Below are 57,671 nucleotides of genomic sequence, written 5' to 3'. Positions count from 1 at the left end.
GCCGCCGTCAAGGCGAAGAAGACCGCGGGCAGCAAGGCCGAGATCGACACCTTCGACCTGAACGCCAAGGTCGCCACCGCCCTGACGGACAAGACCCTCGGCTTCGCGGTCGACCAGCAGCCCTACCTCCAGGGGTACGAGGCCGTCGACCTGCTCTGGCTCTACCGCTACAACGGCAATGTGCTCGGCGGCGGACGCCCGGTCCTCACCGGACCGCAGATCGTCACCGCCGAGGACGCCGCCGAACTGGCCGAGTACACGAAGCGGGGAACCCGATGAGCACGGTTGCCGGACCGTCCGCCCCGGCCCCGGCCGGGGCCGACGAGCGGCTGATGCGTACCTCACCGCTGCGCAGGCTGCTCGGCCGCCCCGAGCTCGGCTCGGTGGTCGGTGCCGCGGCGGTCTTCATCTTCTTCTCGATCGTCGCCGACAGCTTCCTGCGCGCCTCCAGCCTCGGCACCGTGCTGTACGCGGCCTCGACGATCGGGATCATGGCCGCGCCGGTGGCGCTGCTGATGATCGGCGGCGAGTTCGATCTCTCCGCCGGTGTGCTGGTCACCAGCTCCGCGCTGGTCTCGTCGATGTTCAGCTACCAGATGACCGCCAACGTCTGGGTCGGCGTCTTCGTGTCGCTGCTGGTCACCCTGGCCGTCGGGGCGTTCAACGGCTTCATGCTCACCCGGACCAAACTGCCGAGCTTCATCATCACGCTCGGTACGTTCCTGATGCTGACCGGCCTGAACCTGGGCTTCACCAAGCTGATCAGCGGGACCGTGTCCACCAAGGCCATCGGGGACATGGAGGGCTTCGACTCGGCCCGCAAGGTCTTCGCCTCGCAGTGGACGATCGGCGGCGTCGAGTTCAAGGTCACCATCCTGTGGTGGGCGGTCCTCGTCGCGATCGCCACCTGGATCCTGCTCCGTACCCGCTTCGGCAACTGGATCTTCGCGGTCGGCGGCGAGGCCGACGCGGCCCGCGCGGTCGGCGTACCGGTGATCCGCACCAAGATCGGGCTCTACCTCGGGGTCGCCTTCGCCGCCTGGGTCTCCGGCCAGCACCTGCTGTTCTCCTTCGACGTGGTGCAGTCCGGCGAGGGCGTCGGCAACGAGCTGATCTACATCATCGCGGCCGTCATCGGCGGCTGTCTGATCACCGGCGGCTACGGCTCCGCGATCGGCTCCGCGGTCGGTGCCTTCATCTTCGGCATGACCAGCAAGGGCATCGTGTACGCGGAGTGGAACCCGGACTGGTTCAAGTTCTTCCTCGGAGCCATGCTGCTCCTGGCCACCCTGCTCAACGCATGGGTACGCAAGCGCGCGGAGGCGACGAAATGACGGCCCCCAAGGCACCGGCCGACCGGGAGACGCCCCACCGGGCGCTCGTCGAGCTGGACCACGTCAGCAAGTTCTACGGCAACATCAAGGCCCTGACGGACGTCTCGCTGGAGGTCCACGCGGGCGAGATCTCCTGCGTGCTCGGCGACAACGGCGCCGGCAAATCCACCCTGATCAAGATCATCGCGGGGCTGCACCGGCACGATGCCGGAACCTTCCTCATCGACGGCGAGGAGACCACCCTCGTCAACCCGCGCGACGCCCTGGACCGCGGCATCGCCACGGTCTACCAGGACCTGGCCGTCGTCCCTCTGATGCCGGTCTGGCGCAACTTCTTCCTCGGCTCCGAGCCGACCACCGGCGCCGGCCCCTTCAAGCGCCTCGACGTGCGGCTGATGCGCGAGACGACCCGCTCCGAGCTGCTGCGCATGGGCATCGACCTGCGCGACGTCGACCAGCCGATCGGCACCCTCTCCGGCGGTGAGCGCCAGTGTGTCGCCATCGCACGGGCCGTCTACTTCGGCGCCAAGGTCCTCGTTCTGGACGAGCCCACCGCCGCGCTCGGCGTCAAGCAGTCCGGGGTGGTGCTCAAGTACGTCGCGGCCGCCCGCGACGCGGGTCTCGGCGTGGTCCTCATCACGCACAACCCGCACCACGCGTATCTCGTCGGGGACCGTTTCGTCCTGCTGAAGCGGGGCGCCATGTCCGGCAGCCACACCAAGGAGTCCATCACCCTGGACGAGCTGACCCGCCAGATGGCGGGCGGCAGCGAGCTGGAGGAGCTCAGCCACGAGCTGGAGCGGGCCCCCGCGCCGACCCGTCTCGGCGGCCACCCGGTCCCCGGCGACCCCGAGTAGCCCCCGGCCCCGTACCCACGGGTCCGCCAGCCCCGGTGCCCCGGCAGTGGCAGAATCGAGCCCGACGGGCGCAGTCCGCCGCCGGGAGCACCGCCCCCGGCCACCCCCAGACCCCGCAGGGACGATGAGCACGTACCGCGACTTCACACACCGCGGCTCCGCCCGCGCCACCGTCCTTCGGACAGTGGGCACCCGGGAGCGGCGCTCGCACCTCACGGCACCGCGGGTACCCACCGTCGGCATCGACATCGGCGGTACGAAGGTGATGGCGGGCGTCGTCGACGCCGACGGCAACATCCTGGAGCAGCTGCGCACCGAGACTCCGGACAAGTCCAAGAGCCCCAAGGTCGTCGAGGACACCATCGTCGAGCTGGTCCTGGACCTCTCCGACCGGCACGATGTGCACGCCGTCGGCATCGGCGCGGCCGGCTGGGTCGACGCGGACCGCTCCAAGGTGCTCTTCGCCCCGCACCTCGCCTGGCGCGACGAACCGCTGCGCGACGCCCTCGCCTCCCGCCTCGTCGTCCCCGTCATGGTCGACAACGACGCCAACACCGCCGCCTGGGCGGAGTGGCGGTTCGGCGCGGGCCGCGGCGAGGACCACCTCGTCATGATCACGCTCGGCACCGGCATCGGCGGCGCGATCCTGGAGGACGGCCAGGTCAAGCGCGGCAAGTACGGCGTCGCCGGTGAGTTCGGCCACATGCAGGTGGTGCCCGGCGGGCACCGCTGCCCCTGCGGGAACCGCGGCTGCTGGGAGCAGTACAGCTCCGGCAACGCACTCGTCCGGGAGGCCAAGGAGCTGGCCGCCGCGGACTCCCCGGTGGCGCACGGGATCATCGAGCGGGTCAAGGGCAACATCCCCGACATCACCGGCCCCCTCATCACCGAACTGGCCCGCGAGGGCGACGCGATGTGCGTCGAGCTCCTCCAGGACATCGGCCAGTGGCTCGGCGTCGGCATCGCCAATCTGGCCGCCGCGCTCGACCCCTCCTGCTTCGTCATCGGGGGCGGCGTCAGTGCCGCCGACGACCTGCTCATCGGCCCCGCCCGGGACGCCTTCAAGCGCCATCTCACCGGCCGCGGCTACCGGCCCGAGGCCCGGATCGCCAAGGCCCAGCTCGGCCCGGAGGCGGGTATGGTCGGCGCCGCGGACCTGGCCCGGCTGGTGGCCCGCAGATTCCGCCGTACCAACCGTCGCCGGGTCGAACGGTACGAGCGGTACGCCCAGATCTACGACCAGGCCGCGAGCACCATCCGCAATACCCGCAACACCCGCACCTCCTAGGGATCCCCAGACACATGACCGCAGCCGAGCACCCCGTCCTGCCGCGTCAGTCCACGCCGCCCGACGACGGCCGGCCGCCGCAGGACCGGCGCCGGATGATCCGCCGCAGGCTGATCACGGCGACCATCATCGTGCTGCTCATCGGCATCCCGGCCGGCTATCTGCTGATCTCGGCCGGGCAGAGCCGCCGCGCCGGGCAGAACAAGGAGGCCGAGGCCTCCGCGCAGGGGCTCCGGGAGGGCTGGCCGTCCCGGATGCAGCGCCGGATCTTCGAGCTGCCGATGCCCGGAAACTCCCTGGACGTGCAGTACTACGAGACCAACAACTGGAAGGCCAGCCGGCTGTACGTGGAGTTCCGCACCACGTCCGCCGGGCTCGACCGCTTCCTCGGCCGGATGGGCAGCGGGCGCTCCGACCTGGAGCCCGGCAAGGTGACCATCGGCGAACGCGACCGGAAGGTCTCGGGCTGGGAGTTCGGCCCCGGGACCGACTGGGCGGGCACCAGGCACACCAACAAGGACCCGCGTCCCACCCAGGACATCATGGTGAACATGACCGACCCGATGAACCCCGTCGTGTACGTCGTCTCCGCGGCGACCCCCTGAGCGGGAGAACAGTCCCGACGGCACCCCTCTCAGGCGCGCCACCGATGAACCGCGCCGATGAACCGCGCAGATGAGCCGGGCCGCTGAGCCGGGCCGCTGATCCGGGCTGCTGAGCTGCGCCGATGAGCCGCTGAACCGCGCCGCTGAGCTGCGCCGCTGAACCGCGCCGGTGAGCCGCGCCGTGCCACTGGGCCGCGTCACCCGGCGGTGGCCGCCTCGGCCGGTTGTGCGCGGGCGCGCAGTGTGCCCGGGGCCAGCCCGAGCCGGGTCTCGGCCGTCTCGATGGCCACATCCCCGTAGTCCGGGCCCTCCTGCGGCGCGTCGTCGTTCGCGTACGCCCCCAGCCCGTCGACCGTGATGAGGATGTGCAGGGCCGCCCTGACCTCGTCGTCGGTCGTGAACTCTCCGGCCCGTACGCCCTTGCCGACCAGGGCTACCACCTCGGCGCGCGTCTGCGACTCCTGCGCGCTCACGGCCTCGCGCAGCGCGTCCTTGAACCTGCTGAGATGCCGCGCGTTGAGCCACAGTCGGCTCAGATCCCGGTAGTCGCCGTCCGTCAGGCGTACCAGGAAGCGGGCCAGCCGCTCCACGGGCGGCAGCTCCTCCTCGTGCGACGGCAGCAGCGACCCGCGCTCCGTCGTGGCCGCGAAGGCGAACGCCTCGCCCAGCAGATGGTCCGCGACCGGGAAGTAGTGGCCGATCAGGCCCGGCCGGACGCCCAGGGTGTCGGCGACGCGGCGCAGCGTGATCCGCTCCAGTCCCTCCTCCAGCCCGATGCGGGCGGCGGTGCGCACGATCTCCGCGCGGCGCTGCTCGGGCAGTTTCCTGGATTGCTTCGGCCGAGGTCTTGACGTCATGGACCAAAGGTTATTGGATCAGTGACCAATAAGTTGTTGGCCATGTGCCCAATAAAGGCAGCGTCGCCTGGACATCCGAGAGGCCTCGATGACGACACGACCCACCACCTCCGCAGGAGCTGTCGACGGGCAAGGCTCCGAGCGCTCGGGGCAGCTGGAGACCCGCGGGATCGATCTGGTTCCCGCCGAGGAGCGCGCCGGCCGCCCACGACAGCTCTTCGCGGTCTGGGCGGCGCCCAACGTCAGCTATCTGAGCCTCGTCGTCGGCGCCACGCTGATCCTCATGGGGCTCACGCTCCCGCAGGCCATCGGCATCATCCTGGCCGGGAACCTGCTGTGGATCTGTACGGGCGTCATCGCGGCCGGCGGACCGGTGGCCGGCACGAGTGGCTCGGTCATCTCGCGCGCGTTCCACGGCGTCATCGGCAACAAGTTCGTGCTCGTCCTGACCGGCTGGCTCATCGCCGCGGCCTACCTCGCCCTGAACTGGTCGGCCGCCTCGGTCGCGGGCATCGGCCTGGCCGCCCGGCTCGGGCTGCCCGACAACGCGGCCGTCCACGCGGCCGTCATCTGCCTCATCGCGGCGGCGACGCTGCTGATCGCGATCTACGGATACGCGACGATCGTCCGCCTCTACACCGCGCTCAGCATCCTGCTGACCGTCGTGTTCATCGTGGTCACGGGCTATGTGCTCGCCGCCGCCGACTGGTCCTACACGCCGGCCGAGCCCCTGAAGGGCGGCGCACTCACCGCCGCGATCGGCATCGGCTTCGCCATCATCGCCTCCACGCCGCTGTCGTACAGCAACAGCCCCGACCTGGCCCGCTACCTGCCGCGCGACAGCAGCCCGGTCGCCATCGCCGGCTGGACGGCGCTCGGCGCGTACGTGCCCAGCGTCCTGTTCACCACGGTCGGCGCGCTCGCGGCCACCACCCTCGACATGACCGACCCGCAGGCCGCGCTGGAGGGCATCCTGCCGGGCTGGTTCGTCCCGGTCTTCGTCGTCGCGGTCGTCGTCAACACCATGGCGAACAACGGCATGACGGCCTACAGCGCCGGACTGTCCATCCAGTCGGTCGGCGTCCGCCTCGCGCGCATCCCCGCGGTCCTGACCATCGGCATCCTCGGCGCGATCATGACGCTGTACGCGATCCTCGTCTGGGACTTCCTGACCAGCGTCAACACCATGCTCCAGCTCGTGGTGGTCGTGACCGGCCCGGCCATGGCGGTGGCCGTGACCGACCTGGTCATGCGGCGCAACCGCTACAACGGGGCGGAGCTGCTGGAACAGGAGCGCGGCGGGCCGTTCTGGTACCACCGCGGTGTCCACTGGTGCGGCATCCTCGCGCTGGTCACGGGCGGTGTCACCGCCCTGATGTGGGTGAACACCAGCTTCTGGACCGGCCCGCTCGCACAGGTCATGGGCGATGTCGACCTGTCGATTCCGGCCGGCATGGCCGTCGCCGCCGCCGTCTACTGGGCCGCTGCCCGCATCCTGCGGACCATTCCCCGCCCCTGACGGCCTCCGCCGCCCCCGCCCCACGCACAGCACCACCGGAAGGAAACCCGTGTACGCCGATGTCATCGTGACGGCCGATCACGTAGAGACCCTCGACGAAGAGGCACTCGACCCGCAGGCGAACGCGATCGCGATCCGCGACGGCCGCATCCTCGCGATCGGCAGCGTCCCGGACCTCGAACCGGTGCGCGGCCCCGGCACGGTCGTCCACACGTTTGAGGGCGCCACCGTCCTGCCGGGCCTCACCGACGTCCACGCCCATCCGGTGTGGGGGTCGATAGAGACCGGCAGCGGCGTGGACCTCTCCGGCGCGTCGACGCTCGACCAGGTGTTCACCTGCCTGGCCGACGCCGCGCGGGGACGGCCGGCGGACGGCTGGATCACCGGCTTCGACCTCGACGTCAATGTCTTCGACGGCGACCCCACCGGCACCGTGCTCGACGGTCCGTTCCCCGGCCGGCCGATCTCGCTGATGACGCGGGACGCGCACGCGCTCGTCGTGAGCCCCCGGGCGGTCGAACTCATCGGGCTGACCGGCCGCGAGACGTTCACCGACGCCTCGTCGGTCGAGGTCGGACCGGACGGCCGCCCGACCGGACACGTGGTCGAACTCCAGGCGATGGACCTGGTGTTCACCCACTATCCCGAGGTGCCGGTGGACACCGCCGCCGGGTACGTGCTCCACCAGCTCGACAGCCTCGCGCGCAGCGGGCTGACCGGACTGCACGCGCTCGACTTCACCGATCCGTCCGAATCCGTGTACCGGCACATCGAGGAACACGGGGAACTGCCGCTGCGCGTCCGCTGCTCCCCGCTGGTCCCGGCCGACTCGGCCCCCGAGGTGTGGCAGGACATCGCCGACCAGCAGGGCCGGCGCGGGCGGCGCTGGCACGTCGAGGGCGCGAAGTTCATGCTCGACGGCACGGCGGACAACGGCACGGCGTGGTTCGAGCGGCCGGACACCCACGGCGAGAACCGTGAGCCGCTCTGGCGCGACCTCGACGCCTACCGCGCCGCCATGCGGTTCTTCACCGAACGCGGCATCCCCACCGCGACCCATGCCATCGGCGACCAGGCCGTCCGGTTCGCGCTCGATGTCATCGAGGAGGTCGGCCCGGCCGGCCGCGCCCCCCACCGCATCGAACACATCGAGTCCGTCCCCGACGACCTCCTGGGCAGGTTCGCCGAACTCGACGTCGTGGCCAGCCTCCAGCCCGTGCACGGCACCCGGCACACACGGGCCGACGCCACGGACAACTGGTCGCGGCGGATCGGCCCCGACCGCGTCGCCCACGGCTGGCGCACCCGCGACCTGCTGGACCACGGCGCCGTCGTGGCACTCGGCTCCGACTGGCCCATCGGCCCCGGCGATCCGCGCATCGGCCTCGCCGACTGCCAGCTGCGACGCCCGGTGGAGGAACCGGACACCGCACCTGTCCAGCCCGGCCAGGCGATCTCCGCCCGCGAGGCCTACACCGGCATGACCGCGGCGGCCGCGCACGCCGCCGGTGCCTCGGACGAGCTCGGCAGGATCGCGCCGGGCCACCTCGCAGATCTCACCGTCTTCGCCGCGAACCCGCTCGACCTCACCCCCGACGCACAGCCCGCGAACCCCGTCCTCGCGACGGTGGTCGGCGGCGCGGTGCAGCTCCACCCGAACAGCACGGAAGGAAACCGGTGACCCCCATGCCCATTCCCCGCCCCGAACACCGCCCCCACATCAAGGCCGCCGCCACCGACCCGTACGAGCGAGGCGTCGCCCGGGGCGAGCAGCTCCGCGACGGCATCCCCGCCGCGATCGAGGTGTACGACCGGCTCTTCGCACTCGGCGGTATCACCACCGCCCGGGTACGGGAGGACGCCGAGCGCGCCCTCGACGCGATCGGCGCCTTCCGGCCCGCGGCCCGTACCGAGATCTCGGGCATGGCCCAGGGGTCCGGAACCGAGGAGTGGCGCGTCGCCGCACTCAACGCCCGCACCGAGATCCTGGCCCGCAGTGTCGCCGTGCCGCCGGGGGAGTGCACCACGATCGTGCGCCGCGACGACGCCATGGGCACATTCGGCGTCCAGACATGGGACTGGCACGTCGAGCTCAACGGCATGTGGCACACGCTGGAGTTGCGCGGCGGCACCCATGATGTCGTCGGCCTCACCGAGAACGGCATCCTCGGCAAGATGGGCGTCAACAGCGCCGGTCTCGCCCTGCACTTCAACATCCTCGGCCATGTCGACGACGGCATCGGCGGCGTCCCCGTCCATGTGCTCGCGGCCATCGTCCTCGAAGAGGCGGGCAGCGTCGCCGAGGCCGTCGAGATCATCCGCGGCGCGCCCCTCGCCTCCTCCGGATCGTTCGCGCTCTTCGACGAGACCGACGCCGTGCTGCTCGACATGAGCCCCGTCGGCATCTTCGAGATGCGCCCCGAGAACGGCACGCTGGTGCGTACGAACCACTTCCTGACACCGACGCCGGCCACCGGCGAGAAGACCTGGCTCTACCAGCCCGATTCGGGCGAGCGCTACGACTTCGTCCGGGACCGCCTCGTCCGCAGACAGCCGCCGACCACCGTCGACGAGCTGGCGGACGTACTGGTGACCGGAGCCGGTGAACCCCCGGTGACCTGCCTGCCCGACCCGGACAAGCCGCTCGGCCAGCGCTGGGCCGGCCTCGCCACCATCACCCTGGAGCCCGCGACCCGGACGGCCAGGATCCTCGACGGCACGCCCGCCGACATCGGCGTACGCGACTGGCGGGTCCTCAGCGCCGGCTGATCCCGGCGCCGCGCCCGCGGGCGCGGACGACGAGCGGACCGGCCGGATCCTCAGGACCCGGCCGGTCCGCTCGCGTTGTGTGATCCCCGTCCGCGCGACGACCGACGACGGACCCGGCGGGCCCGCCTACCGCACGGCCCGCAGCAGGCCGGCGATCTCCGTGAAGCCGTGCCGCTCGGCGTGTTCGAGGGCGGTGACCCCCTCGCCGTCCGGGAGGTTCGCCGTGGCACCGGCGGTGATCAGCAGCTCGACGATCTCCTGGTGCTCCGGCCCGCCGTCGCCGAGGATGACGGCCTCCAGCAGAGCGGTCCAGCCGAGCCGGTTGACGTGGTCGACGTCGATGCCGGTCTCGCGGAGGACGGCCCGGACGTAGTCGACGTGAGCGCGCTCGCTCGCGGGGATGAGGGAGGTGCCGCCGAAGCGGTTCGTCACCTTCAGGTCGGGGCCCGCCGGGAGCAGGGCTCGCATCATGGCGACGCTGCCGGTGACTCCGGTGACCAGCCAGGGGCTGTCCAGGCGGTCGTCCTGGGCGTTGGGGTCGGCACCGGCGGCGACCAGTGCCCCGGCGACGGCCACGTGGTCGGCGAGCGCGGCCAGCAACAGGGGTGTGCGCAGATGCGCGTCGCGGGCCTCCACCACCGCGCCCGAGGCGAGGGCGGTCCGGACGGCGTCGGCGTCACCCGTCTCCGCGGCGTGCAGCAGATCGCGGTCGAGGTCGTTCATCGTGGTGCTCCCGGAGCTCCAGGGGGTGCGGGTGCGCAGCGTGCACAGGGTCGTCGTCATCGTCGTACGCACCGCGATCCCGATCCCCGCCCGCAGGGCCGCGCGGACGCGGGCGGCGGAGAAAGGGGACCGGCGGCGCACGGTACGGGGGGTTCTGTGCGCCGCCGGGGTCACAGCGGCCGTACCTCGCAGAGGCGTCGGCATGGCCAATGGCTACTTGGCGAGCTCGGCGACGCCGGCCTGGGCGAACTTCTCGTCCAGGTCGCCCGACGGGGCGCCGGCGACACCGATGCCGGCGATCGGAGCGCCCTTGGCCGTGACCGGGGCGCCGCCGGCGAGGAACAGGGTGCCGGGGATGTCCTTGAGGGTGGGGGCGTTGGTGAGGCGCTTGGCGAGCTCGGAGGTGGGGGCGTTCCAGGAGACGGCGGTGAACGCCTTCTTCTGGGCCGCCTCGTAGGACTGCGGGCCGGCGCCGTCGCCGCGCAGGGTGACGATGGTGTTGCCGTTGCGGTCGACGACGGCGACGGAGACGCGCTGGTACTCCTTCTCCGCGGCCTTCAGGGTGGCCTCGGCGGCCTCGGTGGCGGCCTCGACCGTCAGGTGCGTCGTCCGCATCGTGTTCTTGTTCTTCGCGTCGGCCTTGGCGACCGCGGCGGCCGGAGCGGCGTTCGCCGAGACCGCGCCGAAGGCACCCGCACCGAGCGCGGCGAGGGTCACGCCGGTGGCCAGGACGCGGGTCCGCTTCGAGATCTTCTTCATGGTGTCTGTTCCTTGCGGTCGTCGCTCGGGTCGGGACCGCCCGGGCGGTCCCGGGGCGGGGAGGCCGGGAGGACCTGCGCCGTCCCGCTCCGGAATCAATCCTGGGGCCGTGGAGGGCCTCGACCGGTCGACCCGGCGGCTCGTCGTCGGCGCCCGCCCGGTGGACGCCGGGGTCATCCGATCGGTTGACCCGGCCCGCCGAGGGCAGCCGGAACTGGCCGGACAGGTACGGGGCCCGGCCCCGGCAACGCAGACGCAAATTATAGATGCCATCGATAAAGCTCATCGATATTGAGTCTTGGACTCTATAGAGCCTGGTCGTGCATGGTGGAACACGTCAGTCCAACGGGGCCGGCAGCTACCGAGAGGAGTGACCATGTACGACCTCGCCGAAGGTGTCGGGGCCTTCCAGCGCGATGTCTTCCCGGCGAAGGCGGAGCTCTTCGCCCACCTGGCCGGCACCCACCGGCCGTCGACGCTGTTCATCAGCTGCTCGGACGCCCGCGTGGTTCCGGAGCTGATCACCAGCAGCGAGCCGGGCGAGCTGTTCGTCGTCCGCACCGCCGGAAACCTCGTCCCCGCCCACACCCCCGCACCGGACGGCATCGCGGCCAGCATCGAGTACGCCGTCGCCGTCCTCGGTGTGAAGGACATCGTGGTGTGCGGGCACTCGGCCTGTGGCGCGATGACCGCCCTGGCCGCGCACCACGACCTGTCCGGCGCACCCGCGATCGCCCACTGGCTGCGCCACGCCGACGCCTCGGTCGCCCGCACCGCCGCCGACGGGCAGGATGTGGCGGCGCTGGTGCGCGAGAACGTGCGCGCCCAGCTCGCCAACCTGGCCACCCACCCCTCGGTGGCCCGGGCCAGGGCCGCGAACGAGGTCACACTGCGCGGCTGGGTCTACGACATCCCCACCGGCATCGTCGAAGAGCTCGACGTCACCGGCGGGGCCGCGGCCCTCGTGGCCTGACCACCACCACAACACCCCACACCACCATGACCACCCGGGCACACCCCGGGGCCGGTGCACCGAAGGGAATCCCTCTCATGACGCACGCCCAGTTCGACCCCACCGCCCGCCAGCTGCTCGCCGCCGCCGCGGTCGAGGCCAAGACCCGCAAGGACCTGACGTGGCAGCAGGTCGCGGACGCCGCCGAGCTGTCGGTCGCGTTCGTCACCGCCGCGGTCCTCGGCCAGCACGCCCTCCCGGCGGCTTCCGCCGAGGCCGTCGCCGAGCTCCTCGGCCTGGACGAGGACGCGGCGATGCTCCTTCGGACCATCCCCACCCGCGGCTCGATCCCCGGCGGTATCCCCACCGACCCGACCATCTACCGCTTCTACGAGATGCTCCAGGTCTACGGCACCACCCTCAAGGCCCTGGTCCACGAGCAGTTCGGTGACGGAATCATCTCCGCGATCAACTTCAAGCTGGACGTCAAGAAGGTCGCCGACCCCGAGGGCGGCGAGCGCGCGGTCATCACCATGGACGGCAAGTACCTGCCGACCAAGCCCTTCTGACGTTTCATCAGCGCGTCATTGAGCGGGCCGACGGAGACCGTTCCGTCGGCCCGCCCGTCTCAGGGCCGCGCGGTGAGGTAGCCGCCCATGGAAGTGAAGTGCTCCGTGGCGGGCAGCTCCCGGCCGTCCTCGGTCCGTACGCGGGTGATGGCCAGGCCGTGGTTGCGGCCGGTGCGGGCGTCGGATCCGGCGACGATCACCACACCCTCGCCCTCGCGGTAGAAGATCCGGCCGGGCGTACCGCCGTAGCGGCCCCGGGACACCACCGAGGCGAGGACTTCGAGCCGCTTGCCGCGGTGGAAGGTGAAGGCGCTGGGGTACGGCTCCGACTGGGCGCGGACCAGGCGTTCGAGATCCTCGGCCGGCCAGCTCCAGTCGATGCGGATGTCCTCCTCCGACCGTTTGTGGAAGAAGCTGGCCAGGGAGCGGTCCTGCTTGGTGAACTCGCTCCGCCCGGCGGCGATCAGGTCGAGTGCGCCGATGGTGACCGGGGCGATGAGGCCGACGGTCTTGTGGAAGAGGTCCGTGGCGGTGTCCGTCGGTCCGACCGGAACCGCCTCCTGCCGGACGATGTCACCGGCGTCGAGATCGTCGTCCATCATGTGCGCGGTGACGCCCACCTCGGACTCCCCGTTGATCAGGGCCCAGATCAACGGGGAGAAGCCCGCGTACTTCGGCAGCAGCGAGTCGTGGACGTTCAGCGTGCCGTGGCGCGGGAGGTTGAAGATGTGCGGGGGGATCCAGGTGCGCCAGTTGTTGGCGACGATGATGTCCGGATCGGCCTCCTTGAGGCGCTCGAACAACTCGTCGTCGTCGGGACGGTTGCGTATCAGCACCGGGACGCCGTGCTCCTCGGCGAGGTCGGCCACCGAGTCGCTCCAGATCTTCTCGTACGCATGCTCGCTCTTGGGGTGCGTCACGACCAGTTCCACGCTGTGCTCGGAATCCAGGAGGGCTTGCAGGGTGCGGTGCCCCCAGGTCTGGTAACCGAACATGACGACCCGCATGGGGTTCCTCCTCAGGGCAGGGATAGACCGGCAGTAAGTAAAGCAAGGCTTACCTTAGTTTGCAACGGGGTGATTTCGGGCTTCGGTTGACGACTCGTCAGGAGATCGTGGGTGCCCGGTGCCGGGTTGCCCTATCGACAGCATCGTGTGATTAGCTTAGGCTCACCTAAGTTTGGTCGGGTGGCCTCCTCGGCGTGCCTGCCTCTCGTATCTTTCCTACGCCTGACAGGCGGCTTTCCCGCACGATGGGAGTGACATGTCACCGGTTCTTCCTGGCGACGCACCACTGGTCCACGACCTGATCGGAATCGGCTTCGGCCCCTCCAATGTGGCCATGGCGATTGCGCTGAGCGAGCACAACACCCGCGTCGGCAGGCAGGAGTCCGTCACCGCTCACTTCTTCGAGCAGCAGCAGAGCTTCGGCTGGCACCGCGGCATGCTGATCGACGACGCCACCATGCAGGTGTCCTTCCTCAAGGACCTGGTGACGCTCCGGAACCCGTCCAGCGAGTACAGCTTCCTCTGCTATCTGCAGAGCAGGGGCCGGCTGATCGACTTCATCAACCACAAGAACCTCTTCCCCCTGCGGGTCGAGTTCCACGACTACTTCGAGTGGGCCGCGGCCAAGGTCGACGACATGGTCTCCTACGGTCACGAGGTCGTCTCCGTCACGCCCTTCGTCCACGACGGCGTTGTGGAGTATCTGGACGTGACCGTCCGCTCGGCGGAGGGCCTCTCGGTCCACCGGGCCCGCAACCTCGTCATCGGGACGGGGCTGCGCCCGCTCATGCCGGAGGGCGTGGAGCGGGGCGAGCGGGTCTGGCACAACTCCGACCTGCTGCGGAAGGTCGACGGGCTGGATGGCGCCTCGCCCTCGCGGTTCGTCGTCGTGGGCGCCGGCCAGAGCGCCGCCGAGAACGTCGCCTACCTGCACCGCCGCTTCCCCGAGGCCGAGGTCTGCGCGGTCTTCTCCCGCTACGGCTACAGCCCCGCCGACGACAGCAGCTTCGCCAACCGGATCTTCGACCCGGGTGCGGTCGACGACTACTTCGCCGCGCCCGAGAGCGTGAAGAACCGGCTGATGGCCTACCACGGGAACACCAACTACTCGGTGGTGGACATCGATCTGATCGACGACCTGTACCGGCAGATGTACCAGGAGAAGGTACTCGGCACCGAACGGCTGCGCTTCATCAACGTCTCCCGGGTCACCGGGGTCGAGGAGACGCCCGACGGCGTCCGTACCACGGTGAACTCCCTCGTCACGGGCGAGGAGACACTCCTGGACGCCGATGTCGTGGTGTTCGCCACCGGCTACAGCCCCGCCGACCCGCTCGGCCTGCTCGGCGAGGTCGCCGACCGCTGCCTGCGCGACGACGCGGGCCGGGTGCGCGTCGAGCGCGACTACCGGGTCTCGACGGACCCCGAACTGCGCTGCGGGATCTACCTCCAGGGCGGCACGGAGCACACGCACGGCATCACTACGTCCCTCCTGTCCAACACCGCGATACGGGTGGGCGAGATCCTGGACTCGCTTCTCGACCGGGGAGTCAAGTCCGCGTCCGACGAGGCGCGGCCGGTCGCCGACGGCACCGGTACGCACGCGTGAGGTGCGGGGCAGGCGATGCCGCCCCGGCGGATCACGAGAGATGACGAACGTCGACATGCGCACGATTGCAGTTGAGCGCCCCGCACCCGGGGGTACGACGGAGGCCCGCAGACGGCGGGTCCTGGGTCTGGGCGCGCTCGTGGTCGTCCTGGTGATCGCGGCGGCGGTGTCGCTGGCCGTCGGCGCGCGTGCGCTGAGCCCCGCCGAGGTCTGGCACGGGCTGTTCACGGCGCCCGAGGCCGACCGGCGGCTCACCGAGATCAGGCTCATCGTGCACACCGTCCGGGTGCCCCGGACGGTGCTGGCGATCGTGGCGGGCCTCGCCCTGGGGGTCGGCGGTGCGCTGATCCAGGGGTACACCCGCAACCCCATGGCCGACACCGGCCTGTTGGGGGTGAACGCCGGTGCCTCGTTCGCCGTGGTGTCGGTGATCTCGGTGTTCGGGTTCGCCGACCCCTTCCAGTACGTCTGGTTCGCCTTCCTCGGGGCGGCGGTCGCCGGTGTCGTCGTCTTCGGCCTCGCGAGCATCGGCCGGGGCGCGGGCAACCCGTTGACGCTCGCCCTGGCCGGGCAGGGGCTCACGGTCTTCCTCGCGGCTATGACCACCGCGGTCGCGCTGTCCGACCAGAAGTCGCTGAACGCGCTGCGGTTCTGGAACTCGGGCTCCGTGGCCGGTGTCGGATTCGACGTCATCTGGCCGGTCACCGCGTTCATCGCGGTCGGACTGGTGCTGGCCCTGATCACCCTGCCCGCCCTCAACCTGCTCAACCTGGGCGACGACGTGGCGCGGGGGCTGGGCGTGAACATCGCGCTGAGCCGGACCATCGGCATCGTCGCCATCACCCTGCTGGCGGGCGCGGCCACGGCGGCGTGCGGCCCCATCGCGTTCCTCGGTCTCATGGTGGCCCATGTGGCCCGCTATCTGACCGGCCCGGACTACCGCTGGCTGGTGCCGTACGCGGGGCTGCTCGGCTCCGTCGTCCTGCTGGTCTGCGACATCGCGGGCCGGCTGGTGGTTCGGCCGGGCGAGTTGGACGCGGGTGTCGTGGTCGCCCTCCTCGGTGCCCCGTTCTTCGCGGTTCTGGTGTGGCGAGGAAAGTTCAAGAGCGCATGAACGGGACGGACATGAACCCAACGGTGGCGCCGGGCGTACGGCTCGGCCGGGTGTCGTTCGTATGGCGGCCCTGGCTCGTCCTGGTCACCCTGCTGCTGGCGGCGGCGGCCTTCCTGATCTTCTGCATCTCCATCGGCGTCGGGGACTTCCCCATCGGGCTGCCCCGGGTGATCGCCACCATCCTCGGCCGGGGCGAACAGGTCGACGAGTTCGTGATCATGGACCTGCGGATGCCGCGCGCCCTGGCCGGTCTCGTCGTCGGGTTCGCGCTGGGGATGTCCGGGGCGATCACCCAGTCCGTCGCACGCAATCCGCTCGCCAGCCCGGACATCCTGGGCATCACCGGGGGAGCCGGCGCGGTCGCGGTCTTCCTGGTGACGGCGTCGGGCGGGACCGCCGCGGCGGTCGTCGGCTCGGTGGGCCTGCCCGCGGCGGCGCTCGCGGGCGGTCTCGGCACCGGGCTGCTGGTGTACTTCCTGGCCTGGCGGCGCGGGATCGACGGCTTCCGGCTCATCCTCATCGGCATTTCGGTGAGCGCCGTGATGGAGGCGGTCACGACCTGGCTGCTGGTCTCCGCCGACATCAGGGACGTGGCCAAAGCCCAGTCGTGGCTGGTCGGTTCGCTGGACGGCCGGTCGTGGGACGAGGTCCGGGTGGCGTTCTGGGGCACGCTCGTCCTCGTCGTCGTCGTGGCCGCCGTCGCCTTCCAGTTCAGGCCGATGCACCTCGGCGACGAGGTCGCCGCGGGCCTCGGTGTCCGGTACTCCGGGGTGCGGGCCGTCCTGCTGCTGTGCGCGGTCCTGCTGGCCGCGCTGGCGGTGAGCGCGGCGGGCCCGGTCCCGTTCGTCGCCCTGGTGGCGCCGCAGGTGGCGATGCGTCTGGCGAGGTTCCCGACGCCGCCGATGGTGGCCTCCGGTCTGGTCGGCGCGGTGCTGCTGATCGGCTCGGACCTGGTCGCGCGCACGGCGCTGCCGATCACCCTCCCGGTCGGTGTGGTCACCGCCGCGATCGGCGGGCCCTTCCTCATCTACCTGCTGGTGCGGGCAAACCTCAGGTAGGCGGTAAGAATGCAGAACATACCCAGACAAGGGGGGCTCGTGGCCGCTCAGTTCACCACCGGGACCGATGCCGGGGCCGAGGACGTCTCACGGCTGGCGGCCAGGGGAGTCACGGTCGGATACGGCGGCCGGACGGTCATCGACGACCTCGACGTCGCGATACCCCCGGGGGTGATCACCACGATCATCGGCCCCAACGGCTGTGGGAAGTCCACCCTGTTGCGCACCCTGACCCGGCTGCTCAAGCCGTCCTCGGGGACGGTCGTGCTGGACGGCGAGGACATCGGCAGCCTCCGTACCAGGGACGTGGCGAAGAAGCTCGGCCTGCTCCCGCAGGCGCCGGTCGCGCCGGAGGGGCTGACCGTGGCCGACCTGGTCGCCAGGGGACGCCATCCGCATCAGAGCTGGCTGCGGCAGTGGTCCTCGGACGACGCCGGCGTGGTGGAACGCGCACTGGCCATGACGGGGGTGTCCGACCTGGCCGACCGTCCGGTCGACTCGCTCTCCGGCGGACAGCGTCAGCGCGTCTGGATCTCCATGACCCTGGCCCAGGGCACCGATCTGCTGCTGCTGGACGAACCGACCACGTACCTGGACCTGGCGCACGCGATGGACGTGCTCGACCTGGTCGACGACCTGCACGAGTCGGGGTGCACCGTGGTCATGGTGCTGCACGACCTCAATCTCGCGACGCGCTACAGCGACAACCTGATCGTGATGCGGGCGGGCTCCATCCTGGCGCAGGGGCACCCGCGCGACGTGATCACGGCGGAGTTGCTGCACGAGGCGTTCGGGCTGCAGGCCACCGTCATCGACGACCCGGTGGGCGACCGGCCGCTCATCGTGCCGATCGGCCGTACGCACGTCCGGCTCGACCCGTAGAACCCGGCGTTCCGGGGGCGTCGGTCCAAGTGATGCCCGACGAAGGAAAGTTCGAAAGTTAGGCTAGGCTGGCCTCACTTGAGCGGATAAGGTTTGGCTGCCCTTACATTGAGGTGCAGTTGACTGTGTGAAAGCAAGGGATTCCGGATGCTTCTCCATCGAACGGCGCGTGTGAAGCCCTGGCGGCGGGTGGCGGCGATACTGTCCGCCGCGACTCTCGGCGTCGGCCTCCTCGCGGGGTGCGGTTCCGACTCGGCGGACAAGAAGAGCGAGGATGCCCCGGCCGCCTCCTCCGGCGCGTTCCCGGTCACCGTTGAACACGCATTCGGATCCACGGAGATCACCAAGGCTCCCAAGCGCGTCGTCTCCGTGGGCTACACGGACGACCAGGCCATCCTGGCCCTCGGCATCAAGCCGGTCGGCATGGTCGACCAGTACCCGAACCCGGCGGGCAAGTCCCCCGACATCAACACCCAGTGGCCCTGGGTCAAGGACAAGTGGGGCGACACCCGCCCCGAGGTCATCATGAACAACGGTGACTCGGGCCCCAATTACGAGAAGATCGCCTCGCTGCGGCCGGACCTGATCATCGCGGTCTACTCCGAGATCGACAAGGCCGCCTACGAGAAGCTCTCCAGGATCGCTCCGACGGTGGGCCGAACCAAGGGCGAGAAGGAGCCCTTCAGCGCACCGTGGCAGGACAACGCGGTGCACATCGCCAAGGCGCTGGGCAAGGAGGCCGAGGGCACCGAGCTGGTGCGGGGCATCCAGGAAAAGCTCGGCACGGCCGCGAAGGACCACCCTGAGTTCGCCGGCCGGACCGCCGTGGCGCTGTCCTGGTACAAGGACTCCGTCGCGCCGTTCACCTCCACCGATGTGCGCGGCCGGCTGGTGACGGGCATCGGCTTCAAGTACCAGACCAAGATCGACTCGGTCGCGGACGGCAAGTTCTTCACCGTGCTGTCCCCCGAGCGCATCGACCTGGTCGACGTCGACCGTATCTTCGTCATCAACGACAAGGCCGACACGGACGCGCTGAAGAAGTTCGAGCTGTTCAACAACCTCCCCGCCGTCAAGAACGGCAAGGTCTCGTACCTGCTGGACAGCGAGGGCCCGGCGGTCGGTGCCGCCATGTCCCAGGGAACCCTGCTTTCCTTGCCGTACGCGATCGACGAGCTCGTCGAGTCGGTCAAGTAGCAATGCCGTTCGGACTGCCCCGTCCCCGGAGAGATTTGGTCTTCGTGTGAGTGCCACCGACACCCCCGTCGCCCCCGCAACCCTGCGCACGGCGACCGGGGGCGAGGCCACCGCATGGGTCGTGGCGCACTGCCGCCGCTCCCCGCTGCTGACGGCCTCCACCGTGCTCACCACGGTGGCCGGGGCGGCGCTCCAGGTGCTTCCCGTGCTCCTGCTGGGCCGGGTGGTCGACGGGGTGGTCGAGGGCGAATCGCGCTCCGTGCTGGTCACGGTCGGGGTGCTGATGGGGTCCGCCGCGCTGCTCGGCGCGGTGGCCACCGCGCTGTCGACGTATCTGATCGGGCGGCTGGGCGCGGATCTGCTCGCCCGGCTGCGGGAGGGCGCCGTCCGCGCGGTGCTCGGGATGCCGAGCGCTCGCGTCGAGCAGGTCGGCCGGGGCGATGTGCTGTCCCGGGTCGGTGACGACGTGGCCGTGCTGTCCAAGGGCATCAGGGCCGCCATCCCCACGGTGTTCTCGGCGGGCGTGCTGGTCGTCATCGCCACGGTCGGCATGTTCGGACTGGACTGGCGGCTCGGCCTGGCCGGCGCCGGCGCGCTGCCCGCGTACGCGCTGGCCCTGCGGTGGTACCTGCCCCGCTCCGCACCGCTCTACCGCAAGCAGCGGGCCGCCCAGGCCGACCGTGCGCAGGCGCTGATCAGTGGCCTCAACGGGATCGACACCGTACGGGCGTACCGCCTGGAGGGCGCCGTCCGCGAGAAGGTCACCGAGGAGTCGTGGCGGGTGCGCGATCTCGGCGTCGAGGTGTTCCGGTTCTTCGGGCGGTTCGTCGGCCGGGAGAACCGCGCCGAGTTCATCGGACTGGTCCTCATCATCGTGGTGGGATACGCCCTGCTGGAGGCCGACGCCGCGAGTCTGGGCGAGGTGTCCGCGGCCCCGCTGATGTTCCACCGGCTGTTCACCCCGCTGGGCGCCATCATGTTCACCTTCGACGAGGCGCAGAAGTCGGGCGCGAGCCTCACCCGCCTGGTCGGGGTGCTGGGGGAGCCCGCGGAGGACCGGCTGGTGGGCGATGTGTCCGTCGCGCAGGCGGACCCCGGGTCGTATCCGGTGACGGTGGAGGGGCTGACCTTCAGCTATCCGGGCAGCGACGAACCGGTCCTGCGGGATGTGAACCTGTCCATCCCGGCCGGGGGTTCACTCGCCCTGGTGGGCGCGACGGGTGCGGGCAAGTCGACCCTGGCCGCCCTCGTCGCCGGCACAGGGGCGCCGCGGAGCGGGGCGGTGCGCATCGGATCGCAGGACCTCGCCGGTCTGGACGAGGCCGGGGCGCGGGCCCTGGTGAGCATCCTGACGCAGGAGACCCACGTCTTCTCGGGTCCGCTCGCCGAGGACCTGCGGCTCGCCGCGCCCGGCGCGAGCGACGACCGGCTGCTGGACGCCCTGCGCACGGTCGGCGCCGGCGAGTGGGTGGAGCTGCTGCCCGACGGGCTGAACACCATGGTCGGCGAGGGCGGCGAGCGTCTCGATGTCACCAAGGTCGCGCAGATCGCCCTGGCCCGGCTGGTGTTGGGCCGTGCCCCGGTGGTGGTGCTCGACGAGTCGACCGCGGAGGCGGGCAGCGAGGGCGCCGCCGAACTCGAACGGGCCGTGCTGGCCGCCTGCTCGGGCCGGACCACACTGTTCGTGGCGCACCGGCTGACCCAGGCGATGGCGGCGGACCGGATCGCCGTGCTGTCCGAGGGGCGCGTGGTGGAGGAGGGTACACACGGGGAGCTGGTGGCTCTGGGCGGCCAGTACGCACGCCTGTGGCGCGCCTGGCGCGAGGGTAGTTAGGTAAGCCTGAGTTAGGTTAGGCTAACTTGCATACCTCGGAAGGATGCTGAGTCTTCGATGATGGAACCGAGCACCCCTCGCGTGCTGCTTTCTCCCGCTCGCCTGACCGACGTACGCCGGCGGACCGGCGACCACGGTGACCGGACCATCGCCGGAGCGTGCGCCATCGGACTGGCGTACTGGGCGACCGGCCTCGGCCCCGACGGCCTGGACCTCACCCCCGGCACGCAGTTCACCGACGTGCTCGCCTGGGTCGCCAACGGCGGCGCCGGAACCACGGGTTGGGAGCTGAGTGAGGACGGTCGCAGCATCACCGTGCCCGACGGTGTGGTCCTCGCCGACGCGCAACTCGCACTGGACGACCTGGCCGACTTCCCGGACCGGCCCGTCGGCACCATCGGCCCGTCCGGCCCGGCGGCGAGGATCGAAGCCCTGGCCGAGTGGAACGACACCCGGGCCGACCGGGTCCGCCCGACCATCATGGAGATGTTCCGCGAGCAGGCGCGCGCCAGGCCCGACGCCGTCGCGATCACCGACGAACGGCGCTCGCTGACGTACCGTCAAGTGGACGAATGCTCCGCCCAGCTGGCCCATCACCTGATCGCGCGGGGACTCGGTGCCGAGCAGGTCGTCGGCATCTCGCTGGGCCGCTCGGCAGAGATGGTCATCGGGCTCCTCGCCGTCCTGCGGGCGAAGGGCGCGTTCGTACCGCTCGACCCGCAGTGGCCCGCCGCGCGCCGCGCCGTCGTCGTCGAGGACGCCCGCGCCGTACTGCAGCTCAACGACTCGGGTGAGCACGCCCCGGGTGAACCGGACGCCGTGGCCGTCGATCTCGGCGACTGGAAGTTCGGCGACCGGCCGGCCGAGGGCCCGGAGACGACCGTCCCCGGCACGGCCCTGGCCTATGTGATCTTCACCTCCGGCTCGACCGGACGGCCCAAGGGCGCCATGATCCGGCACGAGGGGATCAGCGAGCGTCTGCTGTGGCAGGTCGACGAGATCCTCGGCTTCGGCCACGACGACGCCTCGCTGTTCAAGGCGCCGCTCTCCTTCGACATCTCGATCAACGAGATCTTCCTGCCGCTGGTCTCCGGCGGCAGGCTGGTGATCCTGCGGCCCGGCGGCGAACGCGACCCGCACCACCTGCTGAGCGTGATCGCCGAGCACCGGGTCACCTTCACCTACTTGGTGTCGTCGATGCTGGACGTACTCCTGGAGATCGCGGGCGAATCCGGCCGGCTGGACAGCCTCCGGCACGTGTGGTGCGGCGGCGAGGTGCTGACCCCCGAACTGTACGAGCGATTCCGCACCCGGCTCGACATCCCGCTGTACCACGGCTACGGCCCCGCCGAGACGACCATCGGCGTCTCCCACGTCATCTACCGGGGCGAGGCCGAACGGCTGTCCACGTCGATCGGCAGGGCCAACCCCAACACCCAGCTGTACGTGCTCGACGACGAGCTGCGCCCGGTCCCCGTCGGGGTCGGCGGCGAACTGTACGCGGGCGGACTCCTCCTGGGGCGCGGCTACGTCAACGCGCCCGGCCTGACGGCGTCCCGGTTCGTGGCGAACCCCTTCGCCTCCGACGGGTCAAGGCTGTACCGCACCGGTGACCTGGCCCGGTTCGCCCCGGACGGATCGCTGGACTTCCTCGGCCGCGCCGACAACCAGATCAAGATCCGCGGCATGCGGCTGGAGATCGAGGACGTCGAGGCCGGTCTCGCGGAGCACCCCGGGGTGCGGCACACCTGCGTCGTCGCGAAGAAGAACACGGCGGGAGGCACCTACCTGGTGGGGTACGTGATCCCGGCCGCCGGCCACGAGGCCCTGCGGGCGGACGACGTCAAGGCGTGGGCCACCGGGCACATGGTCGAGTACATGGTGCCCGCCCATCTCGTCGTGATGACGGAGTTCCCGCTCACCGCGAACGGCAAGCTCGACCGGGGCGCCCTGCCGGAGCCCGTGATCGGCACCGGAGCCGTCGTGGCGCCCGCCACCGAGAACGAGCGGGTGGTGTGCGCGGCCGTCGCGTCGGTGCTGCGGCTGGAACAGGCCGGTGTCGACCAGGACTTCTTCCAGCTCGGCGGCGACAGCATCCTGGCCATCTCACTGCTCGGCGCACTGCGGGACGCCGGGCTCTACGTCACCGCACGGCAGATCTTCACCCACAGCGTCCTCGGGGCGCTGGCCGCGGTGGCGGGCCACGAGGACGTGTCCGCCGCGGACCACGGCGACGTCGCGACCGGCTCCGTCGTGGGATCACCCATCGTGCAGTGGCTCGGCCGGACCACCGACGCCATCGACGGCTTCGTGCAGTCCGTCGTGCTCAACACCCCGGCGGAGCTGACCGCCGGGGCGCTCGACGCGATCCTCGCCGCGGTGCTGGGGCGGCACGACATGCTCCGTGCCGAACTGGTGCGCGGCGAGCGCTGGAGCTTCGAGATCCCGGAGGCCGGCCGGGCCGTCGTGGGATGGCAGGAGAGCGGACTGCCGCTGGAGGAGTGCGTCGCGCTCGCCACCGAGGGGCTCGACCCGGACCACGGCGTGATGCTGCGCGCGGTGTGGCGCCGCGAGGCGCGGCAACTGGTACTGGTTGCCCACCATGTCGTGATCGACGGTGTGTCCTGGCGGATCCTGATGGACGATCTCGCCACGGCATGGGGCCGGTACGCCTCGGGCGCCCCGGTCGAACTGCCGCCGGTGGGAACGTCGTTCAGGCGCTGGACCCAGTTGCTGGAACGCACGGCCTTCGACGCGGACCGTGCCCACTTCGAGCGGCCGCTGCCGGGCACGGACGCACCGCTGGGCAGACGTGCGCCCACCGAGGCCGACACCGTCGCCCGGGAGCGGACCAGGACCGTCGACGTCGGGCCCGAGGACACGGCCGCCCTGCTGGGCACCGTCCCCGCGAGGTTCCACGCGGGCGTCAACGACGTACTGCTGACCGCGCTCGCCGTCACCCTCGCCCGGTGGCGCCGCGACCGCGGCCAGGACCAGACCTTCGCCCACATCGAACTGGAGGGACACGGCCGCGAGGGAGGCGTCGTGGCCGAGTCCGCCGGCTTCGAGCCCGAACTGTCCCGGACCGTCGGCTGGTTCACCACACTGTTCCCGGTCACCGTGGACCCCGGCGCGGCGGCCGACCTCACCGCACCCGCCTACCTGGCCACCGCCCTCAGGGCGGTCAAGGAGGACCTCGCCCGGGTTCCGAGCAACGGCGTCTCCTACGGCGCCCTGCACCACCTGACCGGCACCGGGCTGAGTACGCCCGCACCGCAGGTGCTCTTCAACTACCTCGGCCGCTTCGACGCGGGCGTCGGCGGTGACTGGCAACTCGCGCACACCACCGGGCAGTTGGGTGAGAAGCGCGACCCGAGGATGCGGCTGCCACGCGCCCTGGAGTTCAACGCGATCGCCGAACCCGACGCCAACGGCGAGTACCGGCTGGTCACCACCATCTCCTGGCCCGAAGGGATGTTCACCGACGAGGACATCACCACCCTCGGCCGGCACTTCCGGTCCGCCCTGACCACCCTGGCCGCGCTCGAAGACGGCGGCCACACCCCCAGCGACTTCCCGCTGGTGGAGCTCACCCAGGCCGATGTCGACGACCTGGACGGCCCGGCGCTGCGCGACATCCTGCCGCTGACGCCCCTCCAGGAGGGCCTGTACTTCCACTCGGTCTTCGACGACGACGCGACCGGCAGCTACGTCGAACAGCAACTGCTCACCCTGGACGGTGACGTGGACGCCGACCGGCTCGCGGCGGCGGCCACCCGGCTGCTCACGCTGTACCCCAACCTGGCCGCCCGGTTCACCGCCCTCGCGGACGGCCGGGTCGTCTCCGTGCTCGAAGGCGGCACGGCGGCGCCGTTCACCACACTGGACCGTCCCGCGATCACCGACGACGAGATCCGCGAGCACGCCGAGCGGGACCGCCGCGCCGGATTCGACCTGGCCGCCGGGCCGTTGATGCGGTACACGCTCATCCGTGCCGGCGCCGGGCGCAACGTACTGGTGCAGACCGTGCACCACATCATCGCCGACGGCTGGTCCGTACCGCCGATGCTCCGCGCGCTGCTGGCCGAGTACCACGCGCCGGGGACCGTGTACCCGCTCGGCGGGTACCGCGACTACGTGAGCTGGCTCGCCGGACGCGACCAGGACGAGAGCGACCGGGTGTGGCGCGGTGAACTCGCGGGTCTGACCGGCCCCTCGCTGGTCGCCGAGGGGCACACCCCCTCCGAACGGTTCGCGGACATCGCCGTCGAACCCGCCGACGACATCGACGCCGCCGTACGGTCGGCCGGGGTGCCCCTGAGCGTGGCCGTGCACAGCGCGTGGGCGCTGACCCTGGGCGGCATCCTGCGCGCCGACGACGTCGTCTTCGGCTCCACCGTCTCCGGGCGTGACGCGGAGGTGCCCGGCATCGGGGACATGGTGGGCCTGTTCATCAACACCGTTCCCGTGCGCGCCCGGTGGACCGACGGCACCACGGCGCGCGAACTGCTCGCCACGGTCAGGGAACACCAGAGCGCCGTGCTGGCGCACCAGCACGTCTCGCTGGCCAGGATCGGCCGCCAGGCCGGAACCGGCTCCCTCTTCGACACCCTGGTGGTCTTCGACGTCGCCACCGACGTGGCCGCGCTGCGCGGCCACGACGACACCCTGACCATCACCGGGATCGTCAACGAGGGCGCCCCGCACTACCCGTTGACGCTGGTGGTGGAGCGCACGCCCGACGGCCGGCCGCGCTTCAACCTGATCCACGACGGTGAGCTGCTGCGCCAGACGAGCGCCGAGGCGATCCTGCGCACCTTCACCGAGACCCTCACCGGCCTGCTGGACCGCCCGGACGCCCCGGCCGGTGCCCTGGCCCCGGACACCGCCCGGCGCCCGGCGCCGGTCTCCCCGGCGACCCTGGGCGAGCTGTTCGACGCCGCAGCGAACCGCGATCCGGCGGCCACCGCCGTCACCCAGTGCGCCCTGGACGGTGCCACCCGGTCCCTGACCTACGGTGAACTGGCCGACGCCAAGAGCGAGTTGGCCGCGGTCCTGCGTGCGGCCGGGGTCGGCCCCGGCAAGCGGGTCGCCGTCGCCGTACCCCGCTCCGTGGAGCAGGTCGTCGCCCTGGTCGCGATCGTCACCGCGGGCGGCGCGTACGTGCCGCTGGACCTGGCGTACCCGGACGAGCGGCTGGAGTACATCCTCGCCGACGCCGCCCCGCAGGTCGTGCTCGTGGACCGGGAACAACAGGACCGCTTCACCCGGCTGCTGGCCCGCGCGGACGTGAAGGCCCGGGTGCTCGTCCAGGGGGACGAGCTGCCGCAGGCCACCACCGGGGCCGACGCCGCCCCGCACGACCCCGCGTATGTGATCTACACCTCCGGCTCGACCGGACGGCCCAAGGGCGTCGCCGTCCCGCACCGCAGCGTGGTGACGCTCCTCGCCAACACCGCCCCCGACATGGACTTCGGCCCGGACGACGTGTGGGTCCAGTTCCACTCCTTCTCCTTCGACTTCGCGGTCTGGGAGCTGTGGGGCGCCCTGGTGCACGGCGGCGAGCTGCTGGTGCCCGAGTACGCGCTGACCCGCTCCCCGGTCGACTTCCACCGGCTGGTCCGCGAGCGCGGGGTGACCGTCCTCAACCAGACCCCCTCGGCGTTCCACCGGTTCATCGAGGCCGACCGGCACGCCGGGGAACGGGCCACCGCGCTGCGCCGGATCGTCTTCGGCGGCGAGGCGCTGGACCTCGGGCGGCTGCGCGGCTGGGTCGAGCGGTACGGCACCGGATCGCCCGAGCTGGTCAACATGTACGGCATCACCGAGACCACCGTCCATGTCACCCACCGGGTGCTCACCGACGAGGACTTCGCGCTCGGTGACGACATCAGCCCGATCGGCGGTCCGATCCCCGGCCTGGTCGTCCATCTGCTCGACGACCGGCTGCGGCCGGTGCCGCCGGGCCGGACGGGCGCCATCTACGTCGCCGGTGACCAGGTGTCGCTCGGCTACCTGGGCCGGCCGGGGCTCACCGCGGGCAGGTTCGTGGCGAACCCGTTCGCGTCCGACGGCTCCCGCATGTACCACACGGGCGACCTCGCCCGCCGCACGCTCGACGGGGAGCTGGAGTTCACCGGCCGGGCCGACGACCAGGTGCAGCTCAAGGGCTTCCGTATCGAGCTGGGCGAAGTGGAGTCCGCGGTCCGGGAACTCGACGGGGTCGTCGATGCGGCCGTCACCGTGGCGGACAGCGGCGACCACCTCGTCGCACACGTCGTGGGCCGGGTGCCCGACGACCTCACCGGCCTGCTGGCCACCAAACTGCCCGTCCACATGGTGCCGGGCCGGGTGCTGCCGGTCGACGCCCTGCCGCTCACGGTCAACGGCAAGCTGGACCGCAAGGCACTGGCCGAACGCGCCGCCGAGGACGGTACGCCGCCGTCCGCACCGGGCACCGCCCCGGTGGCCGCTGGCGACTCTGCGCTCACCGCACTGATCGGCATCTTCACCGAGACGCTGCCCGGCGTCACCGTGGACGCCGACACCGACTTCTTCGGCGCGGGGGGCGACAGCATCGTCGCCATCACCGTGATCAACCGGGCCAGGGCGCTCGGCCTGCCGATCGCCCCCCGCGACGTGTTCCTGCTGAAGACACCGCGCGCGCTCGCCGGCCACCTGGGCACACGCACCCCGCGGGCGGCGGCGCCCGCGCCGGCCCGCCGCGAGGACGGCCCGCTGCCGGCGACCCCGATCGTCCTGCGCCGGCGCGAACTGGGCGGATCGCTCGACCGGTTCGCCCAGGCCCGGGCGGTGGAGGTGGCCGAGGGCATCGGCCTCGCCGACATCCGGCGTGCCGCCGACGCCGTCGTGGCCGCGCACCCGGCGCTCCGGCTGCGGCTGAGCACCGAGCACGGCGTGTGGGCGCTGCGCACCGAACCCGCCCGCGAGGTCACCGTCGTACCGTCGGACGCCGCCGACGCGACGGCCGCGGCGAACGAGGCGGCCGGGCGGCTCGATCCCGAAGCCGGGGACGTCATCGCGTTCTCCTGGCTCGCGGTGAGCCGGACCCTGGTCGTCACCGTGCACCACCTCGCCGTCGACGCGGTGTCCTGGCTGATCCTCCTCGACGACCTGACCACCGCGATGAGCGGCACGCCCCTGGCACCGCCGACCACGCCGTACGCCGAGTACGCCGAGGCGCTGGCCGTCCGGGCCGCCCAGGAGACGGGCGGACTCGGCCACTGGATCACCACGCTCCGGGCGCCCGCACTGCTGCCCGAGGTCGAGGGCCTGCGCCGGACCACGGTCGTACTCGCCCCCGGGACGAGCGACCGGGTGACCCGCACCGCCCCCGCCGCACTCGGCGTGGGCCTCACCGAGCTGCTCTGCGGCGCGCTGCGCACCGCGCTGACCCGCGTCCAGTCCACGCCCACCGATCTCGCGATCGAACTGGAGCGGCACGGCCGGGTACCGGCCCTGCAACACCACGACTACACCCGTACCGTCGGCTGGTTCACCGCCATCGCGCCGGTGCGGCTCACCGCGCACACCGACCCCGTCGCGGCGGCGCACGAGCTCGCCGAACGCCAGCCCGACGAGGCCGAGCACGCCGCCTACGGCCGGCTCAGGTACCTCAACCCGCAGACCGCCCCGCTGCTGACCGCCCGCCCGCAGGTGCTGTTCAACTACCTCGGCCGGGGCGGCGAGTCCCGGGCACTCCACCTCACCGGCGGCGACGGGAACAGCCCGTACGCCGTCGAGGTCAACGCCTGGACCGACGACACCACCGGCAGCCTGCACGCGGAGTTCATCCTCGCCCGGGGCATACCCGACGCGATCACCGAGCACTGGCGCCGCGCCCTGGAGCACATCGCGGACGCCTCCACGACGGCCGAGCGCACCGCACCGGTCACCCCGCTCCAGCGGGGCCTGTTCTTCCAGGCCCAGATGGCCGGCCCGGCCGGACACTACGTCGCGCAGAGCTGGTTCACCTTCGACCGGCGCCTGGACACCGACGCGCTGGCCGAGGCGATGTCGTACGTGATCGGGCGCCACCCGGTCGTGGGCGCGGGCTTCACCACCGACGACGACGGAAACCCGGTCCAGGTCCTCAAGGCGGACCGGCGGATCGACGTCCGTACCGTCGAACCGGCGACGGACGCCGAGGCCGAGGCGCTGCGCGTCCGCGACCGCGAGTCGGGCTTCGACCCGGGCGAACCGCCGCTGATCCGGCTGACCGTGGTGCGGCTGCCCGACGGCCGGGACGGACTGCTGCTCAGCTACCACCTGCTGCTCTGGGACGGCTGGTCCCGCGAGATCGTGCTGCGGGACCTGCTCGACGCGTACGAGGCCGTCGTGGCGGGCGAACCGCCGGTCGCGGCCCCGGCCGTGCCGAGCTTCGAGGAGTACGCCCGGGCGCTCGACGCCAAGGACCCCGAGGCGTCGAACCGCTTCTGGGCCGAGCACCTGGCAGGGCTGGCCGGTCCGACGCTGCTCGCCGGACCGGCCCCGGCCCTCTCCGACGCGCTGCCGCGCGCCCTCACGCACACGATGTCCGCCGAACTCTCCGAGCTGCTGCGCGAGTCCGCCAGGGTGCACGGCGTCACCCTGAACTCGGTGCTGACCGGCGCGTTCGGCCTGCTGCTCGGCGCTCGCACGGGCCGCGGTGACGCGGTGTTCGGCGTGACCGTCTCGGGCCGGGAGGGCGAGGGCCACGACGGGATCGTCGGCGTGCTGCTCAACACGGTGCCGATGTGGACACGGGCCCGGCCGGACGACACGGTCGGCGGGTACCTGACCGCCGTACAGAAGGCCCGGGTCGAGGCGATGGAGCACGAGCACCTGGGGCTCGGCGAGATCCAGCGGGCCAGTGGCCACGACACCCTGTTCGACAACCTGTTCGTGCTCCAGAACTTCCTGGACCTGGACGCCTTCGCCGAGATGAACGCCCGGCACGGCATCACCTCGGTGCAGGCCGACGACTCCACGCACTACCCGTTCACCTGGGTCGTCACGCCCGGCGACCGGCTCACGGTCAAGCTGGAGCACCGCGACGACGACCCCGAGGGCGCCCGCCGCCTCCTCGACGAGTACCTGCGGGTCCTGGAGGACCTGGCCCGGTCCACGGGCCGGCTGGGCGCGCTGCCGGGACCGGCCCCGGCCCCCGAGCCCGCCGTACGCACCGACATCGGCACCGACACCGTCGTGGACCGCTTCGACCGGGCGGCGGACCGCGATCCGCAGCGGGTGGCGCTCGTCGCCCACGGCTCGACCCTGACCTTCGCCCAGCTCCAGGAACGCAGCCGGGCGGTGGCAGGGGTGCTCGCCGCGCGCGGCATCGGCCCCGAGACGGCCGTGGGCCTCGCGATCCCGCGCTCCCTCGACTCGATCGTGGCGCTCTTCGCCGTGCTGCGCGTCGGCGCCGCCTACGTACCGCTGGAGCTGGACCACCCGGACGAGCGGATCGCGGCGATCGTCGCGGACGCCCGGCCTGAGGTGATCCTCACCGTGAGCGCGGTGTCGCCCCGGCTGAGCGGCGACCTGATCGAACTGGACCGCCCGCTGCCCGCGGCCGATCCGTACGTGACGTTCGCGCCGGACGACCCGGACCGCCTGCGGCACCCCGCGTACACGATCTACACCTCCGGTTCGACCGGGAGGCCCAAGGGCGTGGTGACCGAGTACGCCGGGCTCACCAACATGCTGATCAACCACCAGCGGCGGATCTTCGAACCGGTGCTCACCGAGCACGGCCACCGGGTCTTCCGCATCGCCCACACCGTGTCGTTCGCGTTCGACATGTCTTGGGAGGAGCTGCTGTGGCTGGCCGACGGCCACGAGGTCCACATCTGCGACGAGGAACTGCGCCGCGACGCCCCCCGGCTCGTCGAGTACTGCGGTGAGCACGGGATCGACGTCATCAACGTGACCCCGACCTACGCCCAGCAGCTGGTGGCCGAGGGGCTGCTCGACAACCCGCAACGGCGCCCGGCGCTGGTGCTGCTGGGCGGTGAGGCCGTCACCCCGACGCTGTGGCAGCGGCTCGCCGGAACCGGGGGGACGGTCGGCTACAACCTCTACGGGCCGACCGAGTACACCATCAACACCCTCGGCGTCGGCACCTTCGAGTGCCAGGACCCGGTGGTGGGCGTGGCGATCGACAACACCGAGGTCTACGTACTGGACCCGTGGCTGCGACCGCTGCCCGATGGAGTCCCCGGCGAGCTGTACGTATCGGGCATCGGCATCGCGCGCGGCTACCTCGGCCAGAGCGCCCAGACCGCGCACCGCTTCGTCGCCTGCCCGTTCGGCGCCCCCGGCGAGCGCATGTACCGCACCGGGGACCTGGTGATCCGCCGGGCCGACGGGAACCTGACGTACCTGGGCCGCACCGACCAGCAGGTCAAGATCCGCGGGCACCGGGTCGAACTCGGCGAGGTCGAGGCGGTGTTCGCGGCGCACCCGGCGGTGCGCCTCGCCGCCGCGGTCGCCCAGCCCGACCCGCAGGTCGACGGCGCGTACCGGCTGGCCGCCTATCTCGTACTGGACGGCGCCGACCTGGCGCGGGTCGCCGGTGAAGTGGGTGCCGGGCTGCCGGACTTCCTGCGCCCGACGCACTACGCCCAGGTCGACAGCATCCCGCTGACCGTGAACGGGAAGGCCGACACCAAGGCGCTCCCCGAGGCCAGGCCGCTGGGCGCGCTGACCACGGCCGGCGAACGCGGCCCGGAGACGGAGACGGAGACCGTGGTCTGCGAGTTCTTCGCCGAGGCACTCGACCTGGACGACGACGAGGTGAGCGCGGTGAGCGACTTCGTGTCCCTCGGCGGGCACTCCATGCTGGCGGTGCGGCTGACCGGGCTGCTCCGCCGGGAGTACGGTCCTGTGATCACGATCCGTGATCTGTTCACCCTGCGAACCCCGGAAGCGATTGCCCGCCACCTTGATGAAAACTCCTGACACGCAGCGGCCCCGGCCGGGGGCGGAGATCCTGCGGACCGCGCTGCGCCGCAACGTGGGCCCCATGGTCCGGGGCACCGTCCTCATGGGCCTGTACCAGGCGGGGGAGACGGCCTTCCCCATCGCGCTCGGCCTGATCGTCGAGCACACGATGCAGGACCGCAGCCCGGGTGCGCTCGGCCTGTCGATCGGCGCGCTGGCCGTGATCATCACGACGGTCTCGCTGTCGTGGCGGTTCGGCATGCGCGTCCTGCAGAAGGCCAACACGACCGAGGCGCACCGCTGGCGGGTGCGGGTGGCCGCCTGCGGGCTCCAGCCGGTGGCCAGGGACATCGACCTGAAGTCCGGCGAAGTGCTGACCATCGCCACCGAGGACGCCGACCAGACCGCCGACATCATCGAGGTGGTGCCGCTGCTGATCAGCTCCCTGGTCGCGGTGGTGGTCGCGGCCGTCGCGCTGAGCCTGGCCGACATCCGGCTCGGCCTGCTGGTGATCGTGGGGACCTTCGCGATCCTGTCGGTCCTGGCCGTGATGTCGAAGCGGATCGGCGCCGGCACCCGCGAACAGCAGGCCAGGGTGGCGCGGGCGGGCGCGAAGGTCGCCGACCTGATCACCGGCCTGCGCCCGCTGCACGGCTTCGGCGGCAACCACGCCGCGTTCGGCTCCTACCGGAAGGTCAGCACGGACGCCAAGCGCCAGGCGATCACCGTCGCCCGGGTGAACGGCGCCTACGCGGGCACCGCGCTGGCCCTCAACGCGGTCCTCGCCGCCGCCGTGTCCCTGACGGCCGGCTGGCTGGCGTTCGCCGGCCGGATCACCATCGGGGAACTCGTCATGGCCGTCGGCCTCGCGCAGTTCATCATCGAACCGCTCAAGATGTTCTCGGAGATGCCCAAGTACGTGATGATGGCGCGTGCTTCGGCCGAGCGGATGGCCCTGGTGCTCTCCGCGCCGCCGGTGACGACCCCGGGGCCGCGGCGCCCGTCGGCGGGCGGCGGCCTGGCGGTCGACGGCGTCCGGTACGGGGCCCTGAGCGGGCTGAAGTTCGAGGTGGCCGCCGGGGAGTTCGTGGCGATCGCCGCCTACCGGCCGCGGGCCGCCGCCGACCTCGCGTCGGTCCTCGCGGTGAACGTCGCGCCCGACGCGTACGGGGGAGTGGTGCGGGTCGGCGGGCAGGCGGTGGCGGACCTGTCGGTCGAGGCGGTCCGCGAGCACATGCTGGTGAACCCGTACGACGGGGAGATCTTCGCGGGCACGCTCCGCACCAACATCGACCCGTCGGGAACGAGCCGGACGATCCCCGAGGCCGTCGAGGCGTCCATGCTCACCGATGTCGTGGCCCTGCACCGCGACGGGCTCGACTACGCGGTCCGCGACCGCGGGGCGAACCTCTCCGGAGGGCAGCGCCAACGGCTCTCCCTGGCCCGCGCCCTGGCCGCCGACGCCGATGTGCTGGTCCTGCACAACCCGACGACGGCCGTCGACGCGGTCACCGAGCAGCTCATCGCCCGCAATGTCGCGAAGCTGCGCCGCGGCCGCACCACGGTCGTGATCACCAGCAGTCCGGCCCTCCTGGACGCCGCGGACCGGGTGCTCGTCCTGGACGACGGCGTCATCACCGCCGAGGACACCCACCGCAACCTCCTGGCCGGCGACGAGAACTACTGCCTGGCCGTGGCCCGTTGAGAGACCGGTGCCGGGGACGTGCCTGCGGCGCGTCCCCGGCACCGCTCAGGCGAGAGCCCAGGCGACGTCCCTGAGCAGGGCGTGGCGCCAGCCCGCCCGGTCGTGGTCCGAGGCCGACCGCGACACCCGTACCGTCGCACCGGCCTGTTCGGTCAGCGCCTCGGTCAGCTCACAGTGCGGCAGCATCCGCGTCTCGTGCTCCCCGACGTCGAACGCGCAGCGCAGTCCGGACAGGTCGGGGTTGCGCCGCAGCCGCGCGACGACGGCGCCGCCGACCGGGCCGCCCAACGGGTCCGGCCGGTCCTCCGCGCCCGGCGCCCACCAGAAGGACGGCGACTGGCAGGCGATCCGCGAGACCAGGTCCGGGAACTCCAGCGCCGCGTACAGCGCGCTCAGCCCGCCCAGGCTCTGCCCGGCGACCACCAGCCGGTCCGGGTCGGCGGGGACACCGGATTCCGCGACCAGCGGCAGCAGTTCGTCCCGGACCGCCTCCCACAGCTCGCGCCTGCACCCGAATTCGGCCTGCCGGTCCTTGGCCGGAAGGAAGACCAGGGTGACGGGCGCCATCTCGCCGCAGGCGACGGCCGAGTCGAACGCGGTCATCGCCGGGTGCAGATGCAGCCAGTCGTCCCCGTCGAGCAGCAGGACCAACGGCCCGCCGCCGCCCACCGGGTGGACGCGCACGGTGCGCCGCCCGCCGAGCCGCTCGCTCGCCCAGCGGAGCCGGGTGCGGGGGAGCGGCAGTACGTCGTCGGCGCCCACGGCGGGCCAGTGCGGCTGGGCCGGGGCGTCCGGGGTCGCGGCGATGGACCGGTCACCGCCGGCCCCCACCGGGTTGAACGGGTCGGCGTGGGCCGCGCCGTCCGCGATGAGCCGGTAGGTCACCCGCAGCCGTGCGGGCATGCGCACTTCGGCGTACCAGCAGTCCGTACCGGCCCACCGGCGCAGGGGGACCGGCTGCGACCAGCTCTCGAAGTCGATGAGGGCCTCGGTGCCGCGCCACAGGAACAGGGTCCGCCAGCCGCCGTCGTCGGCAGGTACCGATACGGGGGTTTGGGCCGCCGCCCAGAACGCGTCGGTGCCGGGCTCGCCGGGCAGTCCGAACCCGGCGAAGGGGCTCACCAGGTGCATCGGCGTCTCCTTGTGAGAGGGAAGGGGAAGAGGTTAGGCTCAGCTCGTATTAGGTGAGCCTAACCTAATGTTTTGGCTCCCTCCATTTCCGATCCCGCCCGTACCCGCGCCCTGACGCACACTCACGACGCCGCCGTCACCGGCCCGTCGGCCCCGAGGAGGCACCGACACATGAGCACCAATCCTTTCGACGACCCCGAAGGCCGTTTCCTGGTCCTGGTGAACGACGAGGGGCAGCACTCGCTCTGGCCCTGCTTCGCCGAGGTGCCGGGCGGCTGGACGATCGCCTTCGACGAGAACAGCCGCGAGGCATGCCTGGACTACATCGAGACCCACTGGACCGACCTGCGCCCCCGGTCCCTCGCGGCGGCCACCGACTGAACCGGCACGGCGGACCCCCGCGTTCACCCGCGGGAAGAGCTCGTCGACGCCTGCGCCCGTCGCGTCGCAGCGGCACCGCGACGAGCAGATCTCCGATCGTGAACCGGGTTCCGATCACGAACCGGGTTCCGATCGTGAACCGAGTGAGGAAAGTCTTGATCACGGCCACGCCGCGCCACACCCCGCTGCCGCCCGCGCTCCCCGTGCCGACGCACTCCGTGCGCCCCGCCCGTGCGCGGGACGCCGCCGAACTCGCCGAACTGTCCCGGCCCTTCGTGTGTTCGGGGGAGCTGCGGGAGCGGCCCGCCTCGCTCTTCGCCGTCCACGCGGCCGACTTCCTCGTGGCGCAGGCCCCCGGGTGCCCCGTCGAGGGCGCCGTCGGCCTGCGGGTGCACCCGACGGGATCGGGGGAGGGGTGCGGCGCGGTGGGCGTTCTGTACAACTTCTGCGTGGCCGGGCACCGGCAGGGGTGCGGGGTGGGCGCCGGGCTCCTGCGCGCCGCGCTGGCCACGGCGCGCGCCCGATCGCTCGGCGCCCTGTTCACCGCGACGACCGGTGGTGGCGACCTGTTCCTCCGGTACGGCTTCGCGCCCACGACCGCGCGCCGGGCGCCCTCGTCCTGGGTGGATTCCCTGGACCCCCGGCGCAACGCGCGGATTCTCTCCAGGGCCCTGTGACGGCCGGCCGCCGGCGGCGTTGTTCTGAACGGAGTTCTCGGCCCACGGCGCGACGCGGCCCGGATCCGCGCGAAGGTCCTCCGGCCACCGGTACGTATCCGTGCCCCGGACCGAAGTCCGGGGCGGCAACCGGTCTTTCGGGGATGTCCGCCCGGTTCAGGCCGGATCGCTGTCGCGCTCCGGGCCGTTGCCGGGAACCACGGTGGTGCCGGGCCCGGTCTCGCCGAGGACGCCGTGGAGCACGGCGTGCGGCACGCGGCCGTCCAGTACCTGCGCCTTGCGCACACCGCCGCGGACGGCGCGCAGGCAGCCCTCCATCTTCGGCAGCATTCCGCCGGCCAGGCCCGGCAGCAGCCCGTCCAGGGCATCGGCCGTCAACTGCTCTATCACCTCGGCGCTGTTCGGCCAGTCCGTGTACAGCCCGGCCACATCGGTGAGCATCACCAGCCGCTCGGCGTCGAGGGCCACGGCGAGCGCCGACGCGGCGAGGTCGGCGTTGACGTTGTAGACCTGTCCGTCCTCGCCGCGTGCCACGGGGGAGACCACCGGGATGTGCCCCTGCTCCAGGAGCGTGCCCACCATGTCCGGGTTGACGTCCACGATGTCACCGACGAGCCCGATGTCCACCGCCCGTCCGTCCACCCAGGCCGGCCGCCGCACCGCCGTCATGGTGTGCGCGTCCTCGCCCGTCATGCCCACGGCGTACGGTCCATGGGCGTTGATGTGGCTGACCAGTTCCCGCTGGACCCGGCCGCTCAGCACCATGCGCACCACCTCCATGGTCTCCGGAGTGGTGACCCGGAGCCCCGCCTCGAAGCGGGTCTCCAGGCCGAGGCGGTCGAGCATCGAGCTGATCTGCGGACCGCCGCCGTGCACGACGACCGGGCGCAGGCCCGTGTGCCACAGCTCCACGACGTCCCGGGCGAAGGTCCGTTGAAGCTCCGCGTCCACCATGGCGTTGCCGCCGAACTTGACGACGACCGTGCCGCTCCGCGGTTCCTCCGGCCGGCGAAGCGGCCCGGCGGACGGATGCGCGTCCGCACACTCCGTGACGACCGGTCCCATTGTCTGCCCCCACCCTGGTCGTTCGTCCGAGTCACCGATTTTGCTTAACTTAGCCTAACCTAAGTGGGCGTCACGCCAGAAGTTGTCCCGCCGCGATCGCGGAAGCCGCCACGCCCCCGGCCGTCACCGCCGAGGCGGCGAACAACGGGATCCTCGGTGTCCAGGTTTGCAGCAACGAGGAGCGGGAGACGCGGTTGAGCAGCGCGTCACGCCCGCGCAGCACGATCAGGCCGACACCCGTCAGCGTGAGGGCCATGCCCGCGCCGAAGGCGGCCACCATCGCGAGGGCGAAGCCGACCTTGCCCGTGAGCAGCCCGGTGAGCAGGACCAGAAAGGCGGACGGCGAGGGCAACAGGCCCCCGGACGCGCCGAGAAGGACCAGGCCCCGCCAGGTGAGCAGTGAGGGGGCGTCGGGAATGTGGTGACTGTGTCCGTGCCCATGCCCATGCCCATGCCCATGCCTGTGTCCGTGCCCATGCCCATGCCCGTGTCCGTGCCCGTGTTCGTCTTGGTCCTCGTGGTGATGGGAGTGATGGTGTCCGCGGTGCCGCAGATTGCGTCGCAGCAGGCTCACGCCCACCCCCGCCACCACCAGCGCTCCGGCCAGTTGCAGCCAGCCCGTCAGCGCCTTGATGTCCGGCGCGTTCTTCGCCGCCAGCCACCAGCCGATCGCCAGCGCGGCGACCGAGAGCGTGTGCATCACGGCGACGACGCCCCCGAGCCATACCGCGTCCCGAGGTCTGCCCCGGCCGCCCACCAGATATCCGGCGGCCAGCGACTTGCCGTGCCCCGGGGCGCAGGCGTGCAGCGCACCCACGGCCGCCGCCACGAGCAGCGCGACGGGAAGGGCCACCCCGCGGTCGAGCAGTGAGCTGAGATCGCTGGTCCAACTCCCGCCCGGCGAGGCCGGGTCGGCCGCTACCGCGCCCTTGAGTGCGAGCGTGCGTGTCGGTTCCTTCGCCGTGTGCAGGCCGCCGCCGCCCAGGTCGGTCACCGACAGCGTCCGGTAGGCGGGGTCGATGTCCGTGAGCGCGGTGACAGTCAGCGTGATCCGGTCGACCGGGTGCGGGCAGACGAAGTGGAGCGTCATGCCGTCCACCCGGTCCGTCCGGCAGGGGCTGCCGTCCTGGCGTACGACGATGTGCCCGCGCAGATAGCCCGTGACATCGCCGCCGGATTTCTTCTTCAGTACGACGATGTCGTCCTGCTGCGCGGACCAGGTCGCGTCCACGGCGGAGGGGCCCGCCGCCTCGACCCGGACGACGGGTGGTGTGCCGAAGGGGTGCGCCTGGGCCGTCCCCGCGCTGCCGAAGAGCAGCGCGGGGACAGCGGACAGCAGGAGCAGCACCCCGGTGCGGAGTGATCGCACGGTGGTGCTCCCTCTCAGTTCCGGCGCGCGGCCAGCGCGTGGAGCGTGCCGTCGTCCGTGAGGACGAAGACCCAGTCACCGCTGACGGAGAGGGCCGACGCGACGCCCGCGCCGAGGTTGTACGCGGCGAGCTGCCGGCCGGTGGCGCGGTCCAGGACGAGCAGCCGCCCGTCCCACGTCCCCACGTACACCAGCTTCCCGGTCACCAGCGGATGCATCGTCGGCGAACCGTCCCCGGCCGAACACCCCATGGCGACCCGCCACTTGTCGTCCAGCGGGCTCTCCCCGGGCAGATAGCCGGCCCTGGTCTCCCACACCGGCTTCGAGGGATCGGCGGCGCTCGTGTCATAGGCGCGTACGACACCGTCCCGCCCTGCCACGTAGGCCATGTCGCCCCGGACGGCCGGGCTGGTGAGCGGGGCGCGCCCCGGCTCACAGGTGCTGCCGCCGCCCAGCTTGGACTCCCAGGTCACCGCGCCTGTCCGCAGGTCGTGCCCGCGGACGCCGGACGCGGTGAAGGTCACCAGCTTCGCCGGGCCCGACGCGGGATCGGTGAGCACGGGCGACGAGTGGCTGTCGATGTCACCGGCGGTGTCCTTCGACCACAGCTGCTTGCAGCTCGTCAGGTCCATGGCGATGACCGTGTTGCTCGACGAGGAGTGCAGATAGGCGGTGTCGGAGCCGGGCTCGCGCACCGCGGTGCTGTGGGACTGGCCCCAGGAGGCGGCGGCGCCGAAGCCGCCGGGCAGCAGGGTGCCCGTGCGCGCGTCACGGCAGCGGACGGTGTCCCAGTCCTGGTAGACGGCCACCGTGCGGTCCTGTCCGGTCAGTGCGAAGACACTGACCGGTCCGCCCGCACGGCCGTAGCGGCGCACCGTGTCGCCGTGCTGCTCCTCACGGTCGATCGACTCCCAGGCGACATGGCCGTCCCGGACGTCGAGCGCGTAGATCCGTCCGACACCGGTCGTCAGATACACCCGCCCGTCGTGGAGCGTGGGCGCCGACTCGGCGTCGCCGTCCAGGTAGGTGCGCCAGATCTCCCGCCCGGACCTGATGTCGTAGGCGAGCATCATGCTGTACGGCGAGTCGAACGCGCGGGACGAGACGATCACCTTGCCGTCCGCGACCACCGAGCCGTTCAGGTTGAACTGCTCGCCGGTGTGCCGGGCCCACTTCAGGTCCAGCTCCGGGCCCGGCCCGTCGGTGGCCGAGGACCGTCCGGCCTCGTCGCCGCCCTGCCGGAGCCAGTTCTGCCCGGTCCTCGGCTCGGGAAGCTGGGACTGCCGTACGACGTCGAAGGTGCTCCGGAGCGCCGGAAGCGCGGGGAACGCCTTGCCCCGGGTGTCGTACACGGTCGTGTCGGCGGCGTACGTTCCGGGCCGCAGCCCGTGCAGTGTGCCGCTCGCCCGGGTCCACGCCCCGCGTGCGTCGGGGCACGGTTCGGCCTTGCCGCCCGGCGGGGTGTAGCAGTTCTCGATTCCGGGCCTGCCGGATTCCCGGCCGAAGCGCAGGCCGGTCCGTTTCACCACGTGCCCGCGGCTGTCCCGTACGGTCAACAGGGCTCTGGCCGGGGTGCGGCCGTCGTCCTCGGCGTACACCTCGACGGGGACTCCGGAGGTCGAGCCGTGCACGCTGTGCCGCGCGGGGCTGACCAGTGCGCTGTCGTCGTCGATGTCGAACTGCCGGTGGACACCGGTGACATGGCCGGTGTCCTCGTCGCGGCGGGTGTGCGGATCGTCGGTGATGCCGGTGAAGTCCAGCACCTTGTAGTCGGGGTGGGCGCCGTCGATCCCGTAGGTGCCCTGGTTGTTGATCTCCACGGACCGTTCGAAGGCACCGCGGCGGAATTCGGCCTGCTGGTTGTGGCCCGCGGCGACCATCCGGACGTCGTACCCGGCCAGCTCGTCGATGGTCGGCTGCATGCCGGTCCCCGGGCCCCACTGGGTGAACAGCGAGCGGTGCGCGAAGACGAACACCTGCTTGCCGACCGCGTGCCGGGCCAGGTCCCTGCGCAGCCACTCCAGCTGCGGCTTCAGCCCGCTCGCGTCGTAGTTGTCCTCCAGGACGACGATGTGCCGGCCGTTGCGGTCGAAGCTGTACCACTCGGGGGCGATGTTGCGGCGGTAGTACTCCATGCTGCCGGCGTAGCCCTGGGAAGTGGCCGTGCCGCCGAAGTCGTGGTTGCCCATGACCGGGTAGAAGGGGTGGCCGAGCCGCCCCTGCTCCAGCCCCTTGCTGAAGAGGTCGTACGCGCCCTGGCGGCGCGGCTCCTCGGCGTAGTCCGTGACGGTGAGGTCACCGGTCGCGATCTGCATCGTGGCACCGTCGACCTCGGACATCGCCCGGACCTGCCCCGTCCACTGGGGCAGTGCCGTGCGGGCCTCGGCGTCGGTGCGGTTGCCGACCTCGGGGTCGGAGTTCATGACCCAGGTCTCGGTCGGGTCGGAGGCGTTCCGGTCCGGTACGAGCGCGAAGTCGACGCCCCTGCCGCCGGTCTCGGGGACCTTGTGGAAGAACTGCGGGATGTAGTCCTTGCGCAGTGCGGGCGTATAGCCGTCGGGCGAGACGATGCTGACGAGGTCGGTCTCGCGCCGGCCCGGATCGATGGCGAGGGAGTACGAGCCGTCCGCGCCGGTCGTGGTCCACACGGCGCCGTCGGTGACATCGACGCCGGACATGGCGCGCTCACCCCTGTCCCGCCGGCCGTTGCCGTTGGTGTCCTTGAAGACGGTGCCCTCGACGGTGACGGTGGCCGGTGCCGTGTCGGCGGCGATCGCCGCCTGCGGAGCGAGGCAGGACAGCGCGACGGCGCCCACGGTGGCGAGCTGGAACCGGCGGCGGGTGCGCAGCGACCGCAGCAGCGCGGGCAGCCGCAACGCGGCGAGTACGAGCAGGACACCGGCGGCCACCGCGAGTGCGACGGTCAGCCACGGGAAGCGGGGCAGGGCGTGCGCGCCCTCGGCGTCGACCAGCGGCGTGGCCGCCGAGGCGTCGACCGTCGTGCCGTCGAACTCGACGACGACCTGCGTCAGCCCGCCCTTGCCGATGAGCGGGCTCAGGTCGAGCGCGTCGACGTGGCAGCTCCACGCCAGCTCGATCACGACTCCGCCGGGTACCCCGCCGTTGTCGCCGGGAACGCCGGAACCGGTGGCCGGGCAGCCGGCCGGCAGCAGCCGGTTCGCCCAGGCTCCGGCCTGCTCCGGGGACACGAGATCGCGGTGGACGATGAGACGGCCGCTGGTGACGTTGTCCCCGGTGGCCACGACGAGTTCTGCGTGCTGGCGAGAGACATGCGCCAGCGCGGGCTGGGCGCCGATGCCCAGCACGAGGAACAGCAGCGCGAGACAGAGCCCGGCCGCTGTGCGTATACGTTTCATAAAGGCGGACGCTAGCCAGTGACCGCCGCTTTTCGGTCAAGATCGAACAGCTTTCACCAAGCCGTCCACGGGCGTTCAGCTACGAGTACCGAAGGTCGCGTCGGCCGGCTCCGGATCCGGCGCCGTGGAGGTCATCAAGCGGCGCAGCCCGTACCGGCGTTGGAAACACATCGGCAGGGTGGGGCATCACAGCCACCCGTTGCGCTGAGCCTGCAGGGCCATCTGGAAGCGGTTCGCGGCACCCAGCCGGGCCATCAGGATCTGCAGACGGCGGAAGAGCGTACGGCGGCTGATGCCCAGTTCGCGGGCGATGACATCGTCGCCCGCGCCGCCCGCGAGGAGCCACAACAGGCGTCGGTCGGCGGGCTGCAGTCCGCCCGGTCGTGCGGTGCGACCGTGGAACGGCAGGGCGTTGTGCCAGGACTGCTCGAACAGCGCGATGAGCGCGGAGAGCAGCCCGCACGGCTGCACGATCAGCATGGTGTTGTGTACGTCCGCCTCCTGGATCGCCACTGACACCAGTGCGTACGCCTCATCGATGATCACGAGCTTGACCGGCACCGACGGCAGCACCCGGGCCTGCTCACCGGCCTTGATGCACGGTTCGATGGCGTCCTTCAGACGGCCCGGGTGCTCCAGCGACTCCCGCGAGTACACGACCTGCTGTGTCACCCCTCTGGCGAGGGTGGCCAGCGCGTCGTCCGTGGCCTCGGCCAGCGGGAAGTACGGCGGTGACTCGAACTGCCGGATCCGTTCGCGGGCGCTCGCCCAGGCCTGGCGGATCCTGGGGCCGATGGCGTCGCCGGTGACGACCTCGACGAGATGGTCGTTGTACGCGGCCAGCCGCTGCCGCCGGAACGACTCGAACGCACCCCCGACAGTGATGCGCGACTCCTCCAGCTCGGCCGCACGGTGCCGGGCGAGGATCTCCAGGCCGGCGGTCGGCGGAACCGGGGCCACCACGTCCCCGCCCCCCTCGGCGGCGCCGGCCAGCCCGGCGTCGACCAGCGCCGCGTACGCGGCGTCCAGGTCCGCACCGTCCAGACCGGCCGCCGCGGCGACCGCGCTCAGCGGGGCGGGGGCCAGTTCGAGCAGTGCCAGATACACCCGGCTCGCCTCGTGGCCGATGCCCAGCAGCCGAAGCGCCTCACCGAGTCTCGCGTTCGTCATATGCCCCATTATCGGCGCCTCCGGCCGGACGGCGTGGCCGATCTGTGCCAGTGGCACTCCTCGGCTCCGAACGGGTGCGGTGGCGGATAGCGTCCTGGAGCCGCCGACGACCAGCTTCGGCGAGGGCGCCGAGCCGTACCGCTCGGCGCCGAGGAACCCACCCAGAGGAAGGCGTACGCAGTGGCCAAGGGACGGAAGAACGGTCTCTACTCAGGGATCTCCGAGGAACTGTCCGCTCTGATGCGGACGGGCTGGGCGGACACCGAGCGGCACGACCTGCGGCTCGACGAGCAGGCCCCGTACGCGGCCCGCCGCCGCGCCGCGCTCTCCGAGCGCTTCCCGGGCGAACGCCTGGTGATCCCGTCCGGGAACCTCAAGACCCGTTCGAACGACGACAGCTACCCGTTCCGCCCGTACACGGGCTATGTGCACATGACCGGGGACCAGGCCCGGGACGGGGCTCTCGTCCTGGAACCCCGGGCGGACGGCGGCCACGACGCCTACTGCTACCAGCTGCCGCGGGACAGCAGGGACAACGACGAGTTCTGGACCGGCGCCACGGCGGAGCTGTGGATGGGCCGGCGCCGCTCCCTCGCCGAGTCGGAGCTGGTGCTCGGCCTGCCCTGCCGTGACGTCCGCACGGCGGCCGCCGACCTGGCCGCCGCCTCCGGCGCGCCGACCCGGATCGTCCGGGGCATCGACCCGTCCCTGGAGGCCGCCGTCACCACCGACGAGGAGCGCGACGACGAACTCGAAGAGGCGCTCAGCGACCTCCGCCTCGTCAAGGACGACTGGGAGATCGCCGAGCTCCGCAAGGCCGTGGACTCCACGGTGCGCGGATTCACCGACGCGATCGGCGAACTCTCCGGCGCGATCGCATCGTCCGAGCGGTGGATCGAGGGCACCTTCTTCCGCCGCGCACGCCTGGAGGGCAACGCCGTCGGCTACGGCTCGATCTGCGCGGCCGGCGAGCACGCCACGATCATGCACTGGACGGACAACGACGGACCGGTGCGCCCCGGGGAACTGCTCCTGTTCGACGCCGGTGTGGAGACGCACACCCTCTACACCGCCGACGTCACCCGCACCCTGCCGATCAGCGGCACCTTCACACCCCTGCAGCGCAAGGTCTACGACGCGGTGTACGAGGCCCAGGAAGCCGGCATGGCGGCCGTGAAGCCGGGCGCCGCGTACCGGGACTTCCACGAGGCGTCCCAGCGCCACCTCGCGGAACGGCTGGTCGAGTGGGGCTTCATCGAAGGCCCCGCGGACCGCGCGTACGAGCTCGGCCTCCAGCGCCGCTTCACCATGGCGGGCACCGGCCACATGCTCGGTCTGGACGTCCATGACTGCGCGCATGCCCGCAACGAGGAGTACGTCGGCGGCGTGCTGGAGCCGGGCATGGTGCTCACCGTCGAGCCCGGCCTGTACTTCCAGCCGGACGACCTCACCGTGCCCGAGGAGTGGCGTGGCATCGGCGTCCGGATCGAGGACGACCTGGTCGTCACCGACGACGGCCACGAGAACCTGTCGGCGGGTCTGCCGCGGTCGGCGGACGAGGTCGAGGAGTGGATGGCCCGCTTCGCGGGCTGACCACCCCGCTGAAGGCCCGCGCCGTACTCAGCGGAACGGTGACCGGCGGACGGACAGGATGGCCACGTCGTCGTGCCGGTCGCCGCCTCCGGCGAACGCGCGCGCGTCGTCGTAGAGGGCGGCCGGCAGGTCGGTCGGGGCGAGCGACACGCGCTCGGTGAGGCGTTCGGCGACGGGGTAGAACGTGCCGTCGGGGGCGCGGGTCTCGGTCAGTCCGTCGGTGGTCAGCAGCAGCGTCGCGCCGCGCGGGAAGCCGAACCAGCCGACGGTCGCGGGTTCGGCGGCGAGTTCGGCGAGACCGAGCGGGACGCCGGAGTCGAGGGCCGGAGTGCTGACGGTGGCGTTGTGCAGCAACTGGGGCAGGACGTGCCCGCAGTTGATGGCCTGCGCCTCCTCGTGCGCGTCGATGTTGACGACGAGCGCCGTGACGAACCGTTCGTCGTCGCCGGTCTGCGTGGCGTAGGAGTTGTGCCGTACGACAGAGGCGTCGAGGGAGTCCGCGAGCGCGGTCAGGGTGGGCTCCCGGTGGGCCGCCTCACGGAAGGCGCCGATGACGGCGAACGCGGCGCCGACCGCGGGCAGGCCCTTGCCCTGGACATCGCCGATCAGGACCCGGGTGCCCCACGGGGAGTGGACGACGTCGTAGATGTCGCCGCCGACGAGCCGGTCCTCCTGCACGGGCTCGTACACCCCGTCGACCAGGACGTCCTCGGTGAGCATGGGCAGCGGGCGCAGGATGTGCCGCTGCATCGCCGCCGCGGTGGAGCGCAGCCGGAACGTCTCGTGCTCGCGCTGGACACGATGGTGGCAGGCGTACACGGAGGCCGCGCCCAGGGCGAGGGTGAGCAGCATCAGGAGGATCCTGTCGAGCCACGACCCGCCGTCACCGTTCCGTGCCAGCACCGCGACGACGACCACGAGCGTGGTCCAGGCGGCCACGAACTCCGTCTGGCGTACGGTGCACAGCGCCGACGCCGTCCCGGGCAGGAACACGAAGAGCCCGAGCAGCCACACCGAGGACCCGGACAGGGCACCGAGAAGTAGCACCAGGACGGTCACCGACACCACGACGATCACCACCTCGGCGTTGGGCGGTGGCTCGATGGCATCGTAGGGACGCGCGGGGCTCTTCGGTTGTTTACGGGGCACGGGACCTCCCGGGCAGGTGGTGTACTCCCCGTACGTTAGGCAGGTCCGGCCGCCGGTCGGCCGCGCCCCGCCGTGCGATGGCCCCCGCGCAGGGCCGCCAGGGCGGCCGGGATTGTGACGGTGCCCGTCACGAACGTCCCTGGCGCGATGCGCGACGGACCGTGGGCAGGGGCGGCATTCCGGCCGTGGGGTAAGGTCCACCCGAATTGCGCCGAGGCCGGATACGGCGGCCGCCCGAGGGAGAGCTGGATGCTGCAGGCACTGGGACTGGGCCCGGCCGAGGAGAGCATCTACACGGCGCTGCTGGCCCGCCCGACAGCCTCCGCCCAGGAACTCGCCCGGCAGTCCGGCCTCGACGGGGCCGAGACCGACCGCGTCCTGCGCGACCTGGTGACACGCGGCCTGGTGGCGGTCGACGCCGAGTCCGGGAGCGGGGCACCCGACCCGGCCGACCGCGCGTCCGGCCATGGGCCCGCCCGCTACCGGCTCACACCGCCCTCGGTGGCCCTGGCCCCGTTCCTCGTCGAGCAGCGCAACGCGCTGCACCGGGCCGAAGCGGCGTTCTCGATGCTGACCGAGCAGTACCGCAGTACCGCCGCACACCCCGCGGGCAGCGTCGTGGAGGTGGTCGTCGGCGTGGAGCAGGTCGCCCACCGGTTCCACCAACTGCAGCGCGGTGCCCAGCAGGAGCTGCTCGTCTTCCTCGTGGGCGATCCCATCGCGGTGCCGCGCGAGGACACCGGCGTGTCGGAGAGTTCCGCACTGGACCGCGGCGTCGACTTCCGGGTGGTGGCTGCCAGGAGCTATCTCGACGGTCCCGACATGGCGAAGGAGGTGAGGGCGGGCATCACGGCGGGCCTGGAACTGCGCCTGGTCGACTCGCTGCCGCTGAAGATGGTCGTGTCGGACCGGGAACGTGCCATGGTGCCACTGGACATGGCGGACTGCGGCGGGGAGCCGGGCGCCATAGTGGTGCACGGCAGTGGCCTGCTGGCCGCCCTGGTCCATCTCTTCGAGAAGGAATGGGCCCAGGCCCGGCCGCTCTACACCACCTCCACGGGTGTGCACGCGGAGACGTCGGCCGATCAGCACCCGACCGAGGGGGAGCTGGAGGTCCTCGCCCTGCTGCTGGCAGGGATCTCCGACCGGCGGGCGGCCTCCCAGCTCGGCGTCTCCATACGCACCGTGGAGCGAAGGACGCGCCGTCTGATGGACCTCGCCGGAGCGGATTCACGCCTCCAGCTCGGATGGCACGCCGCACGCGCGGGCTGGCTCTGACCTCCGGCCGGCCTCCCCTCCGGAAGATCATCCGGGTCGGCATCGGCCCGTGGGCGCGGCCGCGTGACGGAAAACCGACATGCGGGCAACCCGTCACGCGCGACCCCCCTACACGATCCACATGTCTGCCAGGCTGCACCGGCAGCACGGCAGGTTCACGGTATCGAGTGGGGAGATTCATGCGCTCCATAACGCGTATGGCCTTGGGTGCGGCGACCGCCGCCGCCCTGGCCGTCACAGGAGTCACGCCTTCCGGGGCGGCGGATGCGCCGCCCGGCGGCGCAGAGGGGAAGAGGCCGATTGTCGGCGGCGGTGCCGCGGCGAAGGGCGGCAAGCAGACGACGGTCACGCTCGTAACCGGCGACAAGGTGCTGGTGACCACCGACCCGTCGGGCCACAGCTCCGCGGCCGTGCTGCCCCGCGAGGACGGCACGCAGCCCATGATCCAGACCTACCAGCTGGGCAAGGACCTCTACGTCTACCCCGAGGGCGCCTCCCGGGCGATCGCCGAGGGCAAGGTCGACGAGCAGCTGTTCAACGTCACCGGGCTCATCCGGCAGGGCTACGACGACACTCACACCGACTCGCTGCCGCTCATCGCCACCTACCGGAACAGCGTGGACGTCGCGAAGAGTGCCCCGCCGGCCCCTCGCGGGTCCGAGCGGGGCCTGAGCCTCCCGGCTGTCGACGGCGTCGCACTCAAGGCGGGCAAGGACACCGCCGCCACGTTCTGGCAGGACGTCACCGACACACGCTCACGCGCCGCCTCGGCACTGAAGAAGCTGTGGCTGGACGGCAAGGTCGAGGGCACGCTGGACCGGTCCACCGCGCAGGTGCACGCCCCGGAGGCGTGGAAGGCCGGCTACGACGGCAAGGGCACCAAGGTCGCCGTGCTGGACACGGGCATCGACGCCGAGCACCCGGACCTGGTGGACCGGGTCGCCGGGGCCAAGAACTTCACGGACTCCCGGGACACCGACGACCGGGTGGGCCACGGCACCCACACCGCCTCCACGGTCGGCGGGTCCGGAGCGGCCAGTGACGGCCGCAAGAAGGGCGTCGCCCCCGGCACTTCCCTGCTCATCGGCAAGGTCCTCAACGACGGGGGATCCGGCCTGGACTCCTGGATCATCGCGGGCATGCAGTGGGCCGTCGACCAGAAGGCCGACGTCGTCTCCATGAGCCTGGGCAATCCCCGGATCGGCGACTGCGCCGACCCCATGGCTCAGGCCACGCAGCAGCTCTCGCAGAGCAGTCGCACCCTGTTCGTCGTCGCCGCCGGCAACTCCGGTCCGGGCACCGAGACCGTCTCCTCGCCCGGCTGCGTGCCCGGCGTACTGACCGTGGGCGCCGTCGACCGCGACGACACCACCGCCCAGTTCTCCAGCCGTGGCCCGGTGGCCGTCACCCACACGCTCAAGCCCGAGATCGCCGCTCCCGGCGTCGACATCTCGGCGGCCAGCGCGGGCGGCCGCGGCGTCTACGCCTACCGGACGATGTCCGGCACCTCCATGGCCACCCCGCACGTCGCGGGCGCCGCGGCCGTCGTCCGCCAGGCCCACCCGGACTGGACCGCGCAGCAGATCAAGGCCGCCCTGGTCTCCTCCGCCCGCACCGGCGGCAAGGTCGCCGGCGCCGACCAGACCGGCGCCGGCGTCCTCGACGTGTTCGGCGCGGTGAACCAGAAGGTGCTCTCCGCGCCCGCCGTCCAGGCCGGCAGCTACAACTGGCCGCAGGACACCTCCGACCGCACCACTGTGCAGGTGCCCTTCACCAACACGAGCAAGAGCGACCTCACCCTGAGCCTGAAGGTCAGCGGTGTGCACGGCAACGACGGCAGCGAGGTGCGCTCCGGCATCGTCAAGCTGGAGGAGGGAAAGGTGAGGGTTCCCGCGGGGGCCACCGCTCAGGTGCCGCTGCGGATCGACCCCACCGCCCGTCTGAAGGACTCCCAGTACGGTGCGGTCACCGGCCGGATCCTGGCCACCGGCGACGATGTGCACGTCTCCGTGCCCGTCACGCTCCACGTCGAGCCGGAGACGGTCACGCTCCGGGTCAAGCTCGTCGACCGCGACGGCAAGCCCGCGACCGGCACCTCGTCCCTGGACCTGGTCAGCCTCGACACCGACAAGGGCGAGCGCCGCACGAACGCGGGCGCGACCGACCAGACGTACCGCGTGCGCCCGGGCGACTACTCCCTCAGCAGCTTCGTGACGACGTACGGCACGGACAGGGCGATCGAGTCGGTCGGCTACCTCGCGAACCCGCAGCTGCGGATCACCCGTGACACCACCGTCGTCCTCGACGCCCGCAAGGCCCACCGGGTGAGCGTGCGGACGGACCGTCCCTCGACGGTGAACAACACCACGCTCAGCTACGCCCGCACCTGGGACGACACCTGGCAGATATCCGGATCGGCCGTGGCCGGCGGAACCGTCCAGAATTTCTACGCGGACATCGACGGAAGCGCCCGCAACGGCACCTTCGAGTTCCGGCCCACCTGGCGCGCGAGCGGCTCCGAGGGCGGCTCGTCCTACGTCTACAACCTGTCGTACCCGACCCAGGGGCCGTTCCACTCCGACCGGGTTTACAAGCCCAGGGACGCCGAGCTGGCGCAGGTCGCCGAAACCTGGCACGCCATGGGCAAGGAGGACGACTACCTCGACGCACTCTTCGTCCGCCCCGCCGGGAGCAGCGGCGACTACCTCCCCGTGAGCCCGTACGGCGCGATCCATGTTCCCGGCACCCGCACCGCCTACTACACGACCGGCGGCGACGCCTGGTACCACGGCGCGATGACCAGCTTCCCGTTCGCCGCGTTCATGGGCGACCAGGATCGTACCTACCGGAAGGGACAGCGGGGCGCCGAGGAGTGGTACGGCGGTCCCCTGCGTCCGGCCGCCGCGCGCGACGCCGACGGCAAGCAGGCGCTGGCCGCCGAGCGGCAGGGCGACCTGATCGGCATCCAGACCGCGCTCTGGCTCGACGGGTCCGGCGACCACTGGTCCTACGGCGGGTCCTTCGGCGACCTCGGCAAACTGGTGCTGAAGCGCAACGGTGAGCAGATCGCCACCAAGGTCGATCCGTACGGTGTGTTCACCGTGCCGGACGAGGACTCCGCGTACGAACTCAGCCAGATCCTGGAGAAGATCCCGTCCTCGGACTGGAACTGGCTCCGCTCCACCGCGGTCACCACGACCTGGAGCTTCCGCTCGCACCGGGAGCCGGAGGTCTACTCGCGGGGCCTGCCGCTCCTCTTCCCGGAGTACGACGCTCCGGTGGACGGCCTGAACACCCTGCCCGCGCAGAGCGGCATCAAGGTCGGCCTGTCGGCCGAGGGCCACGCCGGGTACACCCCGGGCGCCATCGAGGCGGCCACGCTGTCCTACTCCTACGACGGCGGCACCACCTGGACCCAGGCGCCGACCGGGCAGCGGGACGGCAGGTGGACGGCCGTCCTCGACCTCACCGGCGCCTCCGGCAAGCAGGTCATGACGAAGGCCACCCTCAAGGACGCCAAGGGCAACGCGGTCACCCAGACCATCACCCGCGCCTACGACGTCCGCTGACCACCCGATCCGACCGGGCGGGCCTCCCACAGCGGGAGGCCCGCCCGTTCCGGTGTGGAGCCGAATGTGGAGGATCTTCGTCCGGCGGTGGACACATGTGGTGGACGGATGGGGAGGTCCGGCGAGTGTCCCGACCCCCTCTCCCGCCGGAAAATGTGCGCTATGGGAGCGTGAGCGGGTGAGTGAGACAACGACTGAAACCCTGCAGTACCGCTTCGACGGGCCGGAAGACGCGCCGATCCTGGTCCTGGGCCCCTCCCTCGGCACCTCGTGGCACATGTGGGACCGGCAGATACCGGAGCTCACCCAGCACTGGCGAGTCTTCCGCTACGACCTCCCGGGCCACGGCGGCGCCCCCGCCCACCCCGCCACCGCCATCGCCGACCTCTCCGACCGGCTGCTCGCCACCCTCGACGGCCTCGGCGTCCAGCGTTTCGGCTACGCGGGCTGCTCCATCGGCGGCGCGATCGGCGCCGATCTCGCGCTGCGCCACCCGCAGCGGGTCGCCTCGCTGGCCCTGGTAGCGGCCTCGCCCCGGTTCGGCAGCGCCGACGAGTTCCGCCAGCGCGGGGTGGTCGTACGTACCAACGGTCTGGAGCCGATGGCCCGCAGCGCACCCGAGCGCTGGTTCACCCCCGGGTTCGCCGCCGCGCAGCCGGCCATCGTCGACTGGGCCGTGCAGATGGTGCGGACCACCGACCCCGGCTGCTACATCGCCGCCTGCGAGGCCCTCGCCGCCTTCGACGTCCGCGGCGAACTCGGCCGCATCGGCGCCCCGACCCTCGTCCTGGTCGGCGCCGAGGACCGGGTCACCGGACCGGGCGACGCCCGCATCCTGGTCGCCGGCATACCGGACGCCCGGCTCGCCCTGGTACCCGGCGCCTCCCATCTCGCCCCGGTCGAGCAGCCCGGCGCCGTCACCGATCTGCTGCTCACCCACTTCTCCTCGGCCTGGCAGGACACCCTCGCCGCCATCCCCGCCCCGGCCGTCACCCCGCAGCTCTCCGCGCCCGTGCTGCCCGTCGCGGAGATCACCGCCGCCGCCCCGCAGCCCGACCCCGGGCCCATCGGACGCCCCGACCCGTACGAGCGCGGCATGAAGGTGCGCCGCGAGGTACTGGGCGACGCCCACGTGGACCGGGTGATGGCCGCCTCCGACGACTTCACCGAGGACTTCCAGGAGCTGGTCACCCGCTACGCCTGGGGCGAGGTGTGGACCCGGGAGGGCCTGGACCGCCGGACCCGCAGCTGTGTCGCACTCACCGCGCTGATCGCCTCCGGCCGTACGGAGGGCCTGGCGGCGCACGTCCGGGCCGCCCTGCGCAACGGCCTCACCCCGGCCGAGATCAAGGAGGTGCTGATGCAGACCGCCGTGTACTGCGGGGTGCCCGCCGCCGACGCGGCCTTCTCCATCGCCCGGACCGTGATTCAGGAAGAAACGAGACCCCGCCCGTAGCAGGATGGGGCCCATGGACGCCATGAATCCGATGCACCTGACACTGACCAAGAAGACGCACTCCTGCATCCGCCTGGAGAAGGACGGGCGGACGCTCGTCATCGACCCGGGCGGCTTCTCCGAGCAGGACGCCGCAGTCGGTGCCGACGCGATCCTGGTGACGCACGAGCACCCCGACCACTTCGACGAGGGGCGGCTGCGCGCCGCCCTGGACGCCGATCCGGACGCCGAGATCTGGACCCTGCGCAGCGTCGCGGACCGGCTCGCCGCGGTCTTCCCCGGCCGCGTCCACACCGTCGGCAACGGCGACACCTTCACCGCGGCGGGCTTCGACGTACAGGTGCACGGCGAGCTGCACGCGGTGATCCACCCGGACATCCCGAGGATCACCAACATCGGCTTCCTGGTGGACGGTTCGCTCTTCCACCCGGGCGACGCGCTCACCGTCCCCGACCACCCGGTGGACACCCTGATGCTCCCGGTGATGGCCCCCTGGAACAAGATCTCCGAGGTCATCGACTACGTACGCGAGGTGAAGCCGCGGCGCGCCATCGACATCCACGACGCGCTGCTCACCGATCTCGCCCGCCCGATCTACGACAACCAGATCGGCGGCCTCGGCGGCACCGACCACGGCCGGCTGACCCCGGGGGACTCGACCGGGCTGTGACCGGCGCCGGTCCGGCGACTGTCAGCGCCAGCCGCTAGGTTTACGTACATGCGCATCGCCACCTGGAACGTCAATTCGATCACCGCCCGGCTCCCGAGGCTGCTGGCCTGGCTGGAGGGCACCGGCACGGATGTGCTGTGCATCCAGGAGACCAAGTGCACCGCCGAACAGTTCCCGGCGGACGCGCTCCGGGAGCTCGGCTACGAGTCCGCGGTCAACGCCACCGGGCGGTGGAACGGCGTGGCGCTGGTCTCCCGCGTCGGCCTGTCCGACGTCGTCACGGGGCTGCCGGACGGCCCCGACTACGAGGGGACGCAGGAGCCGCGGGCGATCTCCGCCACCTGCGGCCCGGTCCGGGTCTGGTCGGTCTACGTGCCCAACGGCCGCGAGATCGAGCACGCGCACTACGCGTACAAGCTGCGCTGGTTCGAGGCCCTGCAGAAGGCCGTCGCGGCGGACGCCGCGGGCTCGCAGCCGTTCGCGGTGCTGGGCGACTTCAACGTGGCCCCGACCGACGAGGACGTCTGGGATCCGGCCCTGTTCGAGGGCGCCACACATGTCACCCCCGCGGAGCGCGCCGCCCTCGCCGCGCTGCGCGAGGAGGGGCTGTCGGACGTCATGCCGCGCCCGCTCAAGTACGACCGCCCGTACACCTTCTGGGACTACCGGGAGCTGCGCTTCCCGAAGAACAAGGGCATGCGGATCGACCTGGTCTACGGCAACGCCCCCTTCGTCGCGGCGGTCGAGGACAGCTATGTGGACCGCGAGGAGCGCAAGGGCAAGGGAGCGTCCGACCACGCCCCGGTGGTCGTGGACCTCAACGTCTGAGGACCGGTTGTCAGTGGTGGCCGCTAGCGTGGTTCCTGTCCTTATCCCGCTTGCTGGCTGCTTGCAGTGACCAGGACAGCCCCGCCCGTTCAGCGCCGGGCGGGGCTCCATCGCCTGCCGCCGGTCAGACGGTGGCGACGCGGCGCATCCGCAGTGATGCCCCGGCGGTGCCCAGTGCCAGGACCATCAGCAGGGCGCTCACCCACAGCGGCGACCGGAAGCCCAGTCCCGCACCGATCGCCAGCCCGCCCAGCCAGGGGCCGAGCGCGCCGCCCACATTGAACGCGGCCGTGGCGAACGAGCCGGAGAGCGTCGGTGCGTCGGCCGCCAGCCGGAACACCCACGAGATCAGCGCCGTACCGGTGCCGAACGCCAGCATTCCCTGGACGAGGACGAGAGCCACCGTCGCGAACGGGCTGCCCGCGGTCAGCGCGAACCCGGTCCAGCCGACCGCCAGCGCCACCAGACCGGCCGCGGTGAAGGCGACCGGCCGCAGATCGACGAGCCGGCCGGCGGCCGTGACGCCGATGAACGAGCCCAGCCCGAACAGCGCCAGCAGACCGGGCACCCAGGCGGCGGTGAGCCCGGTGACACGGGTGGCGAGCGGCTCGAAGTAGGAGAACGCGCAGAACGTCGCGCCCTGCACCAGGGCGCTGGTCAGCAGGGTCAGCAGCAGCCGCGGACCGGTCAGGGTCCGCAGCTCCACGCTCGCGGGTGCGGGCGTGGCCTCCGGCCGCCCCGCCGGAACGGTCCTGGCGATCACGAAGACGGCCGGTACGGAGACGAGGGCCACGGCCCAGAACGCCGACCGCCACCCCAGGTGCCCGCCCAGCGCCGCACCGGCGGGCACCCCGGCGACACAGGCGATGGTGACGCCCCCGACGACCACCGAGGTGGCGCGGGCCCGTGCCTCGGGCCCGACCATGGAGACCGCGGTCACCAGGGCCACCGCCCAGAAGCCCGCGTTGGCCAGTGCGCCGACGACCCGGGTCGCGAGGAGCAGCCCGTAGCCGGGGGTGAGCGCACCGATGACATGGACGGCGCTGAAGACGCAGAGGAAGAACACCAGGGCCCTGCGGCGCGGCCAGTTCCGGCTGAAGAGCGCCATCAGTGGCGCCCCGACGATCATTCCGATCGCGAAGGCCGAGGTCAGCAGCCCCGCGGCGGGGATGGACACATGCAGGTCGGTGGCGATGTCCGAGACCAGCCCGGACAGCATGAATTCGGAGGTGCCCTGGGCGAAGACGGCGAGCCCGAGCGCGTAGACGGCAAATGGCATGAAGGAACCCCATGGAGGACTGACGGATGAACCGGGCAAGGGGTGTGGGCCCGCGCCCGCCCGGCATGACGGGCGGCAACGCGGAAGAACGGCCGGGATGTTGACGGACGTGATCCGGTGGCGCGGCAGGCGCCGGAGCCGGAGGATCCGCGCACGGTGGACCGGGAGCGGTTCACGAGCGCGGAGGGGGAACGCAGCCCACACAGCGGGGGTCCTGCGGTGGCAGCCGGGTGAGAATCGGTCCGGGCCGGTACTCGGCGTCGGGGGAGCGATTCGGCGGCGGATCAGCCACCGGCGGACCGGTGGCTAGCCTCTGTCGGACTCGGGGCTGGACATGATCAGGAAGTTACCAGCCCGGAGCGCCTCACCTCCACCCCTTTTCCCCGGAACCGTTCCGGGGTGGTGCGCGGCGCGTGCGGCGGCGCGCGAGCGGGCGCCCGCCTCGGGTTCAGCACTCGAACGACAGGCCGCGCGCCTTGTGGTGCACACCACAGGAGGGATGCGACCCTGAGTGGTATGAACATCCCTTTCTTGGACAACTGGCGTAAGCGTCACGACGGAGCGCGGGGGGCGGGGCTCGCCGCCGCGGTCGCCGCCGATCCCGATGGCGTGGCCGCGCTCCTCGCGGAGTGCGAGCTGCTGCGTGTCCGAGTGGGGCAGCTCGGGCTCGAACTCGACGACAGCCCGGCCTCGTTGGCGGCTCTCGACCAGCTGCCGCCGCGCTGGCGGGACGATCCGGAGGAGCTGCCCTGGCTGGGCAACGACGCGGGGCTGTATCTCGGAACGGTCCTGGTGCGGAATGTCCCCGGCGCGGTCTGGAGCATCTGGCCGAGCGGGCGGCCCGTGGTGCGGCTCGCGTCCGGGCGGGAGATCGATGTGGTCGAGGCCGGGCTGGACTGGGCGATGGCCGGCAGCCCCGAGCTCTCCCAGGTCTATTCGGAGTCGGCCGAGGGGTAGAAGCCCCATGGCAATCGGATAAGAAGCCTTATGCCCCATTTGTGCGTGTCGGCGGCGAAGTCCCTTTTCAGGCTGGATAGTTTGCGCTGACCTCGACACAGCGAAAAGTGGGTAGGGCAGCGTATGGCCGTCGATCCGTTGATCGAGCTGCGGCACGTCAACAAGCACTACGGACAGTTGCACGTACTGCAGGACATCAATCTCACCGTCGGCCGCGGGGAGGTGGTTGTGGTCATCGGCCCCTCCGGCTCCGGCAAATCGACGCTCTGCAGGACCATCAACCGGCTGGAGACGATCGAATCCGGCCATATCGCGATCGACGGCAGACCCCTCCCCGAGGAGGGGAAGGGGCTGGCCCAGCTCCGGGCCGAAGTGGGCATGGTCTTCCAGTCGTTCAACCTGTTCGCGCACCGGACCGTGCTGGCCAATGTCTCGCTCGCCCAGCTCAAGGTCCGCAAGCGCAAGAAGGACGAGGCGGACCGGCGCTCCCGGGAGCTGCTGGAGCGGGTCGGACTGGCCTCGCAGGCCGACAAGTTCCCCGCCCAGCTCTCCGGCGGTCAGCAGCAGCGGGTGGCCATCGCCCGCGCCCTCGCCATGGACCCCAAGGCACTGCTCTTCGACGAGCCCACCTCGGCGCTCGACCCGGAGATGATCAACGAGGTGCTGGAGGTCATGCAGCAGCTCGCCCGGGACGGCATGACGATGGTCGTCGTCACGCACGAGATGGGATTCGCCCGCTCCGCCGCCAACCGCGTGGTCTTCATGGCCGACGGACGCATCGTCGAGGACCGCACTCCCGACGCGTTCTTCACCGCTCCGGAGAGCGACCGCGCCAAGGACTTCCTGTCCAAGATCCTCAAGCACTGACGGGGGGCTCCGTGTTGCGTACGAGAAGAGTTGTGGCCGCCTGCGCCGGCCTCCTGCTGGCCGTGCTCGCCGCCGCGTGCGGCAAGGAGGGCAGCCCGCCGGTGAAGGGCCCGAAGCCCGAGCAGCTGCCGGTGTACAAGGTCGACACCGGTTTCCGGCTGCCCGCCTCGCCGACCTGGACGAAGGCCAAGAAGCGCGGCTACCTCCGGGTCGGGGCCAAGGAGGACCAGCCCTACCTGGGCGAGAAGGACCCGGCCACCGGCATCTACTCCGGCTTCGACATCGAGATCGCCAAAATGATGTCGGCCTCGCTCGGCTTCGACCCGAAGACGATCCGCTTCCGGACCATCGCCTCCGCCAACCGCGAGACGGCTCTGCAGAACGGGCAGATCGACTACTACGTCGGCACCTACACCATCAACGCCATGCGCAAGAAGCTCGTCGGCTTCGCCGGTCCCTATTTCATGGCCGGGCAGGGCCTCCTCGTCCGCACCGACGAGCACGACATCAACGGACCGCAGGATTTGGCCGGCAAGACGGTCTGCTCCGCCGCGGGGTCCACCCCGTACCAGCGCATCGCCGCCGACTACCCGAAGGCGATCCTGGTCGCCTACGACACGTACTCGATCTGCGTCGACAACCTGCTGACCTACCAGGTCGACGCCGTCACCACCGACGACGCCATTCTGCTGGGCTTCGCGGCCAAGGCGCCCAAGGAGATGAAGGTCGTGGGCAAGCCGTTCTCCGAGGAGCCGTACGGCATCGGCGTCCCGCGCAGTGACAACGCGCTGCGGTTCGCGCTCAACGACGCCCTGGAGGCCAACGAGAAGAACGGCAACTGGAAGAAGGCGTTCGAGGCCACACTCGGCCTCTCCGGAGTGCCCGCGCCCACACCGCCGCCCATCGACCGCTACCCGGCTACCTGAGAGGGCGGGCATCGACCATGGACGTACTCACCGAGAATTTCTCGCTCTACGGCAAGGGCTTCCTGGGCACGGTCGAACTGACCGTCTACTCCTCGATCCTGGCCCTGGTCCTCGGCTTCTTCATGGCCTCCTGCCGGGTGGCCCCCGTCGGCTCGCTGCGGGTGCTCGGCACGGTCTGGGTGACGGTACTGCGCAACACCCCGCTGACCCTGCTCTTCTTCGCGGTCCTGCTCGGACTGCCACGCTTCGGGCTGGTCCTGCCCTTCAAGGTCTTCGCGGTCCTCGCGCTCGGCTGCTACACCTCCGCGTTCATCTGCGAGGTGCTGCGCTCGGGCATCAACACCGTG

At 71.5% G+C, this 57,671-nt stretch carries 41 protein-coding genes (2 of these 41 cut by a window edge); 30 read left to right on the top strand and 11 right to left on the bottom strand.

Annotated elements, in window-relative coordinates; genetic code table 11:
• The 5 genes from ACFVH0_RS22660 to ACFVH0_RS22640 form a co-directional block, all read left to right on the top strand.
• Positions 1-279, top strand: the end of a protein-coding gene (locus ACFVH0_RS22660) for a sugar ABC transporter substrate-binding protein (RefSeq protein WP_385822695.1). The gene continues 705 nt to the left of window position 1, outside the view; 279 of the gene's 984 nt are visible here — the last part of the coding sequence; the start codon falls outside the window, past its left edge; its stop codon occupies positions 277-279.
• Positions 276-1,334 carry an ABC transporter permease gene (locus tag ACFVH0_RS22655; protein WP_385822693.1) on the top strand — a complete coding sequence of 353 codons (1,059 nt, stop codon included), beginning with the start codon at positions 276-278 and terminating at the stop codon, positions 1,332-1,334. The genes ACFVH0_RS22660 and ACFVH0_RS22655 overlap by 4 nt, the downstream gene beginning before the upstream one ends.
• Positions 1,331-2,191, top strand: coding sequence for an ATP-binding cassette domain-containing protein (locus tag ACFVH0_RS22650; protein ID WP_385822691.1), 861 nt, complete (start codon positions 1,331-1,333; stop codon positions 2,189-2,191). Before ACFVH0_RS22655 ends, ACFVH0_RS22650 begins: the two co-directional genes overlap by 4 nt.
• Positions 2,192-2,315: 124 nt before the next feature.
• Positions 2,316-3,479, top strand: a complete 1,164-nt coding sequence (locus ACFVH0_RS22645; protein ID WP_072486134.1) for an ROK family glucokinase — start codon at positions 2,316-2,318, stop codon at positions 3,477-3,479.
• 14 nt (positions 3,480-3,493) lie between these two features.
• Positions 3,494-4,084, top strand: a complete 591-nt coding sequence (locus ACFVH0_RS22640; protein WP_385822689.1) for a hypothetical protein — start codon at positions 3,494-3,496, stop codon at positions 4,082-4,084.
• 197 nt (positions 4,085-4,281) lie between these two features.
• On the opposite strand, the gene ACFVH0_RS22635 is transcribed toward ACFVH0_RS22640, so the two are convergent.
• Positions 4,282-4,941, bottom strand: a complete 660-nt coding sequence (locus tag ACFVH0_RS22635; RefSeq protein WP_385822687.1) for a TetR/AcrR family transcriptional regulator — start codon at positions 4,939-4,941, stop codon at positions 4,282-4,284.
• 88 nt (positions 4,942-5,029) lie between these two features.
• Here ACFVH0_RS22635 and ACFVH0_RS22630 point away from each other — a divergent pair, with 88 nt between their 5' ends.
• Genes ACFVH0_RS22630 through ACFVH0_RS22620 form a run of 3 tightly spaced genes read left to right on the top strand, consistent with a single transcriptional unit; the run spans position 5,030 to position 9,229 of the window.
• Positions 5,030-6,460, top strand: coding sequence for a purine-cytosine permease family protein (locus ACFVH0_RS22630; protein WP_385822685.1), 1,431 nt, complete (start codon positions 5,030-5,032; stop codon positions 6,458-6,460).
• Positions 6,461-6,509: 49 nt separating this feature from the next.
• Positions 6,510-8,141 carry an amidohydrolase gene (locus ACFVH0_RS22625; protein WP_385822683.1) on the top strand — a complete coding sequence of 544 codons (1,632 nt, stop codon included), beginning with the start codon at positions 6,510-6,512 and terminating at the stop codon, positions 8,139-8,141.
• Positions 8,142-8,146: 5 nt separating this feature from the next.
• The gene (locus ACFVH0_RS22620) at positions 8,147-9,229 is read left to right on the top strand and encodes a C45 family autoproteolytic acyltransferase/hydolase (protein ID WP_385822682.1); all 1,083 of its coding nucleotides are present in this window, start codon (positions 8,147-8,149) and stop codon (positions 9,227-9,229) included.
• Positions 9,230-9,355: 126 nt separating this feature from the next.
• On the opposite strand, the gene ACFVH0_RS22615 is transcribed toward ACFVH0_RS22620, so the two are convergent.
• Together ACFVH0_RS22615 and ACFVH0_RS22610 are read right to left on the bottom strand one after the other, a co-directional pair.
• Positions 9,356-9,952, bottom strand: coding sequence for an ankyrin repeat domain-containing protein (locus ACFVH0_RS22615; RefSeq protein WP_385822723.1), 597 nt, complete (start codon positions 9,950-9,952; stop codon positions 9,356-9,358).
• A gap of 213 nt (positions 9,953-10,165) precedes the next feature.
• Positions 10,166-10,711 (bottom strand): heme-binding protein, encoded by a 546-nt coding sequence (locus ACFVH0_RS22610; RefSeq protein ID WP_385822680.1) that lies wholly within the window; start codon positions 10,709-10,711, stop codon positions 10,166-10,168.
• A 376-nt stretch (positions 10,712-11,087) separates the two neighbouring features.
• Here ACFVH0_RS22610 and ACFVH0_RS22605 point away from each other — a divergent pair, with 376 nt between their 5' ends.
• Positions 11,088-11,684, top strand: a complete 597-nt coding sequence (locus tag ACFVH0_RS22605; RefSeq protein ID WP_385822678.1) for a carbonic anhydrase — start codon at positions 11,088-11,090, stop codon at positions 11,682-11,684.
• Positions 11,685-11,761: 77 nt separating this feature from the next.
• Positions 11,762-12,232 (top strand): cyanase, encoded by a 471-nt coding sequence (gene cynS, locus ACFVH0_RS22600; RefSeq protein WP_385822676.1) that lies wholly within the window; start codon positions 11,762-11,764, stop codon positions 12,230-12,232.
• Between the two features lie 59 nt (positions 12,233-12,291).
• Here cynS and ACFVH0_RS22595 read toward each other — a convergent pair whose 3' ends face one another.
• The gene (locus ACFVH0_RS22595) at positions 12,292-13,239 is read right to left on the bottom strand and encodes a methionyl-tRNA formyltransferase (RefSeq protein ID WP_385822674.1); all 948 of its coding nucleotides are present in this window, start codon (positions 13,237-13,239) and stop codon (positions 12,292-12,294) included.
• A gap of 256 nt (positions 13,240-13,495) precedes the next feature.
• Here ACFVH0_RS22595 and ACFVH0_RS22590 point away from each other — a divergent pair, with 256 nt between their 5' ends.
• From ACFVH0_RS22590 to ACFVH0_RS22555, 8 genes are all read left to right on the top strand, one after another.
• Complete coding sequence (locus ACFVH0_RS22590; protein WP_385822672.1) at positions 13,496-14,848, top strand: lysine N(6)-hydroxylase/L-ornithine N(5)-oxygenase family protein; 1,353 nt, start codon at positions 13,496-13,498, stop codon at positions 14,846-14,848.
• Between the two features lie 55 nt (positions 14,849-14,903).
• Positions 14,904-15,962 (top strand): FecCD family ABC transporter permease, encoded by a 1,059-nt coding sequence (locus tag ACFVH0_RS22585; RefSeq protein ID WP_385822721.1) that lies wholly within the window; start codon positions 14,904-14,906, stop codon positions 15,960-15,962.
• A gap of 11 nt (positions 15,963-15,973) precedes the next feature.
• Positions 15,974-17,020, top strand: coding sequence for a FecCD family ABC transporter permease (locus ACFVH0_RS22580; RefSeq protein WP_385822671.1), 1,047 nt, complete (start codon positions 15,974-15,976; stop codon positions 17,018-17,020).
• Positions 17,021-17,059: 39 nt separating this feature from the next.
• A complete protein-coding gene (locus ACFVH0_RS22575; protein ID WP_385822669.1) occupies positions 17,060-17,902 on the top strand; it encodes an ABC transporter ATP-binding protein in 843 nt (280 codons plus the stop codon).
• A 147-nt stretch (positions 17,903-18,049) separates the two neighbouring features.
• A complete protein-coding gene (locus ACFVH0_RS22570; protein ID WP_385822667.1) occupies positions 18,050-19,099 on the top strand; it encodes an iron-siderophore ABC transporter substrate-binding protein in 1,050 nt (349 codons plus the stop codon).
• 46 nt (positions 19,100-19,145) lie between these two features.
• Positions 19,146-20,933 (top strand): ABC transporter ATP-binding protein, encoded by a 1,788-nt coding sequence (locus ACFVH0_RS22565; protein ID WP_385822665.1) that lies wholly within the window; start codon positions 19,146-19,148, stop codon positions 20,931-20,933.
• A 57-nt stretch (positions 20,934-20,990) separates the two neighbouring features.
• Complete coding sequence (locus tag ACFVH0_RS22560; RefSeq protein ID WP_385822663.1) at positions 20,991-31,895, top strand: amino acid adenylation domain-containing protein; 10,905 nt, start codon at positions 20,991-20,993, stop codon at positions 31,893-31,895.
• Positions 31,882-33,582, top strand: a complete 1,701-nt coding sequence (locus ACFVH0_RS22555) for an ABC transporter transmembrane domain-containing protein (RefSeq protein WP_385822661.1) — start codon at positions 31,882-31,884, stop codon at positions 33,580-33,582. The genes ACFVH0_RS22560 and ACFVH0_RS22555 overlap by 14 nt, the downstream gene beginning before the upstream one ends.
• Positions 33,583-33,627: 45 nt before the next feature.
• On the opposite strand, the gene ACFVH0_RS22550 is transcribed toward ACFVH0_RS22555, so the two are convergent.
• Positions 33,628-34,713, bottom strand: a complete 1,086-nt coding sequence (locus ACFVH0_RS22550; RefSeq protein ID WP_385822659.1) for an alpha/beta hydrolase-fold protein — start codon at positions 34,711-34,713, stop codon at positions 33,628-33,630.
• 171 nt (positions 34,714-34,884) lie between these two features.
• Here ACFVH0_RS22550 and ACFVH0_RS22545 point away from each other — a divergent pair, with 171 nt between their 5' ends.
• Positions 34,885-35,094, top strand: a complete 210-nt coding sequence (locus ACFVH0_RS22545; RefSeq protein WP_385822657.1) for an MbtH family protein — start codon at positions 34,885-34,887, stop codon at positions 35,092-35,094.
• A 155-nt stretch (positions 35,095-35,249) separates the two neighbouring features.
• Positions 35,250-35,771 carry a GNAT family N-acetyltransferase gene (locus ACFVH0_RS22540; protein WP_385822655.1) on the top strand — a complete coding sequence of 174 codons (522 nt, stop codon included), beginning with the start codon at positions 35,250-35,252 and terminating at the stop codon, positions 35,769-35,771.
• A 156-nt stretch (positions 35,772-35,927) separates the two neighbouring features.
• Here the strand turns inward: ACFVH0_RS22540 and argB are convergent, their stop codons facing one another.
• From argB to ACFVH0_RS22520, 4 genes are all read right to left on the bottom strand, one after another.
• A complete protein-coding gene (argB, locus tag ACFVH0_RS22535) occupies positions 35,928-36,836 on the bottom strand; it encodes an acetylglutamate kinase (protein WP_385822653.1) in 909 nt (302 codons plus the stop codon).
• 70 nt (positions 36,837-36,906) lie between these two features.
• Complete coding sequence (locus tag ACFVH0_RS22530; RefSeq protein ID WP_385822651.1) at positions 36,907-38,205, bottom strand: hypothetical protein; 1,299 nt, start codon at positions 38,203-38,205, stop codon at positions 36,907-36,909.
• A gap of 14 nt (positions 38,206-38,219) precedes the next feature.
• A complete protein-coding gene (locus tag ACFVH0_RS22525) occupies positions 38,220-41,582 on the bottom strand; it encodes a PQQ-binding-like beta-propeller repeat protein (RefSeq protein ID WP_385822649.1) in 3,363 nt (1,120 codons plus the stop codon).
• A 186-nt stretch (positions 41,583-41,768) separates the two neighbouring features.
• A complete protein-coding gene (locus ACFVH0_RS22520) occupies positions 41,769-42,752 on the bottom strand; it encodes a LuxR family transcriptional regulator (protein WP_385822647.1) in 984 nt (327 codons plus the stop codon).
• Between the two features lie 180 nt (positions 42,753-42,932).
• Between ACFVH0_RS22520 and ACFVH0_RS22515 the strand changes: the two genes are divergently transcribed.
• Complete coding sequence (locus tag ACFVH0_RS22515) at positions 42,933-44,345, top strand: aminopeptidase P family protein (protein ID WP_385822645.1); 1,413 nt, start codon at positions 42,933-42,935, stop codon at positions 44,343-44,345.
• Between the two features lie 27 nt (positions 44,346-44,372).
• On the opposite strand, the gene ACFVH0_RS22510 is transcribed toward ACFVH0_RS22515, so the two are convergent.
• On the bottom strand, positions 44,373-45,494 hold the full coding sequence (locus ACFVH0_RS22510) for a PP2C family protein-serine/threonine phosphatase (RefSeq protein WP_385822643.1): 1,122 nt from the start codon (positions 45,492-45,494) through the stop codon (positions 44,373-44,375).
• A 249-nt stretch (positions 45,495-45,743) separates the two neighbouring features.
• On the opposite strand from ACFVH0_RS22510, the gene ACFVH0_RS22505 reads away from it, so the two are divergent.
• The 5 genes from ACFVH0_RS22505 (at position 45,744) to ACFVH0_RS22485 (ending at position 53,295) form a co-directional block, all read left to right on the top strand.
• A complete protein-coding gene (locus ACFVH0_RS22505) occupies positions 45,744-46,772 on the top strand; it encodes a helix-turn-helix domain-containing protein (RefSeq protein ID WP_385822641.1) in 1,029 nt (342 codons plus the stop codon).
• 179 nt (positions 46,773-46,951) lie between these two features.
• Positions 46,952-50,341 (top strand): S8 family serine peptidase, encoded by a 3,390-nt coding sequence (locus ACFVH0_RS22500; protein ID WP_385822640.1) that lies wholly within the window; start codon positions 46,952-46,954, stop codon positions 50,339-50,341.
• Between the two features lie 178 nt (positions 50,342-50,519).
• Positions 50,520-51,797, top strand: coding sequence for a 4-carboxymuconolactone decarboxylase (pcaC, locus tag ACFVH0_RS22495; RefSeq protein ID WP_385822638.1), 1,278 nt, complete (start codon positions 50,520-50,522; stop codon positions 51,795-51,797).
• A gap of 22 nt (positions 51,798-51,819) precedes the next feature.
• Positions 51,820-52,467 carry an MBL fold metallo-hydrolase gene (locus ACFVH0_RS22490; RefSeq protein WP_385822719.1) on the top strand — a complete coding sequence of 216 codons (648 nt, stop codon included), beginning with the start codon at positions 51,820-51,822 and terminating at the stop codon, positions 52,465-52,467.
• A gap of 48 nt (positions 52,468-52,515) precedes the next feature.
• Complete coding sequence (locus ACFVH0_RS22485) at positions 52,516-53,295, top strand: exodeoxyribonuclease III (RefSeq protein WP_385822636.1); 780 nt, start codon at positions 52,516-52,518, stop codon at positions 53,293-53,295.
• Positions 53,296-53,419: 124 nt separating this feature from the next.
• Here the strand turns inward: ACFVH0_RS22485 and ACFVH0_RS22480 are convergent, their stop codons facing one another.
• Complete coding sequence (locus ACFVH0_RS22480) at positions 53,420-54,574, bottom strand: Cmx/CmrA family chloramphenicol efflux MFS transporter (protein WP_385822634.1); 1,155 nt, start codon at positions 54,572-54,574, stop codon at positions 53,420-53,422.
• A 516-nt stretch (positions 54,575-55,090) separates the two neighbouring features.
• On the opposite strand from ACFVH0_RS22480, the gene ACFVH0_RS22475 reads away from it, so the two are divergent.
• The 4 genes from ACFVH0_RS22475 to ACFVH0_RS22460 form a co-directional block, all read left to right on the top strand.
• Positions 55,091-55,531, top strand: coding sequence for a DUF6278 family protein (locus ACFVH0_RS22475; protein ID WP_385822632.1), 441 nt, complete (start codon positions 55,091-55,093; stop codon positions 55,529-55,531).
• Positions 55,532-55,654: 123 nt separating this feature from the next.
• On the top strand, positions 55,655-56,398 hold the full coding sequence (locus ACFVH0_RS22470) for an amino acid ABC transporter ATP-binding protein (protein ID WP_385822630.1): 744 nt from the start codon (positions 55,655-55,657) through the stop codon (positions 56,396-56,398).
• A gap of 14 nt (positions 56,399-56,412) precedes the next feature.
• On the top strand, positions 56,413-57,324 hold the full coding sequence (locus ACFVH0_RS22465) for a glutamate ABC transporter substrate-binding protein (RefSeq protein WP_385822717.1): 912 nt from the start codon (positions 56,413-56,415) through the stop codon (positions 57,322-57,324).
• Between the two features lie 17 nt (positions 57,325-57,341).
• Positions 57,342-57,671, top strand: the 5' portion of a protein-coding gene (locus tag ACFVH0_RS22460) for an amino acid ABC transporter permease (RefSeq protein ID WP_385822628.1). It continues 315 nt past the right edge of the window; the window shows 330 of its 645 coding nt (coding positions 1-330); the start codon lies at positions 57,342-57,344; the stop codon falls past the right edge of the window.

The sequence above is a fragment of the Streptomyces sp. NPDC127117 genome (genome assembly GCF_042677325.1).
Lineage (GTDB): Bacteria > Actinomycetota > Actinomycetes > Streptomycetales > Streptomycetaceae > Streptomyces.
The sequence above is the reverse complement of the archived record's forward strand: the minus strand, read 5'-3'. Positions and strand labels throughout refer to the sequence as shown.

What these genes read in the sequence shown, in the direction of transcription:
- ACFVH0_RS22655 (WP_385822693.1), top strand. Translation starts at nt 276, where the DNA reads ATGAGCACGGTTGCCGGACCGTCCGCCCCGGCCCCGGCCGGGGCCGAC.
- ACFVH0_RS22650 (WP_385822691.1), top strand. Translation starts at nt 1,331, where the DNA reads ATGACGGCCCCCAAGGCACCGGCCGACCGGGAGACGCCCCACCGGGCG.
- ACFVH0_RS22645 (WP_072486134.1), top strand. Translation starts at nt 2,316, where the DNA reads ATGAGCACGTACCGCGACTTCACACACCGCGGCTCCGCCCGCGCCACC.
- ACFVH0_RS22640 (WP_385822689.1), top strand. Translation starts at nt 3,494, where the DNA reads ATGACCGCAGCCGAGCACCCCGTCCTGCCGCGTCAGTCCACGCCGCCC.
- ACFVH0_RS22635 (WP_385822687.1), bottom strand. Translation starts at nt 4,941, where the DNA reads ATGACGTCAAGACCTCGGCCGAAGCAATCCAGGAAACTGCCCGAGCAG.
- ACFVH0_RS22630 (WP_385822685.1), top strand. Translation starts at nt 5,030, where the DNA reads ATGACGACACGACCCACCACCTCCGCAGGAGCTGTCGACGGGCAAGGC.
- ACFVH0_RS22620 (WP_385822682.1), top strand. Translation starts at nt 8,147, where the DNA reads ATGCCCATTCCCCGCCCCGAACACCGCCCCCACATCAAGGCCGCCGCC.
- ACFVH0_RS22615 (WP_385822723.1), bottom strand. Translation starts at nt 9,952, where the DNA reads ATGAACGACCTCGACCGCGATCTGCTGCACGCCGCGGAGACGGGTGAC.
- ACFVH0_RS22610 (WP_385822680.1), bottom strand. Translation starts at nt 10,711, where the DNA reads ATGAAGAAGATCTCGAAGCGGACCCGCGTCCTGGCCACCGGCGTGACC.
- ACFVH0_RS22605 (WP_385822678.1), top strand. Translation starts at nt 11,088, where the DNA reads ATGTACGACCTCGCCGAAGGTGTCGGGGCCTTCCAGCGCGATGTCTTC.
- cynS (WP_385822676.1), top strand. Translation starts at nt 11,762, where the DNA reads ATGACGCACGCCCAGTTCGACCCCACCGCCCGCCAGCTGCTCGCCGCC.
- ACFVH0_RS22595 (WP_385822674.1), bottom strand. Translation starts at nt 13,239, where the DNA reads ATGCGGGTCGTCATGTTCGGTTACCAGACCTGGGGGCACCGCACCCTG.
- ACFVH0_RS22590 (WP_385822672.1), top strand. Translation starts at nt 13,496, where the DNA reads ATGTCACCGGTTCTTCCTGGCGACGCACCACTGGTCCACGACCTGATC.
- ACFVH0_RS22585 (WP_385822721.1), top strand. Translation starts at nt 14,904, where the DNA reads ATGCGCACGATTGCAGTTGAGCGCCCCGCACCCGGGGGTACGACGGAG.
- ACFVH0_RS22580 (WP_385822671.1), top strand. Translation starts at nt 15,974, where the DNA reads ATGAACCCAACGGTGGCGCCGGGCGTACGGCTCGGCCGGGTGTCGTTC.
- ACFVH0_RS22570 (WP_385822667.1), top strand. Translation starts at nt 18,050, where the DNA reads ATGCTTCTCCATCGAACGGCGCGTGTGAAGCCCTGGCGGCGGGTGGCG.
- ACFVH0_RS22560 (WP_385822663.1), top strand. Translation starts at nt 20,991, where the DNA reads ATGATGGAACCGAGCACCCCTCGCGTGCTGCTTTCTCCCGCTCGCCTG.
- ACFVH0_RS22555 (WP_385822661.1), top strand. Translation starts at nt 31,882, where the DNA reads ATGAAAACTCCTGACACGCAGCGGCCCCGGCCGGGGGCGGAGATCCTG.
- ACFVH0_RS22550 (WP_385822659.1), bottom strand. Translation starts at nt 34,713, where the DNA reads ATGCACCTGGTGAGCCCCTTCGCCGGGTTCGGACTGCCCGGCGAGCCC.
- ACFVH0_RS22545 (WP_385822657.1), top strand. Translation starts at nt 34,885, where the DNA reads ATGAGCACCAATCCTTTCGACGACCCCGAAGGCCGTTTCCTGGTCCTG.
- argB (WP_385822653.1), bottom strand. Translation starts at nt 36,836, where the DNA reads ATGGGACCGGTCGTCACGGAGTGTGCGGACGCGCATCCGTCCGCCGGG.
- ACFVH0_RS22525 (WP_385822649.1), bottom strand. Translation starts at nt 41,582, where the DNA reads ATGAAACGTATACGCACAGCGGCCGGGCTCTGTCTCGCGCTGCTGTTC.
- ACFVH0_RS22520 (WP_385822647.1), bottom strand. Translation starts at nt 42,752, where the DNA reads ATGACGAACGCGAGACTCGGTGAGGCGCTTCGGCTGCTGGGCATCGGC.
- ACFVH0_RS22505 (WP_385822641.1), top strand. Translation starts at nt 45,744, where the DNA reads ATGCTGCAGGCACTGGGACTGGGCCCGGCCGAGGAGAGCATCTACACG.
- ACFVH0_RS22500 (WP_385822640.1), top strand. Translation starts at nt 46,952, where the DNA reads ATGCGCTCCATAACGCGTATGGCCTTGGGTGCGGCGACCGCCGCCGCC.
- ACFVH0_RS22490 (WP_385822719.1), top strand. Translation starts at nt 51,820, where the DNA reads ATGAATCCGATGCACCTGACACTGACCAAGAAGACGCACTCCTGCATC.
- ACFVH0_RS22485 (WP_385822636.1), top strand. Translation starts at nt 52,516, where the DNA reads ATGCGCATCGCCACCTGGAACGTCAATTCGATCACCGCCCGGCTCCCG.
- ACFVH0_RS22480 (WP_385822634.1), bottom strand. Translation starts at nt 54,574, where the DNA reads ATGCCATTTGCCGTCTACGCGCTCGGGCTCGCCGTCTTCGCCCAGGGC.
- ACFVH0_RS22475 (WP_385822632.1), top strand. Translation starts at nt 55,091, where the DNA reads ATGAACATCCCTTTCTTGGACAACTGGCGTAAGCGTCACGACGGAGCG.
- ACFVH0_RS22470 (WP_385822630.1), top strand. Translation starts at nt 55,655, where the DNA reads ATGGCCGTCGATCCGTTGATCGAGCTGCGGCACGTCAACAAGCACTAC.